Below are 57,671 nucleotides of genomic sequence, written 5' to 3' on the forward strand. Positions count from 1 at the left end.
AATCCCTGGGCAATAAATCACCCAGGGAATATAAACCTCGATTCGGGGAAGAATTCTTCCCCGAATCGAATGATATTAATGAAAATTTATTGAATTTAGCTGTGTCTTAAATTGGGTAAGGCTACACGGGTACCGAGCTAAGTGACCGTAAATATTTTCAAACTTATTGAGTTTCAGTAAGTGGTTTATAAAAGTATTATTCGCGGCTACCATCCACGGGTTTTTCCAAATAAAGTAAGCTACTTTTTTAAGGGGATGGGTTTCAATGAAACGGTTGAATTCATCCAATTTTTTCCGAATAGCCAGAGTAAGTTCTTCGGCTTTCGTCTGCCTATCAAACAATGCACCGTATTGTTTTATCAATTCGACACTGTCATCAACGGTAAAAATATCGGAAACATGAACCGGACAAATGGCTTCGCAAGCCTCAACAATGGCTTTGGTATTTTCCTCTTTATTGCAAAGAATGATATCGGGCTGTAATTCACGGATTTTATCCAAATGAATTTGCTTAGTACCGCCAACAATAGTCGATTGACCTTTTATATGCCCAGGATGCACACAAAATTTAGTGACCCCAACCACTTGATGCTCCAAACCTAAATCGCATAACAACTCCGTTTGGCTGGGCACTAACGAAACGATTCGCTTGGGAAGCTTGTTAAAACGTAATACTCGCCCAATTTGATCGTTAACCGTTACCAATGCTTTTTTCTGTTAAAAGTTAGCCTAATTCAACGGCCATTTCCTTTTGAAGTGCTTCCGCTTTGCTTGCCGCAGCTGCCGCAAAATCTTCGCCACTGGAAGCATAAATGATACCTCGTGAAGAGTTAATCAACAGCCCAACATTCTCGCTCATCCCATATTTACAAACATCCTGTAAATTTCCGCCTTGAGCACCCACACCGGGTACCAATAAAAAACTATCGGGAATAATATTTCTGATCTCGGCCAAATACTCTGCTTTGGTCGCCCCGACCACGTACATTAAATTTTCGGCATTTTCCCAAGTTTTAGAGGTATCCAAAACTTGTTTGTACAATTCTTTTCCCTCAACGGTTTTTGTTTGAAAATCGAACGCCCCAGCATTAGACGTCAGTGCCAAAAGGATAGTATGTTTATTTTTAAAAGCTAAAAATGGCTCCACCGAATCTTTACCCATGTAAGGCGCTACGGTTACCGAATCGAATGCTAAATCTTCAAAAAAAGCTTGAGCATACATGGTGCTTGTATTGCCAATATCTCCGCGTTTGGCATCTGCAATCGTAAAAATTTCAGGATATTTTTCGTTGAGATATTTTATGGTTTTTTCGAGCGCTTTCCAACCTTTTAATCCGTAAGCTTCATAAAATGCCGTGTTGGGCTTGTAAGCTACACACAAATGGTGCGTCGCATCAATAATGGCTTTATTGAATGCAAAAATAGGATCTTCCTCTTTTAAAAGGTGCTGCGGAATTTTATTTAAATCGACATCCAGCCCAATGCAGAGAAAGGATTTTTTTTTACGGATTTGGTTGATAAGTTCGGTTGTGGTCATGCCTCCTTAATCCTCCGAAGGAGGAAACTATTATGTGATTACTCTAACTTCTATATTGAATATGTAAGCAATCACTGTTTATAAATTAATTACTTTACCCGCAATAGTGTCTTTCCCTTCGGGAAAGAGTCAGATTGGGCCTATATCGTATCGTCACTTGCCTTTAACTTTTCGGTGTTTTCGGCCAATTGCAACTCGTCTATTATTTTTTGGATATCGCCATTTACAATATTCGATAAATCGTAAAGGGTCAAGCCGATTCTGTGGTCGGTTACACGGCCTTGCGGATAGTTGTACGTTCTAATTTTAGCACTTCTATCTCCACTGCTTACCATGCTACCACGCTTGGCGGCATCTTCCTCCTGCTTTTTGGCCAACTCTAAATCATACAAACGCGAACGCAGTACCTTAAAAGCTTTTTCTTTATTTTTATGTTGCGATTTTTGATCTTGACACTGTGCCACCAATCCTGTTGGAATGTGCGTTAAACGCACCGCAGAATATGTAGTGTTTACCGACTGTCCGCCTGGCCCCGAAGAACAGAAATAATCGATACGGACATCTTTTGGATTGATTTCCACGTCAAACTCCTCAGCTTCCGGAAATACCATTACCGTGGCGGCACTGGTATGTACACGGCCTTGGGTTTCGGTTTGTGGTACACGTTGTACACGGTGCACACCCGCTTCGAATTTTAATGTGCCATAAACGTCTTCGCCCGACACTTCAAACTGAATTTCCTTAAATCCACCATTGGTGCCCTCGCTAAAATCGACCGTATCTACGCGCCAACCTTTACTTTCACAGTATTTGGTATACATTCGAAACAAATCGCCAGCAAAAATACTGGCTTCGTCACCTCCGGTACCTGCACGCAGTTCAACCACCGCATTTTTAGCATCTTCAGGGTCTTTGGGTATTAAAAGTACTTTTATCTCTTCTTCTAATTTTGGGATGCCTTCTTTCGCTTCTTCATACTGCATTTTGGCCATTTCTATCATTTCTGCATCATTACCGTCTGAAATAATTTCTTCAGCCTCAGCCAAATTGTTGGTCAGTTCTATATATTGTTCGCGTTTATCCATCAACACCCGCAAGTCTTTATACTCCCTGTTCAACTCGATATAGCGCTTTTGGTCTGAAATGATATCCGGCTGAATAATCAAATCGCTAACCTCATCAAAACGCTGTTTTATTATTTGTAATTTCTCTAACATCTGCCTTTTTTATTGGGAATCAAAAATACGATAATTTATGAATTTACCATGCAGGAATTATTTGCTGAAAATTGACAAATTCCTATCTAAATTTGAACTACAAAAAAAGGAAGCTAAATAGCCTCCTTATTTGTTATATAAGATATCCTTCTCCAAGGGAATACATTTACCCACATTTTGAAGACCCGCAATCCTTACAGGTTAAACAGCCTTCTTGATAAATTAAGTTTTCAGATTTACAGTTGTCGCAGTGCTGCCCTTTGGCTTGGGTACCATCTTCCACATAACGTTTTAAAGCCCTGCCCACACCGTTTTTCCAAGTGTTTATGGACTCGCTGTCGAGCTGCAAACTGTTAATTAAATCAACAATTTTATCGATAGGCATACCATGGCGGAGCGTACTCGAAATCAGTTTGGCATAGTTCCAATATTCGGGGTTGAACTTATGCGACAGCCCTTCAATGGTGGTTTTGTAACCTCTTTTATTTTTATATTGAAAATCGTAACGCTTCGTGCCGTCTTCATTTCTGTTTTTGATAATCAATCCGTTATTGGCCCAACGCGGAATTAAAATACCATCCTCATCATCGGCTAAACCAGTAAAAATTTCATAAGGCTTACCGTCAATTAAACCGATAAATGCAATCCATTTTTCCTTATTATTCTGAAAACGCACTACGTCGGCTTCCAAAATTTGTGGACGCTTAGTCGGAAAAGTGGTTAAAGTTTCTTCTGCAGGCGCTTCCTTTTTTTCTTCGTTAGAAATCAACACCCCCGAGCGCGACCCATCGCGGTACACCGTTACACCTTTACAACCTACTTCCCAAGCTTTTAAATACAATTCACCCACCAATTCTTCGGAAACATCACTTGGCAAATTGATGGTCACACTAATGGAATGGTCCACCCATTTTTGAATGGCGCCCTGCATGCTAACCTTACTTAACCAGTCTACATCGTTGGAAGTTGCTTTATAATACGGTGATTTTTTAATCAACCCATCGAGTTCATCTTGCGAATAATTTTTTGAAGTATCAATATTATTCACTTCCATCCATTGTTTAAAACGATGGTGAAACACTACATATTCTTCCCAAGAATCGCCCACTTCATCAACAAAATCTACCCGAACATCTTTATCGTTAGGGTTTACTTTTCGCCTTCTTTTGTACACTGGCATAAAAACCGGCTCAATACCAGATGTGGTCTGTGTCATTAAACTCGTGGTTCCGGTAGGCGCAATGGTCAATAAAGCAATGTTACGTCGACCGTATTCCAGCATTTCGTAGTACAATTGGCTGTCGGCCTCCTTCAAACGGTTGATAAACGGATTATTCTTTTCGCGTTCGGCATCAAAAACACCAAAAGCACCACGCTCTTTGGCCAAATGTACCGACGCCCTATAGGCCGCAATAGCCAAGGTTTTATGCACTTCTAACGAAAAGGCGTTTCCTTCCTCACTTCCGTACCTAATCCCCAGAGCAGCCAACATATCGCCCTCGCCAGTAATGCCTACTCCTGTTCTTCGGCCTTCTTTGGCTTTCTTTTGAATATTCACCCAAAGGTTACGCTCAATCGACTTCACCTCATCCATTTCTGGGTCGGCATCTATCTTCTCTAATATTTTATCGATTTTTTCCAGTTCCAAATCAATAATATCGTCCATGATACGCTGAGCGGCAGCCACATGCTTTTTGAACAATTCGAAATTAAATTTAGCATGTGCCGTAAACGGATTTTCAACATACGAAAACAAGTTGATAGCCAATAGCCTACAAGAATCGTAAGGACATAACGGAATCTCGCCACACGGATTTGTCGATACCGTTTTATACCCTAAATCGGCATAACAATCTGGCACAGACTCGTTAATAATGGTATCCCAAAACAAGATGCCTGGCTCGGCCGATTTCCATGCGTTATGCACTATTTTTTTCCAAAGTGAAGTCGCCTCGATGGTTTTCGACACCTTTGGGCTGTCACTAAAAATGGGGTATTTTTGAATATAATCTCCACCGTTTTTAACGGCTTCCATAAAATCGTTGTCAATGCGAACCGAAACATTCGCTCCGGTTACTTTTCCTTGCTCCAACTTGGCGTTGATAAAATCTTCGGAATCGGGGTGGTTAATGGATACCGAAAGCATCAACGCACCACGGCGCCCGTCTTGTGCGACTTCTCGGGTGGAATTGGAATAACGCTCCATAAAAGGCACTATGCCCGTTGACGTTAATGCCGAGTTTTTTACAGCCGAACCTTTGGGGCGAATGTGCGACAGATCGTGCCCTACCCCACCACGGCGTTTCATTAACTGCACTTGTTCTTGGTCAATTTTCATGATGCCCCCATAAGAATCAGATTCACCGGAATTACCGATAACGAAACAGTTTGAAAGCGATGCAATTTGGTACGGGTTGCCAATACCAGCCATGGGACTGCCTTGTGGCACGATGTATTTAAAATCCTTAATTAAATTGAAAATCTCATCTTCTGAAAACGGCTTGGCATACTTGACCTCTATTCGGGCAATTTCTTTAGCTATGCGCCGGTGCATGTCGTTGGGGGTAAGCTCATAAAGATTTCCATCGGAATCTTTCAAGGCGTATTTATTCAACCAAACACGCGCTGCTAAATCGTCATTTTTAAAATATTCCAGAGAAGCATTGAAGGCTTCATCTTGGGTGTAGGTTTTAAGTGAAGTGTTGGCAAGTTCTGCTTTCATTGACAAACTGTATTTTTAGGTTAATTAACACGATAAATTAATCATAAAGATACAATTTAAAACATGACAAAAATCATAAAGCTTTCAATTAAAAAACACAAAATACTGTAAATGAAAAAGTTGAATGTTATCAACAATCAAAATGTTAACAAATTTTAGAAACACACTATAACTTACAATAGCCCTAAACCTTAAATGAACAAATAGATATTTTTAATAATTCATCGGAATCACACAAAAAAGCATCTTTCTATAATCTATTCATTTTGTGCGACATACGAATTTAACTACTCAAAATACAACTTTACTTACTCATTTTGTCCAAAACACGTATATTTACTCCATTAATATTTAATTACAAATTATGAAAAAAACCTATGCATTAGTTTTATGCTCAGCCCTATTTCTTAACTTTTCCTGCAGCAAAGACAACAAAACAGACGATGAAATCAACGGATCTTTAAGCGTTGAAGAAGGCAAAACACAGCTAGAAGACAACAGTATTGCCTTATTGAACAAGGTAGAAGATTTCAAAAACGACGATGCCTTAAACGATATTGTTGAACTGGCAGAATACCTAAGTTCACCAAACGCCTCTAAACCTGGAGGATTCAAAAAAACATCATTAAATACCATCTCCAACCTATCAGGAGCCAAAGCATCTAAAAATGGGCTTTCGGTTCTAAACGCAAAACAGGCTGTAGCACTTGTAGCAGACACGCCTTTAGCAGACGATTTTGAAGCCGAAAAGGGCGTTTACCAATGGAACAGCGAAACTGAAGATTTCGATAAAACTGGAGAAAGCGACGACATTGTTTACAATATTTCATACAACGGGAATACAGCCGTATTCAGTTTTACTGATTTTAGTACTACCGTTGCTGGAAGTGGAGACAACGAAACCGAAGCACCTACGCTAGCAAAAGCGAACCTAAAAATCAACAACAACACCGTTTTCACACAAGAATTTACAGCCTTGTTCAACAACGGCAAATTAATGCCTGTTAGCATTAACAACACCACAACTATTGGTGCGTTTATTTTTAACACCTCGTTCAATAACACCAATAATACGTCAATCGAGCAAGCTTTTGATGTGAAAATCGACAACGAAAGCATCTTAGGTTACAACTACACAGTTAACGGAAACTTTAATGATGAAGAAAACATTGAAGACAAAAACGCTGAAGATGTTGTTGACAACGCCTCACTTTCATTGATATTTTTAAACGCAAAATTAATGGTGACCGCTAATGATACAGGACTTGATTCTGACCAAGACCTGACCATAGACGAACAAATTGACCTATTGAACAACAACACCTCTGCAGTATTAAGCGTAAACAATAAATCTGTAGCTTCTTTGGAATTTTACAAAGATCAAGACACCTATACACATTTCGTGTACAACCAAAGCACACAGCAATATGAAGAAACCGAGGTAACCGAGGATATTGTTAATGCGAGATTTTTGTTTGGAGATGAAACCAGTAGCGATTTTGAAACCTACTTTGATGGTTCTTTTACTTCAACCGAAAACAAATTCGAATCTGTATTTGATGCATACGAAGCGCTTTTTGCAGATGTTGAATAAAAAAAGAAAAATAAAGCCTATATTCCTAAAAGCCAACTTGATGTCAAGTTGGCTTTTTGCTTGTTACTCCACCTTAAATTTAAAGGATACCGTATTCTCGCCAGACCAATACCCAAAAGCTCCATTACTGATATTAGTTGACACTCGATCTGTAAAAGATGTGCCTTCCAAAACACTAGTTTCATCACCTTTTACAGACTTCCAAAAATCGAACTGCTCTTTGGTAATTGCTATAATTTTAAGCTCAATTACCTCTCCTAAAGTCATTTGGTTTACCTTTTTACCTTCATCACCAAGCTTAATGTAAGATACTATAACAGGAAATGTTTCAGTAGAAATGTTCTCTGTATTAACGATGAAGGGCTTGGCATACTCAAAGTTCTCTTCTACCTCTTTTTTTATTAAAATTTTAAAATATCTATTCTTTCCCTCCTGCGGATTAGCTATGGTCAATTTTATGCTTCGCGAGTTTGGGTCTTTCACTCCGTCTTCAGTCCATTCAATAAACTCCATGCCAGGCACATTCGCTTTTTCGGGAACCGTAGTTTGCGATAAAAACTCCTTACCCCTTATCTTAACCGTTAAAGAGTAGTTTCTCCCTAATTCACCCTTAATAAGATTACTTCTGTAATACAAAAACGGAAACCTAGAATCGTCCCGCTTCAGTGTCAACACCTCTGAGACTTCTCCATCAGAAAGCACCACTTTTGCTTTAGATTCGATAGACCTTGCCACCTCTAACGAATCAATAACGCCTTTAAACGCCAAACCGTTAGTTAAATTTATCTCGGCAAATTTACCCTCTTGTATCTGCCCTTCAACGGTAAGTCTATCGGGTTTTAACGTATGGGGCTCTACAACCGTACACCCCATCAGCAAAAACACAAAAAAGATTCTGTTCATAAACACATCACTTTAAAAAGAAAACAACCAATTAACCGTTGGCAAAAAAGGAAAAAGATAATCTCTGTTTTCTTTAATTTCAATATACGAATCGTCTACATTTCCTTCTGTTGAAAATGAAGTCTGAAACAAGTTTTTGTTGTTATAGGCATTGTACAGGGTTAAGTTCAATTTTGAGTTCCATCGCCCTTTCGGTTTAAACGAATAAGTACACGACAGATCCAAACGGTGGTAATTAGGAAACCTCGAAGCATTTTTAGCTTCAAAATTTATTATTGGCCTTTCGTTTACAATCCTAATATCCTGTGGTCTTGTATAATTTTGCCCACTTGTAAAAATAAACAATGCCCCCAGCTCTATCCTATCGCTTAAGGCATAGTGCGCTATAGCACTAATATTTACAGGTCTATCGAACGTCGCTGAAAAATAATTGCCTTGATTTATTTTATCAAATTTCGCAATGGTTTTAGACAATGTGACCGAAGCCTGTGCCGTTAATTTATTTATCTTTTTGTTTAAACTGGCTTCAAAACCATAAGAATTAAAATGCCCTGTTAAAATATCGTCATAAAGATTGTTTGAAAGCAGGTTATTCAAAGAGCCATTTTCAAATTCCGTGTAATTGGAAACCCGTTTAAAATACAATGCCCCATTTAACTGCAAACTGTTTTTTTCGTAAGAGTGCCCCAAACTAAACTGGTTTACAAATTGCGGTTTTACGGCTTCTGTACTCACCACAAAAAAATCTGCTGGTAAACTAAATGCACCAACCGATGCCTGGTGTACAAACTGTGCTAACCTATGGTAACTAACCTTAAGCGCTTGGTTGTTTAACAAACTATACTTAAAGCTAACCCTAGGTTCGAAACTAAAGAACTCCTCCTTCCCTACCAGCGCATTTTCTTTTGTTATATAAGAGGTTAGTCTCAAGCCCATTTTAGCCTCTAATTTACCGCGAACGGCAAACTCTACATCTCCAAATACACTTGCTTCATCATAATTGTAAGTTTCTTGGTTTAAAATTTCAAAAGGAGAGCCTTGAATATTGGCTGCTACTTTTTTTGGAAGCACTTCATTTTTATTATACTCTGCGCCTATTTTTAGAACATAATTTTCCTTATCCCATAAAAAATGATGTTTTACACCAAAAACATTAAAAGAACTATGTGCATTATAGTTATACGGAAAATCATTATCTGAAAAAGATATTTTATAGTTACTGAGCGACATTGTTGTCTGAGAGCTAAGACCGTCCCCAACCCAGTACTTAAAAGTGGTTCCCAACAACAAATTACCCCAACTAAGCCTTCTGTTACGACCTTTTGTTAGATCTTTAAAGTCATCTGAAGTCAAATATAAAGTAGTTTGGAGAGTACTCTTTTCCGAAAGTTCTGAATCATGCTTGGCCAAAAAGTCGTATAAAAAATAATTCTTTTTCTTTCCCAAAATCGAATTCTCATCGTTAAAAAAAGGTTTAAAAATCTCAAGGTAGCTTCTTCTTCCCGAAAGCAATAAACTATTTTTTTTGTTAAGCTTTATATTTCCCGTTAATTTCGCAGACAACAAACCTATACTTCCCTGAAAATGCGTTGTATCGGGCTGCTTTAAAGTTTTTAAATCGGTCACTGAAGACAAGCGCCCTCCGTATGCTGCATCAAAACCTGCTTTGGAAAACTCCAAGGAATTTACAAAATCTGAATTTACAGCTGAAAAAAGCCCTCCCAAATGAGCGGTGTTGTGCAAGTATATATTATCCAACAAGGTTAAATTCATACTGGCATTGCCCCCTCTAACCAAAATCCCCGACTGGCCCTCGGAAGCCTGCTGCACCCCTGGAGTATATTGTATTAATTTGATTACGTCTTTTTCACCCAATACAAAAGGCAACTTTTCTATATCGTTTTGCGACAAATAAATTTGATCCGGCACTACCCTTTTTAATTGGCTACTCGAAAAACTCCTCAGCAAGACCTCCTTTAAAGCACTGACTTCCTGAAATAAGTAAACATCGCTTTTTAAATCTCCAGCACGAACCTGCTGTGTTGTATAGCCTATTTTAGACAAGACGAGCACATCATGGTCAGCAACGCCATCTAGCGTGAAGAAACCATCTTGATTGGAATAAGTTCCCTTATCGGTATTTTGTATTCGTACGGAAACATCTTCAACCACATCATTTTTATCAAAATCAAGTATTCGCGAAGTTATTGATTTCTGTGCCCTTGCAACATTTCCAAAAAAAAGAAGGATAAATATTGTGCAAAATATTTTAGCGGTATCCACCTGCGGAACTATCATTGATTGGGACTGATTTTGCATGCGAAAATAAACACAATTAAATCTCTCCCAAACAAATTCTTTGATTATTTACTTTTCTTAAAAGAAATCAGAAACAAGTTAAAAATCTACAGCAAAACCAACCCCTAAAAACTGTTTCCACTGCACTTTGGCACCGGCCTCATCAAACTCACCTTCTTCGGTTTGCGATGGTACTTGCGTTTTTATATCGTCGTCGTATCTAAGATGAGAACCGAAAGTAGCCCTAACAAATTGGTTCACTTTAAAATCGAAATCCAATCGCCAATCGATATCCACATTTCCGAAGTTATTAACATAATCGGAATACAAACTCATTTGGTTTTTTAAAACAATATTTTCCACCACTTCCATTTCGTAGCTATTGGTAAGCAAAATACCAACCTCTTTTCTAACGCGCTCTCCCGGAACAATCACATTGCCGTTAACATCCAGAACGGCAGGCGTAACCCCAAATGCACCTGAATTTGCCAAATCTCCATCCAAAACAAAAGTGGCCTTTAAGGTTAACGGCGAAAAATATAACGATACTTTATCCAAATCTTTTCCATACTCCATTCCTCCACCAAAAAACAGGTAACCTGGAGCCATTAATCTAGAAATGGGCTCATCTTTGTTGGGGTATTTGTATCCATTGGCCAACTGGGTTCTAAAATTCAATCGTGCTGAATAAAACCAGTGCGATCCAGTATTTGGGTTATAACCAAGATTGGAATTAAGCTCAAACAAATCATCGGTTTTTCTCAATTCTTGAGATTCCTGTTTATTGATTCCATAGCGCACAACTACGTTATTTCTCCAAGAAAAAAACAGATCGGAATAATTGGCTGAAGACTCCAAACCTAAAAGTCCGGAAATGGAATTGGTACCCCCAGAATTCCAATTAACAAAAGCTACCTCGCTTAAATCGACCGTAGCTTTATTTTTCTGAACCCATTGTGGGCCAGTGTATTTTTCTTCGACTTTTTTAATGAATAGGGAATCGGGTTGCGCACAGACAGAATGAAAAACGAAGCACAGCAATGCTAAAAACGTATATTTCATAATTTGTTGGTTTATTTTAAAAATTTACATTCTAATCAACAACCATTCCATTTTAGCTAAAATTTGGAATAATTAATAATTAAACTCACCAAACTCCGATTTTATTGTGAGTTTTTTTTCTTTTGAAGCATCCACCCTGCCAATAATTTTTGCACTTACATTAAAGGATTTTGATATTTCAATAATCTCATCGGCAATTTCCGGAGCAACATACAGTTCCATTCTATGTCCGCAATTAAACACTTGGTACATTTCCTTCCAATCGGTTTTTGATTGCTCTTGGATTAATTTGAACAACGGAGGAATTGGAAACATATTATCTTTTACGATATGGAACTGATCTACAAAATGAAGAATCTTGGTTTGTGCTCCACCAGAACAGTGCACCATGCCATGAACGGTATCACAATTAAATTTTGAAAGAATTTTTTTGATGATGGGCGCATAAGTACGTGTTGGTGACAGCACCAATTTTCCAGCATCAATCGGGGAATCTTCAACCGCATCGGTCAATTTCACATTTCCAGAATACACCAAATCTTCAGGCACAGCGGCATCAAAACTTTCTGGATATTTCTCGGCCAAATATTTACTGAATACATCGTGGCGCGCAGAGGTCAACCCATTACTGCCCATACCGCCGTTGTATTCTTTTTCGTAGGTGGCTTGTCCAAAGCTTTCCAAACCAACAATAACGTCGCCAGCTTTTATGTTGGCATTGTCAATAACATCGCTACGTTTCATTCGGGCGGTAACGGTAGAATCGACAATAATAGTACGCACCAAATCGCCAACATCGGCTGTTTCGCCTCCTGTGGAATGGATTGTAACACCAAAACTTTTTAATTCTGAAATGAGCTCTTCGGTTCCGTTGATGATAGCGGAAATCACTTCACCGGGAATTAAATTTTTATTCCGCCCTATGGTTGAAGACAACATAATATTATCGGTAGCTCCCACACAAAGTAAATCGTCGATATTCATAATCAAGGCATCCTGGGCGATACCTTTCCAAACAGAGACATCGTCCGTTTCCCTCCAATACATATAGGCCAAAGATGATTTGGTTCCAGCACCGTCGGCATGCATAATCAAACAGTAATCGTCATCATTCGATAAATAATCCGGAACGATTTTACAGAATGCTTTAGGAAACAATCCTTTATCAATATTTTTAATTGCACTGTGAACATCTTCTTTTGATGCCGATACGCCGCGTTGGGCGTAACGTTTTGATACCTCTTGACCCATAATGTTGAATTGTGGTGCAAAGGTAGTTTTTTGAATGAAAAAATCCTGCATTTTTAAAGCAGGATTTTTTAACTATCTGGTAAATAACAGTTCTCTGTATTTAGTGAGCGGCCAAAGCTCATCGTCCACCAAAAGTTCCAATTTATCGCAATGGTAACGAATCTTTTCGAACAAGGCTTTCACCTGATTACAGTACGCCATGGCTCTTTCTTCAATATTTTCAATGGCGTTTGCTTCACGACGTTCGTCAATCATTTTGGTAACATTGGCATTAATACCTTCAATATGATTTGAAATTTCCTCGATTAACTTTATCTGTTCCTTTGAAACCGAAGTAAAGTTTTCATCGAATATTTCTTTTAAGCCCTTTACGTTCTCTATCAATACATTCTGATACTTCACTGCGGTAGGCACAATATGGTTTCGAGCAATATCGCCCAACACCCTACTTTCAATTTGAACGTGTTTGATGTACGATTCAATCTCGATTTCATATCGCGCTTCGGTTTCTATTTTACTCATTACGCCCATTTCTTCAAATAAGGCGATGGTTTGCTTCGATACTTTTGCCTTTAAAGCCTCTGGAGTGGTTTTGTTGTTGCTGAGCCCTCGTTTTTTCGCTTCATCTTCCCATTCTTTTCCGTAACCATTGCCTTCGAACAAAATGGCTTTTGTCGATTTAATATACTCACGCAACACGTTAAAAACGGCCTCGTCCTTTTTCAGTCCCTTTTTATCGATCAGAACATCTACTTCTTCCTTAAAATCCTTCAACTGTTTGGCCACGATGGTGTTTAAAACCGTCATGGGGTCTCCACAATTTGCTGATGAACCTACTGCCCTAAACTCAAATTTATTACCCGTGAATGCAAATGGCGAGGTTCGGTTGCGATCGGTATTATCCAACAACACATCCGGGATTTTCCCCACTACATTCAGCTTAAGTTCTGTTTTTTCCTTTGGGGACAATTTACCCTTGGTAACCCCCTCCAACTCTTCCAAAACTTTGGTTAATTGATCACCAATAAATACCGAAATGATTGCCGGAGGCGCTTCGTTCGCTCCCAATCGATGATCATTACTGGCTGATGCCACTGCCGCGCGCAACAAAGCTTCATGTTGGTGTACCGCCTTAATGGTGTTGATAAAAAAGGTTAAAAACTGAAGGTTGCTCATTGGGGTTTTTCCTGGTGCCAATAAATTGATTCCCGTATCGGTAGTCAAGGACCAGTTATTGTGTTTCCCTGAGCCGTTAATTCCCGCAAAGGGCTTTTCGTGCAACAATACTTTGAAATTATGCCGAGACGCAACTCGCCCCATAATATCCATCAACAACGAATTATGATCGACGGCCAAATTGGCTTCTTCATAAATGGGCGCCAATTCGAATTGGTTTGGTGCAACCTCATTATGCCTTGTTTTGGCCGGAATGCCCAATAACATACATTCATTTTCCAAATCGCGCATAAAATTGAGTGCCCTACTCGGAATAGATCCAAAATAATGGTCGTCCAGCTGCTGCCCTTTTGCCGACGAATGCCCTAAAAGCGTTCGGCCTGTTAAATTAATATCGGGGCGACTGGTAGCCAACATTTTATCGACCAAAAAATATTCCTGCTCCCACCCCAAAGAGGAGGTCACTTTTTTCACGTTTTTATCGAAATACTTGCACACATCGTTAGCAGCGGCATCAACGGCATGTAACGCCCTTAAAAGCGGTGTTTTATAATCTAAAGCCTCGCCCGTATAAGCCACGAAAATGGTGGGGATACAAAGTGTAGTACCATAAATAAATGCCGGTGATGTAGGATCCCATGCCGTGTACCCCCTGGCCTCGAACGTGTTTCGAATACCTCCACTCGGGAAACTTGAGGCATCCGGCTCCTGCTGTACCAACTGCCCGCCACCAAACATTTCAATGGCCATACCATCGCCAGATGTTTCAAAAAAGGCATCGTGCTTCTCGGCCGTGGCCCCTGTTAAAGGTTGGAACCAGTGTGTATAATGGGTAACCCCTTTAGAAAGAGCCCAATCTTTCATAGACGATGCTACTTGATCGGCAATACCACGGTCTATTTTCTTCCCAAAATATATGGCATCGGTTACCTTTTCAAACGCATCTTTGGTTAAATATTGGCGCATTGTCTGCTCGTTAAATACGTTATTTCCGAACAGTTGCGACCTGCGCTCTTTCTCATCAACCACCAGTGGTTTATAGGCGTAGGTTTCTTTTATGGCATGAAATCTTAATGTAGACATTCCTGAGATTATTCTATTAAAAGTTTTGAAAATGAATTATTAAGCAAAAATAAAACAGCCGAGTGAATTAAACCACAAACAGCAAATTTTTATGTTAACAATTTTTCAGTAAAGCCTGAAAATAATCATCTTTTTTTAAAATAATCCTTAAAAAAATAGGGTATAAATAAAAATAACTTGTACTATTGTTAAAAGACCCCCTCAAAATTCATAGTGCATTCGATAAACCATATATTTGTTACTCGAAAATTATTATTTCATCTAAAAAATAAATATTTATTATGGCAAAAATTAAGCTTGAATACATTTGGTTAGACGGATATTTCCCTACCCAAAATATGAGAAGTAAAACCAAAGTTGAGGACCACGAAGATTTCAAAGGAACTCTTGAAGAAATAGGAAACTGGTCTTTCGACGGTTCTTCTACAAGACAAGCTGTTGGTGGGTCTTCAGATTGTATCTTAAAACCTGTTGCTATCTATCCTGATCCAGAGCGCATCAACGGATACCTTGTAATGACTGAGGTTTTAAATCCTGACGGAACACCACACGTTTCTAACGGAAGAGCTACAATTGATGATGAAGATGATGATTTCTGGTTTGGATTTGAGCAAGAGTACTTTATTATGGATACTAAAACCGAATTGCCTTTAGGTTTCCCTAGAGGAGGGTACCCTGCTCCACAAGGTATGTACTACTGTTCAGTAGGTGGTTTAAACACTCACGGACGTGATTTGGTTGAAGAGCACGCCGATTTATGTATTCAAGCAGGCTTGAACTTTGAAGGTATTAACCAAGAGGTTGCTTGCGGACAATGGGAGTTCCAATTGTTTGCCAAAGGTGCTAGACAAGCTGGTGACGAAATTTGGATTGCACGTTACTTACTAGACCGTTTAACTGAAAAGTACGGTTACTATATTGAGTACCACCCTAAGCCTCTAGGTAGAGATTTAGATTGGAACGGTTCTGGTATGCACGCTAACTTCTCTAACACTTTGTTGAGAACTTGTGGAAGCAAAGAAGTTTACGAAAAAGTTTGTGAAGCTTTCCGTCCAGTTGTAAAAGAACACATTGAAGTTTACGGTGAGTTTAACGACCAACGTTTAACTGGTGACCACGAAACACAATCTATCGATCAATTCTCTTATGGAGTATCTGACCGTGGTGCATCAATCCGTATTCCAATTGCAACGGTTGAAAGAGGTTACAAAGGATGGTTGGAAGACAGACGTCCAGCTTCAAACGGTGACCCATACAAAATCGCTGCTAGAATTATTAAAACGGTTAAATCTGCAGACGTTTAATATATAAACGACAAAGTTTTGTTCATAAAAAAAGGCTATCACAACAAAAAGTGATAGCCTTTTTTAATGCACTATAAACTTATCTATTCAATATGCTTTTCAATTTTTTCTTGATTACTTTCTTAGTTTGATCAACATCATTTGATTCGAGTGCCTCAATTTTAGCTTTCACCTCTTCTTCATTGCCTTCAAAGGTTTCGTACTCAACAGATGCTTCTCCATTTTTGGTTGTGATTGTTGTAACTACCGCCTTAACCGTGCCGTCTTCATTCTTATCAATACTAACTTTTACGTCTTTTATCACTTCAATTTTATCAATTTGCGTATTTTCTGAAGCATATGCGGTTAAAGTGCTATCCTCCACCAAACTTGGTGCGATTACCAACGCCACAACAGACATCAATTTCAAAAGAATATTTAGAGACGGTCCAGAAGTATCCTTAAATGGATCACCAACAGTATCGCCCACAACAGCTGCCTTATGCGCTTCCGTTCCTTTTCTACCCTGTTCTTCAATGGTTTTCTTGGCATTATCCCAAGCACCACCAGCGTTAGATTGAAAAATCGCCATCAACACGCCACAAGTAGTCACTCCTGCTAATAAACCGCCCAGCATTTCAGCGCCTCCAATAAAACCAACCGCCACAGGAACGGCAATAGCCAATAACCCTGGCAATACCATTTCCTTGATAGATGCTTTGGTAGATATAGCCACACATTTATCGTATTCGGCCACTCCATCGGCAGCATCAAAAACCTTTCTATCAGCTTCAGAAGCTTTGCTCATATCGGAATCATACTTACGCATTACCACCAGAGCTGCTTTTAACTGTGGGATATCTCTAAATTGACGACGCACCTCTTCAATCATGGCCATAGCTGCACGCCCAACCGCATTCATTGATAATGCCGAAAACACAAACGGTAACATACCACCTACCAACAAACCTGCCATGATATCGGGCTGAGACACATCTATAGTCTGCACTCCTGCCGTTTCCATAAAGGCAGCAAATAAGGCCAGAGCCGTTAACGCTGCCGAAGCAATAGCAAACCCTTTTCCAATGGCCGCAGTCGTATTTCCAACGGCATCCAATTTATCGGTACGCTCGCGAACTTCACTTGGCAACTCGGCCATTTCGGCAATACCTCCAGCGTTATCAGAAATCGGCCCGTAGGCATCAACAGCCAATTGAATACCAGTATTCGCCAACATCCCTACCGCTGCAATCGCAATTCCATAAAGCCCAGCAAAGTGATGCGACACCAAAATAGCCGCAGCGATTAAAATAATAGGGATCATAGTCGACATCATTCCCGTACCTAAGCCCGCAATGATATTGGTTGCCGATCCTGTTTCAGACTGTTTTACTATGGAGTTTACTGGTTTCGTTCCGGTTCCTGTGTAATACTCAGTTACTTTTCCAACTAACAGACCCGCTACCAAACCAGCGATAGTTGCCCAAAACACGCCCATAGCACCGTACTCAACACCTTTAAATGTATAGGTTTCCGGCAGAAAAGCATTTATTATAAAATAGGATGCCACCACCATTAATCCAGCAGAACCAAACTCTCCAATATTTAGAGCTTTGTGTGGCGAACCACCATCTTTAACTTTCACAAAAAAGGTTCCTATAATAGACATGATGATGCCAATAGCCGCCAATACCAATGGCAAATAAACCGCTCCCAGTCCGTTAAACCCATCAGTAGCAATCAATGCGCCTAAAACCATAGTCCCTATAATAGAACCGACATAAGACTCAAATAAATCGGCGCCCATACCGGCCACATCACCTACGTTATCTCCCACGTTATCGGCTATGGTTGCAGGATTTAAAGGGTGATCCTCTGGTATTCCTGCTTCAACTTTCCCTACTAAATCGGCCCCCACATCGGCAGCTTTGGTATAAATACCGCCACCAACACGGGCAAACAATGCGATAGACGAAGCCCCCAGTGAAAAACCGGAAAGCACATTAAGCACTTCGCTAATGCCCCAGCCCATTTCGCTATAAATCATAAAGAGACCGCTTAAACCCAGTACGCCCAAGCCTACTACGCCCAGCCCCATTACGGCCCCACCTGCAAAAGCAACTTCCAAAGCTTTTCCTAAAGAATTTCTGGCGGCACTGGTCGTTCTCACATTAGCCTTAGTAGCTACTTTCATGCCTATAAATCCAGCCAAGGCAGAACAAATCGCACCAACCACAAAAGACACAGCTACCATACCATTCGACCCCGCTTCCGAACTTCCTTTAAAGAACAACATAACGGCCACAGCAATAACAAAAATCGACAATATTTTATACTCTGCCTTTAAGAAAGACATAGCGCCATCGGCAATGTTTTTGGCTATTTTTTTCATTTTTTCGTCCCCCTGGTCTTGTTTAGAAACCCAAGAGCTTTTAATAAATACAAACGCTAGTGCCAATACACCAAACAGCGGTAAAAACTTTACTATTAATTCCATATTCGTTTTGTTGGTTTTAAATTATTTTTTTTTAATGGAGCTAAAAATAGAAAAATATAAGTGATAAAAAAAGCCATCTTAAATTTAAGATGGCTTAATAAAATTCTAATATGTTTGAGAATATAATAATCTAGATGGTGAACGTTCGCTTTTTCTTGTGTTCACTTTCATCGTAGCGTTGTACACATTCGTGGTAAATCTTTCTAGCTTCCTCAGCATTTCCCCAGCCACCAACATCAACTTTCTTTTCTTCCAAATCTTTATAAACTTGGAAAAAATGCTCGATTTCCTTTAAACGGTGCGGGTTCAAATCAGATATATCACTACGGTGACTCCAAACCGGATCGGAAACGGGTACACAGATTATTTTTTCATCCGGACCTTTTTCATCTGTCATATGGAACACACCTATTGGGCGCACTTCCATAACCACCATAGGATAAGATGGCTCGGTTGACAATACCAAAACATCCAATGGGTCTTGATCTAAAGCCAAAGTTTCAGGAATAAATCCGTAATCGCCAGGGTACATCATCGATGAAAACAAGGTTCTATCGAAACGGATTTTATGCAATGTAAAATCGTATTCGTACTTATTTCTACTTCCTTTAGGGATTTCAATCAAGACATCAAATGTCAGTTTATCTTTCTTTGCCATATTTTGTTTCTGTTTTGGGTTGCAAATGTAAAGAACGCTTAATCTTAAAACAACAAAAAGCAGTACGTTTTGTCCGTTTTTTCAATAATATAACACGGATTTAACCAAAAGGAACATTTTCGCCTTGAATGAACAATTATTTCATATCTTGTGAGAGACTAATTCAAATAATTATATGATGATACGATTACTACTCTCGGTACTTGTAGCAGCTTACTTTACCTCTATTTTAAATGCACAGAACCAAACTTGGCAGGGTAAATTTGAACCTATAGACCGCCTAATTGCCCCACCAAACACCTACAGAACCGCTAGTGGAGCACCTGGAAAAGCCTATTGGCAGCAACGCGCCGATTACCATATTATGGTAACACTCAATGAAACAAACAACACCATTTCGGGCGAGGAAACCATTACTTACTACAACAATTCGCCTGACGATTTAAGTTATGTTTGGGTTCAGTTGGAGCAAAACGTCAATAAAAAAGGGAACGAAGATTTTGGCACTATAAACAACAACATCGAGGACGGCATGAGCACCCGAAAAATGCAGTTTCTTACCCGAGCCATTGATTTTCCTGCAGGCTACTCTATTAAATATGTAAAAGATAGCGATGGAAAACCGCTAAAGACCTTGGTAAACAACACCATGATGAAGGTGAAACTGAACAAAACACTCAAATCAGGTGAATCAGCCCAACTTTCCATTTCGTGGTCTTACCACATCACCGATCGTAGTTTGTTTTTATTGTCTCGCGAAGGTTACGAATATTTCCCTGGAGACGACAACACCGTTTACCTGATGGGGCATTGGTTCCCCAGAATGGCGGTTTATAACGATACCGAAGGCTGGCAAAACCAACAATTTCAAAAATTGGGTGAATTCGCTTTGGAATTCGGAAATTATCACGTTGAAATCACCGTACCCGAAGACCACATTGTTGCTTCAACCGGCAAACTTATAAACCGCGAAGACGTTCTTACAAAAACACAATTAAAACGCTTTAAATCGGCGGAAAAATCGTTTAACAAACCCGTAATGATTGTTACCGAAGAAGAAGCTATTGCGAATGAGAAGCAAAAATCGACCAAACAGAAAACATGGAAATTTAAGGCTGAAAACGTTCGCGATATTGCTTTTGCCTCGTCACGCAAATTTCTGTGGGATGCCCAAGCTGTAAAACTCCCCACCAACACAGCAATGGCAATGTCGTTTTACCCCAAAGAAGGCTTACCAGTTTGGCAAGAGGAATCGACCAAAGCCATTAAACATGCTTTAGAAGTATACTCTGAAGCGACTTTCGATTACCCTTACCCCGTTTGTATTTCCGTGAACACATCGAACATTGGCATTGAGTTCCCCATGATAAGTTTTAACGGAGGAAGACCCAAAAACGGCAAAATTACCGATGTCGCCAAACAACGCATGGTAAGCACGATAATACACGAGGTAGGCCATAATTGGTTCCCGATGATTGTGAGTTCAGACGAACGGAAATGGATGTGGATGGACGAAGGCCTTAATACCTTTTTGCACCACAGAACACTCGCCGAGCGCTACCCGAGTTTTAACAGGTACACCCCAAAAACCATTATCCCTTTTATGAGTGGCGACAAAAGTATTTTACGCCCTATTATGACTACTTCAGATAATGAGTTGTTCAATCAATTTGGCATGAATTTTTATGTAAAACCCACCGTTGGTCTGCAAATGCTAAGAAACTCCATTATTGGAAAAGAACTGTTTGATGAAGCCTTTAGAGAATATGCCAACCGTTGGAAATACAAACACCCCAACCCCGCAGATTTGTTCAGAACACTGGAAGATGCCACCGCCACCGATTTAGACTGGTTTTTTAGAGGATGGTTTTTTACCACCGACCATGTTGACATGGAATTAAGCAATGTAAAATGGTTTAAGGTTTTTGAAGAAGAATCGAATATTGAAGACCAAAAAGGAACTTCGAAAAGTAAAATTGCCACTACCGAAAAAAGCAGCGAAACGGTTACCGAAGATTTCTCAAATGGCCCAGAAATGATTACCGTTGCCAATACGCCCGACAAAAACTACGGTCAGTTTTTATCCCGTTTGGACAATGATGCCGTTCGAAAAGAACTTGCGGGCAAAAACATTTACGAGCTTACCATTAAAAATATTGGCGGTTTGGTTATGCCGGTAACCATTGAATGGATTTTTACCGATGGCACCACCGAAACTGAAACCTTGCCCGCTCAAGTTTGGCGAAGAAATGAATATGAAATCACCCCTACGTTTGTGAAAAACAAAGCAGTTGCCAAAATTAATTTAGACCCGAATTTTGAATTTGCTGACACCAACAGCATGAACAATAGTTTTCCTAAAACAGAATCAAAATCTGATTTTGATACTTTTAAAAACCGGAAAAAGGAATAATTCGAAAAATAAGAGAAGTAAAAAAAAGGATAGATTATTTTAATCTATCCTTTCTATTTTTGCACCAATGGCACGTAAGCGTTCGTCTATATTTTCGTAACCACGGTCTATCTGTTCTATGTTTTGAATGGTTGATGTACCCTTTGCTGAAAGCGCGGCAATCAATAAGGATACTCCTGCACGGATATCAGGCGAGGTCATGGTGGTCGCTTTTAACGTTGATTTAAAATCGTGACCAATAACAGTAGCTCGATGTGGATCGCAAAGAATAATTTTTGCGCCCATATCAATTAATTTATCGACGAAAAACAGTCGGCTTTCAAACATTTTTTGGTGCACCAAAACACTGCCTCGTGCCTGTGTGGCCACCACTAAAATAATACTCAACAAGTCTGGTGTAAACCCAGGCCAAGGTGCATCGGCAATGGTTAAAATAGACCCGTCGATAAAACTTTGTATTTCGTAACCATCGGTATGCGCCGGAATATAAATATCGTCGCCTTTTCGTTCTACCGTTATACCCAATTTTCTGAACGTTTCAGGAATAATTCCCAAATCTTTCCACGACACATTGGTAATAGTAAGCTCGCTTTTAGTCATCGCTGCCAAACCTATCCAACTTCCAATTTCAATCATATCGGGCAACATGGTGTGCTCGGTACCTCCCAAACTTTCCACACCGTCAATAATCAACATATTCGAGCCTACTCCACTAATCTTGGCCCCCATTCTATTAAGCATTTTACACAATTGCTGTAAATAGGGTTCGCAGGCAGCGTTGTAAATGGTGGTTTGTCCTTCGGCCAACACAGCAGCCATTAAAATATTGGCGGTTCCTGTTACCGAAGCTTCTTCAAGGAGCATGTACGTTCCTTTTAGTTTTTTCGCTTCAACCCCGTAAAATTGTTCCTCCCGACTGTAACCAAATTTAGCGCCTAATTTTATTAAGCCTTCAAAGTGGGTATCCAATCGGCGACGACCAATTTTATCACCTCCGGGTTTTGGAATATAGCCTTTCCCGAATCGTGCCAACAAGGGGCCAACAATCATAATCGACCCGCGTAAACCACGGCCGTCTATTTTAAATTGATCGGATTCCAGATATGCTAGGTTTACATCATCTGCTTGGAATGTATAACTACCTTTTTGAAGTTTTTCAATTTTCACCCCCAATTTGCGTAACAAATCGATAAGCTTATTAACATCAACAATATCGGGAATGTTATTTATGGTAATTTTTTCTGGGGTAAGCAGTACAGCACATAATATTTGGAGGGCTTCGTTTTTGGCACCTTGTGGCTGAATGCTTCCTTTTAACTGGTGCCCGCCTTCAATTTTAAATACTCCCATATCGATTAGTAACGCTTACGTTGACGATTGCTTCCTTTTTTGTGATGGCTTTTTTTCCCACCAGAATATTTGCTTTTACTACGCATTAAACTCGACGCGTCTGACAGGTCTTCCTCTGAATTTTTCAGATTAATTTTTCCTCCGGAAAGCTCAAATAAATGATCGTAAATTACATCGTCTTCAACCGTGTCTTTGTTCCAATTTAAGAAACACTTTTTCATGTGGTTGGCAATGGTATAGATCAACGCTTCTTTTAAATCGCCATCGTCCCAAGTATTGGCCACATCAATCATGGTTTTAATATTGTTTCCGTAAAAACGGTATTTCGGATGATTTTGTGGGTATTTTAGTGGCTCTGGTCGCTCTTCAAAAAGTTCCTTTGTTGGCTTTTCATAAGGCGAATCGACATCCAATTCGAAATTGGACATGATAAACAACTGATCCCAAAGTTTATGTTGAAAATCGGGTACATCACGTAAATGCGGTTGCATATTACCCATAACCGAAATAATGGCCTTGGCCACTTTATTACGTTCTTCTTTACTTTCAATGGCTTTGGCGTAATTAATCATTTTTTGCATGTGGCGCCCGTATTCCGGAATGATTAAATGTTCACGCTCTGTATTGTATTCTAAATTATCGATCAAAATTAAAATGTGTAGAAATTAATGGTTTGCATGTAGTTATTATGCCTGTGCAAAATACAAAAAATAATTAAAGACTGATGACACCTTCTACTTTTTCTGCAACCTCTTTGTACTTTGTAATTACCGCATCTGGATTTTTCATCCTAACATTTATCGAAACACTAGTGTATTTGCCGTTTTTAGATTCGGTGGTACTGATCACGGCACCCAAATTATTGAAAAGATTTTCAATTTGTTTTATTTTTGCCGTATCGGAAATTACGATAAACTTATAAAGATATTCTGAAGGCCACATTGCCGTATCCTGCAACTGGGCCTTTAATTTTTTATAAAATTCTTCTGAATTTGGAGCTGTTCCCATAGCTTTGTTTTAGACGGCAAATATACGTTTTCCTTTCTATTTTTTTTATAATAGTTAAATTCCGATTTTTACAGCAAATATAGGCACATTGAACACAAAAAAAATTGTTATTACCGGAGGGCCAGGAACGGGCAAATCGACCGTAATCAATAACTTGATAAGCAACGGCCATAACTGCATGGAAGAAATTTCGAGGCAGATTACCCTCGATGCCCAAAAAAAAGGTATTGATCAACTGTTTTTAACCGAACCCTTACTGTTTAGCGAACTGCTTTTAAAAGGACGGCAAAAGCAATTTATTGATGCCGATATTTACAAAAACCAAACCGTTTTTTTTGATCGGGGCATTCCAGATGTGCTAGCCTATATGGACTATATCGGCGACACTTATCCACAAACCTTTGTTGACGCTTGCAAAAATACCAAGTACCATCAAGTATTCATATTAAAGCCATGGCGCGAAATTTACACCAGCGACAACGAACGCTACGAAAGTTTTGAGCAAGCTTTAAAAATACACGACCACCTTATTAGTGCCTACAAACGGTTTGGCTACAATTTAATTGATGTGCCTTTTGGTACGGTAAACCATCGTACCGAATTTATATTAAATGCCTTAGAACAGTAGCCATGGAGCACCCCATTAACATATTGGAACGTTATTGGAACTTCACCTCCTTTAGGGCGCAACAGGAAGACATCATTAACTCGGTAATACATGGCGAAGACACCTTTGTATTGATGCCTACTGGTGGCGGAAAATCGCTATGCTTTCAAATTCCTGCTTTGTCAAAACCTGGTATTTGTATTGTTATCTCGCCTTTAATTGCTTTAATGAAAGACCAAGTGCAAGCGCTAAAAGATAAAGGCATAAAGGCCATGGCCATAACCAGCGGTATATCTTACAATCAGCTCGACACGCTTTTAGACAATTGTATTTACGGCAAGTATAAATTCCTTTACCTGTCGCCCGAACGTTTACAGCAAGAATTGGTGCAAGACCGGATTCGGCAAATGAACGTGAATCTAATCGCAGTAGATGAAGCTCATTGTATCTCGCAGTGGGGTAGCGATTTTAGGCCAGCTTATAAAAATATAGCCTTATTGCGGCAATTACGCCCAAGCGCCAATGTGGTGGCGCTTACGGCTTCGGCACGTCCTGAGGTAGTCGAAGATATTGTTCACGAACTTGATTTTATCAATCCTAAAATATTCAAAACATCGTTTGCTCGCCCAAATTTGGGATACATGGTGCTCAACGAAAACGATAAACACTACAGGCTGGAATCTATTTTAAAAAAATACAAAGCCCCTTCTATTGTTTATGTAAGAAACCGAAAACTCACCATTGAGCTAAGTGATTTTTTAAAATCGAAAAACATAAGCGCTACCAGCTACCACGGCGGACTTTCAAACAGTGAAAAGGAAAACAACATGAATTCGTGGCTGCATGAGCAAAGTCAAGTTATGGTGGCGACCAATGCTTTTGGAATGGGAATAGACAAACCCAATGTAAAAACAGTTATCCATTTTAATCTGCCGGAAAGCCTGGAGAGTTATTTCCAGGAAGCCGGTCGTGCCGGCCGAAACGGAGAAAAATCGTTTGCGGTTATCTTAAAAAACGAAAGCGACAAGAATTTGGTGAAAAACCAATTTTTGAACGTGCTGCCCAATGTCGATTTTGTAAAACAAGTGTATCGTAAGCTGTGCGCCTATTTTCAAATTTCGTTTGGTGAGGGCGAATACCAAACCTTCGATTTCGATTTCAACACCTTTTGCAAGACCTATAATTTCAATACACTATTATGCTATAATGCACTGCTTGTGTTAGACAGAAATAGCATCATTTCATTAACTCGCCAATTTCAAAACAAAACAACAGTTCAGTTTATCACTTCCAACCAATCTCTGTTCAGATATTTGGAAACACACCAAAATCTGGACATTGTTGTAAAATCTATTTTACGCCTTTACGGCGGAATTTTCGATCATCCTACAAAAATAGATTTGAGTAAAGTTTCAGAAAAAGCATCCATAAGTCAAGCCACAATAATAAAAGGATTAACGCAGTTGGAGCGCGACGAGATTATCATGCTGAATCTTACCAAAACCGATGCACAAATTACGTTTATCGAACCTCGGGAAGACGATAAAACCATTAACCGTATTGCCAAAACCATCAAACAACAAAACCAGCTGAAGCAGTACCAAGTGGAGGCCATGATTAGCTATATTGAAAACGATTCGGTTTGTAAAAGCGAGCAACTTTTAGCTTATTTTGGTGAGACAGAAACGAAACCCTGCGGTATTTGCTCGGTTTGTACCAAGCCCAACAAAGCAAACAAACCGCAAGATTTAAATGCGATGAAGAAAAAACTTGTCGGCATTCTTGAAAACGGCGAACAACCATCAAGAACCCTTGCCGAAAAATTAGACTGTACAGAAACCGAATTAAAAACAGTTTTAAAATTATTATTAGAACATCAAATTATTAGCATAACACCAACCAATACGTATAAACTAAGTCATTTGTAAAACACCCACGTTAACCCGAACACCAATAAAGAAGCAAGAACAAAGATGAAAGATTTAAGAATTGTATTTATGGGCACTCCCGATTTTGCAGTGGCCACTTTAAAAACACTCGTTGAGAACCATTATAACATTGTGGGCGTGATTACCGCACCCGACAAACCCGCAGGCCGCGGCCGAAAACTTAATGAAAGTGCCGTAAAAAAGTATGCTTTACAGCAGGATTTAAATATTCTTCAGCCCACCAATTTAAAAAGCGAAGATTTTTTAAGCGAACTAAAAGCCTTAAACGCCAATCTTCAAATTGTGGTGGCCTTTAGGATGCTACCTAAAGTGGTTTGGCAAATGCCGGAATTCGGTACCTTTAATCTGCATGCCTCGCTATTGCCCAACTACAGAGGGGCCGCTCCCATTAACTGGGCTATCATTAACGGCGAAACCAAAACCGGTGTTTCCACATTCTTTATTGATGAAAAAATCGATACCGGGGACATGATCCTTCAAGAGGAAATTAATATAGATCCCAATGAAAATGCTGGTAGCCTACATGACAAACTCATGGATATTGGAAGTCAACTGGTACTGAAAACCGTGTCATTGATTGAAAAAGGAAATGTTGAAACGGTTCCGCAAAAAGAAACCGACGACATTAAAACTGCTTACAAACTCAACAAAGACAATTGTAAAATTAATTGGCAGCAACCTGTAGATGCCATTTATAATCATATTCGCGGTTTGAGCCCCTACCCTGCGGCTTGGTGCATTATGCAAAACAAACATGAGGACTACGATATAAAAATTTACAATGCCGAAAAAGAAAATGCGAGCCACAATTTAGAAATTGGAACTATAGTTCGCAGTAAAAAAGAACTAAAAGTAGCTGTTTCAAACGGTTACATTATTATTAAAGATTTGAAACTTCCGGGAAAACGAAAAATGGACGTAAAATCGTTTTTAAACGGTTTCAACTTTAAAGAAAATGCCAAAATGCTGTAAACCCTTATAATTACTGACTTCTATAAAACACCGATGAAATGCCTTTCATTTATTAACAAATGCTTCAAGTTATTAACAAAACAGCGTTTTTCCCTTGCTATTACTTGCATGGTTGCATAATCCGTATAAATTTGTAGAGGATTTAACGAGAAGTTTAACCAATTTATTAATAATTAAATTTTACATCATGAACAAAACAGATTTAATCGATGCAATGGCAGAACATGCAGGAATCACTAAAGCTGCTGCAAAAAAAGCTTTAGAGTGTGCGCTAATTGAAATTGAAGGAGCTTTACAAAAAGGTAACAGAGTTTCTTTAGTTGGATTTGGATCTTGGTCAGTTTCTAAAAGAGCTGCAAGAGAAGGAAGAAACCCTCAAACAGGAGATACTATCAAAATCAAAGCTAAAAACGTAGTAAAGTTTAAAGCTGGTTCAGATTTATCAAATGCAGTAAACTAATTTTTACTCTTTATAAAAAACAGAAAGCCCCCACAAATTGTGGGGGCTTTTTTTATATCTGCTCCAAAGAGTTGTTTTTTTAATAAATAAATATTAGATTTAGTTACTAATTCCTGATATTATGGTTACAACAAAACCCAAAAAAGGAAATTTATTGATTGCCGAACCAGCAATTATTGGCGATGTATCTTTTAATCGCTCCATAGTTTTATTGGCCGACCATTCGCACGAAGGCTCTATTGGCTTTATATTGAACAAACCACTTGAATACAATATTAATGATCTCATTCCTGAAGTTGAAGCCACTTACAGGGTTTACAACGGCGGCCCCGTAGAGCAGGACAATCTTTATTTTATCCATAAAATACCGCATCTTATACCCAACAGTATTGAAATTTCACTGGGCATTTATTGGGGTGGTGATTTCACAAAAGTGGCCGAATTGATAAAAGACCACACCATTAAAGAAACCGACATTAAGTTTTTTCTGGGCTACTCGGGTTGGGAAGCCAATCAATTGGAAAACGAACTCAAGGCCAACTCATGGGTAGTTACCGAAAATGTTTATGAAAAGAACATTATCGAAAAAGATTACGAATCGTTTTGGAAAGAAAAAATGTTGGAGTTTGGTGGTGAATACAGCATTTGGAGCAACGCCCCAGAAAACCCCAGTTTCAACTAACCCAACCTAATCTTTACATTTAGTTTTTGAAGCAGTTGCTTGGCCGTTTCATTACCAAACACTTTTTTTCTGTATTTACTAACCGGTTGTATTCCAGTAATGACATTAGTGATGAAAATCTCATCAGCTTTTTGAAGTTCGAATGGAGACACTGATTCTTCAACCAACTCAAAATCGGGCAAGTTTTTTATTAAGTTGATAAGCTGGGTGCGCATCACCCCTTTTAAGCAACCGTCGCTTAACGGTGGTGTTTTTATGGTATTGCCCTTTACCAAAAACACGTTTCCGTTTAATGCTTCCACCACTTTTTTATCGGTGTTTAGCAAAAAACAATTATTCAGGTTATTTTCATTAGCAAAAACACTTCCCACTACATTCAACACTTTATTATTCGTTTTTAATGTGGAAAGCAAGGAAGGCGATACATAATAGTCTTTAAACAAGTCGACTTCGTAAAAACCATCGTTTATCAAATAGAAATGTTCTGCCAAGCTTTTTGCCGAAATGATATACTCTACTTCGTTCGTTTCCGGAGTGTAGAGTCCGCCCTCACTTCTATGAACACTCAACTTAACCCGCGCAGATTCATTTGAAAATCCATTAACCTCGATGGTTTTTGTAATTTCTTCTTCTAGAAATTCCATCGTGAATGCCATAGGTATTTCCATCCGCAAAATTCGCATAGAGGCCATGAGCCTAAAGTAGTGGTCTTCCCAAAATAAAATTTTTCCGTGGCTTACTTTTATCGTTTCAAAAAGCGCATCGCCATAGGCATAGCCTCTATTTTGAGTTGATAAAATATTATTTTCTGCTGCCAGTGTTCCGTTAAAATTTATCATAAAAAATCCCGCTAAATTAATGTTTCAGCGGGACAAATATAATTCAATTTATACGATTGATGCTATGCCGAGCCCAATACTTGCTTTAAGCTGGATATTTGATTTTCCCAAAGCATTTTGGCTTCTTCAATTTCATCTTCTTCGGCGTAATCGGTAATCATTAACGAAACATCTTTTGTGATTTCGTCTACTTGAATTCTGATTTCAAAATAGTAAGATTGCTCGTCTTCCACATCTTCCATCCACCTAAATTTTACGCGCTCGCCACTTTTCTTATTTAATAATTTGGCCTTTTCTTCACTGCCATCCCATATAAAAGTGAACATTTCGCCTCGCGAGTTTACGTTGTCTGAAAACCATTCAGATAAGCCCGATGGCGTTGAAATATACTGATATAGCAATTGAGGGGAAGCGTGTATTGGGAATTCTATGTCAAATCTAATTTTATCGTCCATGAGTCAGTGTCAAATTTATACTGCCCAATATATACATTAATTGATAAGAATAACAATAATTTTTAAGAATATTTTCTGTGGGTTTGGTTTGGTAACATGGATTTTGTTTTTATATTTGCAGCCACAAAATTAGGCGAGGTAGCTCAGTTGGTTAGAGCGTCGGATTCATAACCCGGAGGTCTCGAGTTCAAATCTCGATCTCGCTACTAGATAAACAAAGAAAAACCCAAGATTTAATGTCTTGGGTTTTTCGCTTATATTCAACATACGGCCGATACCATAAACCTAGTTAGTACGAAGTTTGTTTTCCCAAATGACTTCGACCCTTCTGTTCAATTTTTCTAATTTTTTATTTGTAGAATTTTATTTTAGACTATCATCTATTCTCAGAGCAAAAGTACATATGAAGATAGTAATGACACTCTTGCACATGTATCTTTAAGGATGAAACATTAGTGAAAATTGAAGCCACTTCTTATGCGCTGTTATTAGCATACTCAAAATTATTTTGGATACTATCATCTGGAAACTTTGATGAACTCACATATGCAATAACTGTAATTGAGTTCAAACCACATGAATTTAGTATAGATTCGACACCAATAAGTCTATTTGCTCAAAGCCCTACCTGAATCATCAAAAAGATGCTTTACAAAAATTCTATATTATCTTTTTACAGTTGGGTCATATATCTAACTTCGGATAATACTATTGGTAAAACTCCACGGTTAAAACAAAACTTAAACGACAACAGATAACATCTGTATGCCATATTAAGTCTTGTTCATTACATTTAAACTCCACTAAACCAAAAATTTATACTTAACAACAAATGTAACATCTAAGACATTCTTTAGGAATTAATGATCTTTACTTTTTATTTTATCTGATTGATCCATATTCATTTCGTGGTCGTATTGGCAGCATTCAGGTAAATTGTTGTAAGCCATATTATTAGCTGCCACTTTTTCGGTATCATAACCAGATGCGGCTATTGCCTTATGAATTGCCACAGCACCTGTTTTATCACCATTAAAGGATACATCTATTTTCTTTTTGTCTTTATTCCAGCTTGCAGCAATAACACCTTCTACACTATTGGCTGCTTTTTCAATGGTACTTTTACACATGCCACAGTTACCTCTTACGCCAAAAGATAAATTTGTCATTGTGATTTCTTTTGATACTTCCGTTGTTGTCGCTTCTTCAACTTTTTTAGTTTCTTTTTTACAACTTGTTAATCCGATAGCTGCTATAATAGCTACACTTAAAATTACTTTTTTCATTTTTTAAAAATTTAATTATTGTCTGTGTTTATTTATTCTATTGTTTGTTTAACCCCACCACATTTAAGCATTGCGTCACCAAAATATGGATTGATTACTTTTTCTTCTTTGCTTAACCAATAGGCTCCGTTATTGTTATCTGCCATAGGGCAAAATTCTACATATACCTTTTCATTTACACCAAATATTTGAACCGCTTTTATTAAATGAGAAGACAAATATTTAAAGTGATTCCTTTGTGTTTTAATGTCTTGAGAACCGGCTATTGATGTCGTAGAAGCTTTTATGTCGCCAACTAATGACATCCAGTGATTGTGTGCTTCATCCTTAAGCAATTTCATATCTGTCTTACTCAAATTTGATAGTAACGAAGTTGCATTTTGCGAACTGCCTTTTGCGTCTTCTTTTACTAAAGCATCTTTTAAATTGATGTAATCATTGTATATCTCTTTTAATTGCTCTTGAAATTTCTCTGATACTTTTAAGCGTTCATTCATATTAGTATGGTCACTTTCTTTTTTTGATGTATTATTATCCATACCTAAATGACCTTCGTGACCTGTCATTGTTTTACCACCTTGCTTGTTCATCATTGACTTTTTGCCCTGTAGTTGTGCAGCAGCATCCACCGTAAACGTTCCGTTGGTAACAATTTCATTTCCTGTAAATAATCCCTCTAATACCTCATAATTATCACCGATTTTATTACCTAAAGCCACTTCTTTCAATTCAAAAACAGGTTCGTTTGGATTTGCTTTGAGATAGACTACAGAGCGTTCGCCTGTCCAGAGTACTGCTGATGATGGAATTGTCAACACTCCATTTCTATCAGTTTGAGTACTTTTAATTTCTGCGGTCACAAACATTCCTGGTTTAAATATATCATCGGTATTATTAAGAACTACTCGTAAGGTTACAGTACGTGTTTTTGTGTTTAAAACAGGGTTTATAAAATCTACTGTGCCTTTAAACTGTTTATTAGGATAAGCATTTGTTGATACGGAAACTTCTTGCCCTTTTTTGAATTGTTCAATTTGATTTTCATACACATCAAAATTTGCCCAAACCGTATTGAGATTAGCAATTTTCAACAAAGGCTGACCTTGCTTAATATAATCGCCTTGTTCCACTAATTTTTCAGTCACCGTGCCTGAAACGGTAGCATACACAGGGAAATTTTCAATGACTTTTCCAGAGGATTCAATTTGGTTGATTTGAGTTTCAGACAATTTCCAAAGCTTTAATTTATTACGAACCGCTTTGTATAAAGCAGGTTGCGATGCTTTTAAAGAAGCCGCTGTAATCAATTCTTGTTGAGCTGCATATAATTCTGGTGAATAGATTGTTGCCAACAATTGACCTTTACGTACTTCTTCACCTGTAAAACTGATATTCAACCGTTCAATTCTACCAGAAAAATAACTCACTTGTACTGCATTTGCTTCTTCATTTTCAGCTATTTTACCCGATAGTTTGATGATTCCATTTTCTGCTGAACCATTACCTACAATTGTAGTTTGAATGTTTGCTAAAGCCATTGCATTAGCTGTTAATTTAAACTGGTCTGCTGTTAATCCATCTGCACCAGCCTCGGCAGGAATTAAGTCCATTCCACAAATGGGACAATCGCCTGGTTCTGGTTGCATAATTTGTGGATGCATAGAGCAAGTCCACATTTGATTAGTTTGTGCAACTTCATTGTGATTATGGTCTGCTTCTTCTTTTGATGAACCGCCAAATAGCAACCAACCTAATAATAAACCAACTGCTAATATTCCTAAATAGATTAGTATCTTATTTGTTTTCATTTTCTAATCGTTTTATCATTGCTTTCATTTCTTCTATTTCCTTGCGTTGTGCTTCAATAATATCTTCTGCCAGTTTTTTTACTTCTGGGTCTTGAATATCTGCCCTTTCACTTGTTAAAATAGCGATAGAGTGATGAGGAATCATTGCTTTCATCCAAAGGACATCACCAATAATTGGTGCTTGTGCTCTTACTAACCCTAAAGCCCCTATAAACAGAATAAAACTACCTGCAAGAATTGCTATATTTTTCTTTCTATCATTATACATTTTTCGCATAAAAAACCACATTATTACTGCCATTGCTGAAATACCCAAGCAAGTCATATAGAATCTTGTTAAACTAAAATACACGTGGTCTATTGAATAGGTATTTAAATACATTGTAATGTACATTGCTACAAATGAGCAAGCCAACATTATAAAGAAGGTTTTATAGTTTCCTTTGTTTGAGTGTTCTTTTGAATTTTCCATATTATTTAATTTTATGGTTATACTTTAATTGTTCTTAATCGTAATGCATTACCTATAACTGAAACAGAACTAAAACTCATTGCTAAAGCTGCAATCATTGGTGATAATAAAATTCCAAAAAATGGAAATAACACACCTGCCGCTATAGGAACGCCCAATGTGTTATAGATAAGTGCAAAAAATAGGTTTTGTTTAATGTTCTTCATTACTGCACTACTTAAATGACGAGCTTTAACTATACCGTGTAAATCACCTTTTACCAATGTAATCATAGCACTTTCAATAGCGACATCTGTTCCTGTACCCATTGCAATACCTACATCACTTTTTGCCAATGCAGGTGCATCGTTGATACCATCGCCTGCCATAGCAACCACTTTACCATTGTTTTGAAGTTTCTCGACTTCTTTTAATTTATCTTCGGGTAACATACTCGCTTTAAAATCTGCCAGATTCAACTCTGATGCTACCGCTTGGGCTGTATCGTGATTATCTCCTGTAAGCATTATCACATCAACACCATTATTTTGCAGTTCTTTTATAGCTTTTGCACTGGTATATTTGATTTTATCACCTATAACTACATAACCAACCACTTTTTTATCGATAGCTAAATATGAGACTGTTTTCCCTTGTTTTTGATAGGTTTTAGCTTCTTCCTTCATTTTAGAGGTGATTTCAGCATTTGCGTATTCCATCATTTTTGGATTACCTAAAGCCACTTTTTTATTATCAATTTCAGCTTCTACGCCCTTTCCTGTAACTGCACTAAAATTGGCAGATTTTAAAATTTCAGCATTAAGTTCTTTACCATATTTTACTGTTGCTTCTGCTAATGGATGTTCACTGTTGGTATTTAACGAGACGATGTATTGAAGTACCTTTTTGTCGTTATAATTATCACTAAAAGAACCTACGGTTTCAACTGTGGGTTTACCTTCTGTTATAGTTCCTGTTTTATCTACAATAAGGGTATTTACCTTATTCATTTTTTCTAATGCTTCTGCATTTTTAATCAATACACCATTTTGAGCACCTTTACCCACACCAACCATAACTGACATTGGTGTTGCCAAACCTAAAGCACAAGGACAAGCAATAATTAATACTGCGATGGCATTAACAAACGCATATACATAGGCTGGTTCTGGCCCCCAAATACCCCAAACAATAAAAGTGATAACAGAAATAATGACTACCACAGGTACGAAGTAACCCGATACTTTATCTGCAAGATTTTGAATAGGGGCACGACTTCTACTAGCATCGTTTACCATATGTATGATTTGGGAAAGTAATGTGTCGCTACCTACTTTTTCCGCTTTCATCAAAAAGGCTTGGTTGCCATTTATTGTACCGCTACTGACTTTATCTTCTTTAACCTTATTAACTGGGATAGGTTCACCAGTAATCATTGATTCGTCAATACTGGTTTCTCCCTCTGTAATAATACCATCAACAGGGATTTTATCACCTGGTTTTACTTTAAGAATATCGTTAAGTTCTATCTTGTCAATACTCACTTCAACCTCTTCACCATCAACTATTTTTATAGCTTTGTTAGGTGCTAATTTCAGTAATTCTTTTACAGCGGAATTGGTTTTACTATGCGCACGAGCTTCCAATAATTGACCTAACAATACCAAGGTTAAAATAACTGTTGCCGCCTCAAAATACACGTGAACTGCTCCCGATTCGGTTTTAAACTCATTGGGGAACACATCAGGAAATACCATACCTACCACACTAAATAACCACGCTACACCTGCACCTATACCAATAAGTGTAAACATATTGAGGTTCCACGTTTTTATACTTCGATAAGCACGTTCAAAAAACATCCAAGTTGCATAAAATACCACTGGAATGGATAAAACGAATTGTACCCAATTCCAATATTTCTGTTGCATTATATTGTATAAAGGATTGTTATTAAGCATTTCGCTCATTGCTATTAAGAAAATAGGCAAAGTAAAGGCTGTTGCTATCCAAAATTTTTTCAATAGTTTTTTATAGGTCTTTTCTTCAGCAGAAAGGTCTGGTTGCATTGGTACTAAATCCATACCGCAAATAGGGCAAGAACCCGCTTCATCTTTTACGATTTCTGGATGCATTGGACACGTCCATTGCTCTTTTTGCGATGTAGAAATATTTTGTTCTTCAACCAAATCCATACCGCATACAGGACAATCACCTGGTTTGTCGTAGGTTTTATCACCCTCGCAATGCATTGGGCAATAAAATGTGCCTGTTCCTTTGCCTTTTGGGGTTTTCTCCGTTTTAGGTTTTGAATGGTGATGATGTTCACCTTGATTATGGATACTATATCTACCACCATCATCTTTTAAAGCCTTTTGAAAGGATTCTAAAGAAATATGCTGTTCCATTTCTATAATGGCTTCGGCTTTTTCTAAATTAACCGATGCCTTTGAAACACCTTTTACTTTTGAAAGTGTTTCTTCAACGTGACTGCGACAACCGTTACAAGTCATTCCGTGTATATGATATGTATGTTTCATTGTTTTCATATTTTAAAGTTAACCCACAAAACTACCTTTCACTTGCCAGTATGGTTTTCCTAATATTGGATAATATTTATACAATTTGGTCTAATGGTTTTCTGCTATCAATTTGTAGGTTTTTAAAATCAGTCATAGACATTCCCGTTACTTGCTTAAACTGTTTTGCCAAATGGCTACTGTTTTTATAATTGAGACTATATGCTATTTCTGAAAAATTCAGCTCTTGCAACTGGATATATTCCTTAACCTTTTCAATTTTTAGGTTGATAAAGTATTTTTCTAATGTTATACCTTCTGACTTACTGAAGGTTTTACTCAATATGGAATAGCTCTTGCCCATTTCACTTTCAAGTTTAGCGAGTATAACATTTGTATCGTTCTTTTCTATGTGTTCAATAAGATTCACCTTAATCTTTTCAACCAATGCTTTTGTAGGGTCTTTAATCAATTCAAAACCTAGAACATTTAAATTCTTTTCAAATTTTAAATAATCATTATTTGGATTTTCTTTAACTGTTATTTTTCCAAGTTGGATAGCTTCTACTTCAAAACCTTCATCATTTAAAAGTTTAAGAATTGACATTTTACAGCGATTACAAACCATATTTTTTATAAATAATGTATGTGTCATTGCCAAAAAGGTTTTAGTTTAAACTATCTTTTAATTGATTAAAATATTTGATGATTTCTTGTTTTTTAGTATTTGTAAATACGGCATTACTATGAATAAATGTATATGATTTTAAAGGCATTTTGTCATCCTCTATTTGGCTGATTATTGACCTCAACTTACTATTCTTCCGTCGGCTGGAATAAGAATCCCATTCACTAAAATTCAATTCTTCTTTTCCTTTTTTAATATGTCCTTCAAGAAACCAAGCAACAGGTTGCACCTTATTGTACCAAGGATATTGTGTGTTATTACTATGGCAATCGTAACACGAAACCTGCAACGATTTTTCAACCGTTACAGGTACGTTGTTCACGAGCATAAAATCGGTTTGTGGTATGGTTTCACTTTGGTTGTAATCCACAGGAAAAAACTGTATGGCAACCAAAGCAATTAATGCTATCCACGCTATGATTTTTACAATCTTCATTTAGTTGATTTCACGCTGTACTTTACCACATTTTAGCATTTTATCACCGAAATAGGGATTTCTGATTTCTTTGTTCATACTCAACCAAGCACCACCCTTGTTGTTATCGTACATTGGACAATACTGCTGGTAAATGGTCATTGATGTTCCGGTGATTTCTACCATATCAACCATATCCTTGCTCAATACTTTAAAATGTTCTCTTTGGTGCGCTATGTCACTTTCTGAAATATGTTCTGCGTGTTCAGTGGCATCTTCAATAATATCCTTTAGTTCGCTTTGCTTATCATCTGAATATTTAGAAGTATCAAAAGCCTTAAGTGATTTAGCCAATGTGCCTCCTAAATTTTTCGCTTTTGCGTTGTCATCGGCTACCAAAGCATCTTTAAGGTTGAAATAATCATTTAATACGACTTGTGAGGTACCATTTCCATTCATTGCCATTTCCTTTTTATCACCATCGTGATGACCATCGCTATTATCGTGATTCATTTTTGAATGGTCTCCATCTGCATTCATCTCTGAATGATGCTCTGTTGAATCATTCTTGTCTGTTTTGGCATCTTTACAAGACACTGCTGTAAGGGCTACAAATGCTATTGCAACTACTCCGAATACTAATTTTAATTTGCTCATTTTGTTTTGATTTTAACTATTATTTGTTTTTTGTTTCTTTTGGTGCTGATAGTTCCATTTCCCTATCATACTGACAACATCCTGGTAAATTATTATAAGCATTTTCATCTGCTTTTACTTTTTCTGTGTCATAACCTGATTTTGCTATTGCTTTATGTAAAGCCATTACATCTGTTTTTGTATTATCATAAGAAATAGACATTTGTTTGGTTTCTTTATCCCAAGATGCTTCAAAAACACCATCGATATTATTTACAGATTTTTCAATGGTTGATTTACACATTCCACAATTACCTCTAACACCAAAAACAGTTTCTGTTTTTGATTGTGCAAAGCCTACTGTTAGTGTCATAATTAATACGATTGATGTTAAAATTGTTTTTCTCATTTTTTCTTTTTTTAATTATTACTTATTTACATTTTAAATTAGAATCTTGCTAAAAGACCACCACCCCAACCATATCGGTTGTTATAGTTTCCTTGAATTGAAAAGTTTCTTGACAGGATGTAAGAAAGGCCAACCAACCATTGTGTTTCACTCTCATAAGAGCTATTCCCTATATCATTTACCCATCCAAAGTCTGCTCTATATTCATACTCACCTTCCAGAAAAATTCTTGGGAAAAGCAATAGCTCTCTATCCAAACGTACTCTTGGGCGTAGCTGATTATCCATACTCACATCTACATTAAACCTATAAGGTGTAAAGTATTTTACACCAATAAGACCAACTGTATTGAACTCATCGAAGGAATTTGGTATTTCTGTTTCTGTATTAACACCTACGTAGAGACGTACCCAATCATTTAGGTATCTATCATAGTTTACTTCGGCTTCAAGATTTCTGTCATAATCGAACTCTGCTCGTAAACCAAATCCATTTCGGATATTAGTTGACATCAAAAAGAGTTCGTTAAAGTTTGAGCCTGCACGCAACAATCCCCAGGAATAGTAATGGTCTGTTTCATCAACGAGTTTTTGAGCGGGAAAATCCTTCATCCTTACATCCCTTGGGGTATCATAACTAAATACTCTTGCCATACCACCCATCATATGATATAGGACGTGACAATGAAAAATCCAATCACCATATTCTTCGTTGTAGAACTCTATAACCACTTTTTGCATTGGCGGCACGTTAACCGTATGCTTTAATGGTGAACGTTCTCCATTTTCGTTAATCACTCTAAAATAATGACCGTGAAGATGCATTGGGTGATGCATCATTGTTAAGTTATTTAATGTTATTCTGGTAACCTCTCCTCCTTTAATTTTAATCTTATCTGTTTCAGATAATGGCACGCCATTTATACTCCACACATAGCGTTGCATATTACCTGTTAGGTTGAGTAAAAGGTCATTTACAGGTAAATCTTCCTTATAAGTGGTATTTTCTTTTGCCTTTAAAAAATCATAGTTGAAATAGGTTTTACGTGTATTGTAATCAAAAGACCTAGAGTCTTTCTCCATCATAGACATATTATGGCTCATTGGCATAGAATCCTTTTTCATATCCATCTTTTTGTCCATTTCCATTTGCATATGATTATCATTCATATTCATTTGGTTATCCATCTTACCATCTTTCATCGACATCTTATTATTCATATCCATATTCATCTTACCATCTTTCATATCCATTTGCATTCCATACCTTTTCATTAAAGCTTCAGGTGTATTTTTCTTTTGATTACCTGCCATTGCTGGCGCTCCCATTTTCATATCCATTTTGGCCATTTGCTTCATCATAGCGACCTTGTCTGGTCTCTCCATTCTTTTTGCTGGATATAGCGTTCCCTGACCCAATCGTAAGGAAGTGCTTCCAGAGCCATCCTGTGTTGTGGCGGTAACTTCTAAAGTACCATCGGGAATGGTTACGATAACATCGTAGGTTTCGGCAATACCAAATAGAAATCGGCTTTTAGATACGGGTTCCACATCGATACCATCTCCTGCAACAATCATAGGGTTTCCACCACCAAAGTCCATCCAATAATAGGTAGAGGCAGATGCATTGATAAAGCGAAGCCGTACTTTTTCGCCTGGTTTGAATTCTGGATATTCTGCTAACGACTTTCCATTGGTTAGAAAGGCGGGATAGTAGATATCGCTAATATCAGCCCCTTCCATACGGTCTCTCCAAAATTTCAGTTGAGCACCAAAAGCACCTTCTGAAATGACTCTACTCAATGGTACTGCTGTACCTTTTTTAACTTGATACCACTCGTTACCTCTTTTAAGGTTTCGTAGCACGTTCAATGGTTTCTCGTTTGTCCAATCAGAGAGTAGCACCACCAAATCTTTATCATATTCCAAAGTTTTTTCTTTTGGATGAATGATAATAGACCCATAAACACCTTTCTGTTCTTGTAACATTGTATGGGAATGGTACCAATACGTACCTGACTGGTTGATAGGGATTCTGTATTGAAAAGTCTCTCCTGGTTCGATTGGGGGTGTATTTAAATAAGGTACGCCATCATAGAAATTTGGAAGTATCAACCCGTGCCAATGCACAGAGGTTTCCACATCCATTTTGTTGGTAACATTAATAATAGCAAGGTCGCCTTCATTAAATTCCAAAACTGGTCCGGGAATACTACCGTTGATAGTCATACCTTTGGCGGTTACACCAGCTAGTGTCATTTCATTTTCCTCAATAGTGAGATTATATTCTTTTATTTTCCTTCCTTCTTCATTTCTATCATCTCCATTTGTCCCTACTTGGGCAAATGCAATTGACGTTAGGAATAATAGAAGTATTGTGTTTAATGTTTTCATTGTTTACTGAATTAAATAATTAATTATGACACTTTGAACATAGTAGGTTTTAATGGATTCTATTTGGTTCATTTGAAACTTTAACTGCAATTCTTGAATATCAAGGACATCGTTAAAATCAATCGTGCCAGTTTCGTAGCTTTTGATGAGAATTTGCTCTGCATCTTTAGCTTGTTTTAGGTTTTTTGTTGCTGTATTATTGCTTATTCTTGCTGAAATTCGGTCGTTAATAGCTTTATCTAATACCGTTTTTAAATTGTTTAAACGCTCTTGTTTTTGATAATTGATTTCTTGCTGTTCCAGTTCGTTTTGTTTGGAAATAGATTTGTACTTTTTATTGAATATTGGAATTGACACCGATACCATTGGCATTACAATATCTTTCCCGTTATCCGAGAAATTCATATCTGGTCTTTCGGAAACATTTATATAATCTAATCCAAAACCAATCATTGGACTGCTTTCTTTTTGATTTAGTAATTCTGACTTTTCTACAGACTGGTAGAGTTTATCAAACTTTACTAATTCAGGATGTATTGATAAATTTTCAGTATTGATTTCAAAATCTTCTATCGGAATTGTTAAGCTATCTACCACAGTAACTACAACATCATTTTTCCTATTCAAAAGGTTATTAAAATTAGTTTGTTCTGCTAAAAACTGTTGTTGCAACACATCTTTTAATTGCTGTAAATCGTTTTGTCGCATTTGCAAACGCAATACATCTACTGCTGACGCTTTACCTACCTCAACAGAAGTCAATGCCATTGTTTCGTAGGTTTCCAACAATTTAATATTATCACTCAATATTTGCTTTTTTGCTTGGTTTGCATACAGTTTGTAATAGGATTGCGATACTGAAGCCATTAGTTTACGTTTGGTAATAACGATGTCTTCGTATTTCGCATCTGCCAATGCGGTTACATAATCTTCACGAGAGGTAATTGTACCAAACCAAGGTAACATTTGTTTTGCTGATACTTTAAACCTTTGAGCGCCTGTGCGTGTTTCGGGTTCGCTAACAAAGTAACCGACGCCAAATTCGGTGTTTGGAATGGTGTTGACTTCATTCACTTTTTCTGAAACTCGTTTGTATTGCAACTCAAATTTTTGAATTTCGGGATTGTTTTCTAACGCTTCATCAATTAATGTTTCTAATTGTTGAGCGTTTACAAAAAGACTCAAGAAACAAGAGCCAAGAGCCAAGACGATTTTTATGTGTATTGATTTATATTTCATTTTGATGCTCTTTTAAGTTGAACTTCGGCTTTCAAGCTATATAAAACTGGCACAACAAATAAGGTGATTAAAGCTATTAACATTCCACCGAAACTCGGTATTGCCATAGGAATCATAATATCACTACCTCGTCCTGTTGATGTGAGTACAGGCAAGAGTGCTAAAATGGTTGTTGCTGTAGTCATTAAACACGGTCTAATACGTTTTTCACCTGCTTCCACAATAGAGGCTCTAATTTCCTTTTTTGTTTCTGGTGAATTTCTGTCGAATGTCTGTGTTAAGTAGGTTGCCATAACCACACCATCGTCGGTGGCAATTCCAAAAAGCGCAATAAAGCCTACCCAAACAGCTACACTTAAATTAATGGTATGCATTTGGAATAAATCACGCAGGTTTTCACCAAAGACACTGAAGTTTAAAAACCACGATTGTCCGTACAACCATATCATTAAAAAACCACCTGCAAACGCTACTGCAATCCCTGTAAAAACCATTAAGGATGTACCGACAGAACGGAATTGGAAGTACAGAATTAAAAAGATGATAGCCAATGCTAAAGGCACAACTATCGATAAGGTTTTTTCGGCACGTAATTGGTTTTCATAAGTTCCTGTAAATTGATAGTTAATGCCTTTTGGTACAATTAATTCACCTGCATCAATCTTGCTTTGAATCATCGCCTGTGCATTTTCAACTACATTTACTTCTGCATAACCATCCATTTTATCGAATAACACATAGCCTACCAAAAAGGTATCTTCACTTTTTATGACTTGTGGTCCTTGTTCGTAACGAATGGTTGCCAATTCGTTTAAAGGTACAGGACTGCCTTTTTCAACAGGTACATAAATTTGTTGTAAGTCGGTTGGATTTGCTCGTAATTCTCTTGGATAACGTACACGAACGCCATAACGCTCACGACCCTCAACGGTTTGGGTTAATGACATACCACCAACAGCTACTTTTAATACGTTTTGCACCTCTTCAATACTTACACCATAACGTGCAATTTTTTCTCTGTCAATATCAATAAGTAAATACGGTTTACCTACAATACGGTCTGCAAAAACGGCTTCATCCTTTACACCTTCAGCTTCTTTTAAAATGGTTTCTAACTGCATTCCAAAGGCTTCAATTTCTTTTAAATCTTGTCCTTTTATTTTGATTCCCATTGGTGCACGCATACCTGTTTGTAGCATTACCAATCGAGTTTCAATAGGTTGTAATTTTGGTGCTGATGTGACACCTGGTAATTTGGTGACTTTTACAATTTCGTTCCAAATATCGTCTGGTGATTGTATTTCTGGTCGCCAGTTTCTGTAAAACTCGCCATCATCGTCTGGGATTAGTTGTTCTTTTGCATTTAGAGATTGCCACGCTTCACGGTGTTCCGCTCGCAATGACATACCATTTTTTAATATGTATTCACCGTCTTCATTGACTTTGAAACGCTGACGTTCTCCTTTATCATTCAGCATATATTCTGGTTTGTATTGAATGATGTTTTCATACATTGATAATGGTGCAGGATCTAAAGCCGATTCAGTTCTTCCTGCTTTACCAACAACAGTTTTTATCTCTGGAATACTTGCTACTGCCATATCCAATTGTTGCAAAACGCGCTTATTTTCTTCTACACCCGAATGTGGCATTGAGGTAGGCATTAACAGAAAAGAACCCTCATTTAATGATGGCATAAACTCTTTACCTGTATTTTTCATTATGAAAAATCCTGCAATGACAATTGCTGTAGGTATGGAAAGAAATAATAATTTATGGTCTAAACACCATCTTAAAATACGTGTGTAGTATTTAATGAATAATCCAAATACACCTAACAAACCAAAACAAATAATAGCTACAAAAATGAGGTTTAAGAAGATGCTTTTATTTACGCCTAACGGTCGCCAATATTCTGCTAATAAGAATACAATTGCTGAAGCCGAAATGATGATGTTGGCAAAGTTTGCCTGTTTATCTGAAATCTTGTTTTGAAGATTCAATAAAGCTGTCACACCAAAAGCGATGAGTATGACACCTAACCAATATCCATAAATTATTGCTGCTATTCCTAATACTATTAAAACACCGTTTAAAGCATATTTAAAATGTTTTTGAATGCTCTTTTTTCGGAATAAAAAGGCCGCAAACGGTGGTATTAGAAATAAGGCTACAATTATGGACGCTGTTAAAGCAAAGGTTTTAGTAAATGCTAATGGTCTAAATAGTTTTCCTTCTGCACCAATCATTGTAAATACAGGAATAAAACTGATAATGGTTGTCATTACTGCGGTTACGATTGCACCAGATACTTCTGCTGTTGCGTTGTAAACGACTGTGTTTATTGGTAATTTGTTTTCGTTTTCGTCTAAATGCCTTACGATGTTTTCTGAAAGTATGACACCAACATCTACCATTGTACCAATAGCAATAGCAATGCCTGATAGTGCTACAATATTGGCATCGACACCAAAGAGCTTCATTGCTATAAATACCATTAACACCGCAACAGGTAATAGCCCTGAAATCAATACGGAAGCACGAAGATTAAATACCATTATGATAATGACCAAAATGGTAATGAGTATTTCTAAAGTTAAGGCTTCATTGAGTGTACCCAATGTTTCTTGAATCAATTCTGTACGGTCGTAAAATGGTACTATAGTTACTTGTGATGTTCTACCATCTGCCAACGTTTTTGTAGGTAGTCCTGCGCTTAATTCGTTTATTTTGGCTTTTACATTATTAATCACTTCCATTGGGTTAGCGCCATAACGTGCTACTACAACACCACCAACCACTTCTGCACCTTCTTTGTCTAAAATTCCACGTCTTGTTGCAGGACCTAAAGACACTTTTGCCACATCTTTAATTTTGATAGCTGTGTAATCTTCTGAAGTTACAACTGCATTTTCGATGTCTGCTATGGATTTCACATAACCCAAACCACGTACCAGATATTCGGCTTGATTGATTTCTAAAGTCTGTGCTCCAATATCTCGGTTACTTTCTTTAACTGCTTTTACAATATGGTGCAAGCCAATATTATATTGACGCATTAACTCTGGGTTTACATCAACTTGATATTCTTGCACGTAACCACCAATAGATGCAACTTCAGATACACCACTTGCAGATGACAATGCATATTTTACATAGTAATCTTGAATACTACGTAATTCGTGCAAATCCCAACCACCCGTTACATTTCCATTTTCATCACGACCTTCGAGTGTGTACCAAAATATTTGACCTAATCCTGTAGCATCTGGTCCCAAAGCAGGATTAACACCATCAGGTAATAAACCACTTGGTAAGGAATTTAGTTTTTCGAGAATGCGACTTCGACTCCAGTAAAACTCTATATCTTCTTCAAAAATGATGTAGATACTGGAAAAGCCAAACATAGACGAGCTACGAATGGTTTTTACTCCAGGAATACCCAATAATGATGTGGTTAATGGATAGGTAATTTGGTCTTCTATATCTTGTGGTGAGCGACCATCCCATTTGGTAAAAACGATTTGTTGGTTTTCGCCTATATCTGGTATGGCATCTACAGCAACTGGATTACTTGGTAAGAAACCAGTATCCCTATTGAAAGGTGCATTAACCGTTCCCCATCCTACAAAAAGGACGAGTAGCAGAACTGCAACGAGTTTATTTTCTATTAAAAATTTGATGCTTTTATTGAGCATTGGCTTTGATTATTAAACAGTTAGACATTGGTGTAAGAAAAACACCGAATACAGCAAATTATCCTTACGACATTGCAGTCATAGGATAAAAAAGTCTATTGTTTAAAAATCAAATTAAGTATGTTTCGTCAATCTTGTATAAATGCCTGACGACCAAAGGTGGTTTATACTCTATAAAAGAGTTTATATCTAAATTATACTTTTCAAAAAGGTTTATGTAAGTATATACGAAAGTTGCAATGAATACTTGTTGCTTAAAAGAAATTTTATCAACGGTTAATTGTAACTCATCTTGACCTTCAATTGATAATTGCTTATCGTCACAACAATTTTTTTTGGTAATAGAACAGCCTTCATCAGCAGATGGTTTTTCCATTTCCATGCCACAGTCTTTGGCTTTTTTAAAAAGAGCCATTTTTACTAAAGTATCCCCACAATAATGCATATCGATAGTAAACGACGTTGTAGTAATTAATACTAATACCGCCATTAACAAAGCCATTATTTTATAAGATAATTTTTCCATTAGCAATACAAATTTACGAAATTTAATTAATTGTAGAGGTTATGGGCATATTTTAAAGAAACGTTCTACAAATAACCTCTATCGTAATATCTTTCTTAGTTTTAGAATATAAAAATAGCAGTAAAGGATTTGCGCATCTTGCTAAAACTAATCATAAACGTGTCTTAAAAGTATGCTTATAAGCTAACTCAAAAAAAGACCGACGACCACAATGACGCCGGTCAAAAAGACTAATTCAGTATTAATAAATTACTAGACACTCATTACACTAAACTATTACATACTTGCTTTAACTTCTCCGCAAGACAACATATTTTTAGGGTAGTATGGATTTTTAATTTCTTTACTATCGCTTACCCAGGTAACACCTGTCATTGGACATACTTGCTGATGTAATTCAACATTATCTGCTTTCAGCTTATCTGCAATTTTCCAAAACTTTACAGAAAGACTTTCAAAAAACACACGTTGATGATTTATGTTTGAGGTTTCGGTTAACTGAGACGCTACTTCTATAAGTTCTGTTCGTATTTTTGTAGCCTCGCTCATTTGATCTAAAGTTAACTTTTTGAATTTAAAGAGGTTTAGGGAATTTTTAAACTCTATAGAATGAGATATCGCTCCTTCACTATCAGATTGTAATAGGTGTTCCTTTATTTTCAAATAATTATCTGTGATTTTCCGTTTAAGCACTTCTCTTTTTTCAACCAAATCCTCGGAAACTTCTTGGCTAGATGATAATTGAGCTTGTGAATAACTGCATATACCTAAAGTCAAGACTATTAATAATTTTTTCATGTTGTTTTATTGATTTTTTTATTGATTTTTTCAATCTCTATTAAAATAAACTCTAAATGAGATTTATTGATCCCCTTCTCTCCTTTTATTAATCTATTAACTGTTTTTTTTAGCTCTAAAAGGTGTTGCTTTGCATATAAAACAACATCACTTCGCTGAGCTGTGGTTAATAATTTTTCTGATGACGTTACGAGCAGCTTTTCTATTTTTTCAACATAGCTGCGCTGAAGGCTTCGTCTATAAAAATCAAATTTTTCATCACCTTTAAATTTTATCCAAACTGTTTTCTTTAAATCATTTAAAAATTCTGGAACCGTATAGGCATCCTCGTATTGAATCGATTTCTGACTTAAATTATAAAGCATACCCGAGCTCAATAACATTAATAAAACCTGATTTTGTTCCTCTGAGATTTCTTCACTTGTTTTTAAAGAAATTAATTGATCTATTTGCTTTGGGTACATCCATAAAGGTGCCTCAAACAATTGTCTTCCCACATAATCAATGGCTCTTTTAACCTTTTCTTTTGGTACTTGCCGATATACTGCTCCACTTTGCTCTACTGTTTTCTTTACTTCATAATCGTTTCCAATGTATTTTAAAACGTGATATAAATATCTTTGGTACTGCCTTACAACTACTTTATGCATATCAGATAGATTATTATATGCATCGTTTGGTTCATAAGTCCAACTTATTAAATTATCAACAACGCGCTTTAAGTTTTTAATTCCATAGTCACTTGCTAATACAACATCGTCGCCAAGGTCTTCTCTTTGGCTTTGCGGATTTCTATCTTTTCCTTCACCTCCAAACCATAATTTAGGATTGGTAGTTAAAGCTTCCGTGGTCATTTTTAACAACATGTCTTCTTCTTGGTACTCATCTTGAGCATTTGGAAAAAATCTATACCCCCAGTTAACAGCCCACTTATCGTAAATTCCTATTCTAGGATATATTCCTTTTGGGCTAATATTATCTTCTGGTTGAGCCACGTAATTAAAACGTGCATAATCCATTATTGAAACAGTATGCCCATTAGCTTCAACCCATTCCTTGTCTCTAAGCTTTTCCACTGGTGTTGCTATACTAGCCCCCATGTTATGGCGCAAACCTATAGTATGACCTATTTCATGCGAAGACACAAATCTAATTAGTTGCCCCATAACCTCATCATCTAAATGCATTTTTCTTGCTCTTGGATCGATAGGTCCAGCCTGAACCATATACCACTGCTGAACCAGTTTCATTACGTTATGATACCAGCCTACATGACTTTCAATAATTTCTCCACTTCGGGGGTCGCTTATTCTTGGTCCGTAAGCATTAGGGATTTCAGAGGCGTAATATCTAACTACCGAATAGCGCGCATCTTCTAGACTCATTGTAGGGTCGTCTTCTGGCCATTCTTTTCCTATAATGGCATTTTTAAACCCAGCAGCTTCAAAAGCTACCTGCCAATCATTGATTCCCGCTATTAAATAGGGTCTCCATTTTTTTGGTGTCGCAGGATCTATATAATAAACTATTTGTTTTTTTGGCTCTACTAGCTTGCCTTTAAGATACTTTTCTATATCCTCTTCCTTTGGCTCTAAGCGGTAACGCTGAACAATATGTTTTGATTCAACTCGCTGTTGTTCGTCGGAAAACAGCACATATTTATTAGCAAAATATCCAACGCGCTCATCAAAAAACCGTTTGCGCATTGGAACTTTTGGCAACAAAACGATGGATGTGTTCAATCTAAGCGTAATACTTCCTACAGAAGACAACGATTTTTTAAAAGTTTTAATGGTTTTAACCTCAACGTTAATAGCATAAACATTTATCTCTTCAATAAAAGATCTATCGTTTGCCTGTGATGATAATTTATGATCTGTCTTCTCTTTATCTGATAAAGAAAATACAGGGTTATCCTTTTTAAAAGCATCAGTTACCTCGATAACAATGTTACCTGTTACCGGATTGATTGACTTTATGGGAAAGGATTCTATAATGGGGTTCTCATTACTCCCAGCCAACGCTTTAGCTAACATAGCATCTTCAGAGCGTACATCTTGTTTGTATTCTAAAGATCTTAAAAACACGTTATTGTTATTCCCCTTCTGGAAATAAATAGTTTGTTCATTGGCCTTCTCTCCTCCAAAACGGCCCATGCCTTCTGGAGTTGACAGATATCTTGTTACCACTAACATATACCGATTAAATAAACTATCTGGTATTTGAAAGTATAGTTTATCGTCAACTTTACTAACAGAAAACAAACCCTTCTTGGTCAAAGAATCGTTACTTATTAGTTTACTATAAGCTTCGATACCTTTTTGTTGCGTGCTATCTGTCTGTTTGTCTAGGTCTGTTTGTGCAGTTAAACACTGTTGCCCTGAAATAACCAGGATTAGCATTGCATATACTAATTTGTTAATCATAATTAAAATGGTACTTTTTCGTTTGTATTTAAGGTAAGACTAGGATTCTTCTTAAGCGCAGACAAAGGGAATGGAATAATATATAATTTAGAATCTGGTTTTAAAACGTAGGTTTCCTGCGGAACGGTTTGATTCACAATAGGAAATACACGGGTTATGGTTTTGGCATACTCGGGTTCGTTATTAAATCGCTTAAGATCGAAAAAACGATGGAACCCAAAAAGCAACTCTTTTCTACGTTCGCTTATAATAAGTTCCATGGTCTCCTTTCTTGTTGAGGGCACTTGCAAATCTGTTGTTTCTGAAAGTATTCGTTTGGCTCTCAAAGTGTTTAAGATTTCAACAGCCTCATTCAACTTATTCTCTCTAGCGTAACATTCTGCTAGCATTAAATATACTTCGGTAGTTTTCATGCCTACCGTGGGGTTGAAGTATTTTTTGTAACGCACGTTCCAATATGCGGTATTGGATCCTGGATCTAAAAATGAAGTTGATGTTGAATTAAAAAACAAATTAAAACGTGCATCGTCATCTCCAAAAAGGTTAACCAATTCTGGACTAATGATAGAAATGAATGCAAAATTCATCTCGGTATATCCTGACATGTACATGTAACTTAATACTTCTACGTTATCTTCTGCAGGTACGGATACCGCATTTGGGCCTCCCTGTTCATTATAAGCTACTAAATCAAAAATTTGATTGTTATAGCTAAGAGACTTTTCTGCTGCCTGTTTTGCATCAGCCACCTCTCTTTTGAACAAATGTACCTTAGCTTTTAAGGCATAAGCAAAAGCTAAAGACGGATGGTATACATCTAGCGGAACTTCTTCTATGTATGGTAGAGCTGCTTCAATATCCCTTTGTATAAAATCATAAACCTCTGCTACAGTTGATTTTTTAGGTTGTGCTTCCAAATCAAATTTATCCATAATGCAAATTCCCCCATCTGTTGCAGCCGTATTTGGGTCATAGGCTTTGGCATAGGTGTTTACCAATAGAAAATGGTCGAAGGCTCGGTAAATTTTAGCTTCAGCTTTTGCTAATTGCTTGGTATATTCATCACCTTCACTATCATCAACCAGAGAAATAATTGTATTCCATCTATTGATATATGAGTATGCTTGATTGTAAAAAGTTGAACTTTCAAGTAAAGCAACTCTATCTGTAGTTTCATCAAAAGTAAAATTGATGATATCAATATTTGGTGTTTGCCCTATTACATTAGACTCTTTCATCCATTGATCATCTGATAGATATTGAAAGTTATTTACTGGATATGCTCTATTAGGCAGAGACACCATTTTATGGAAATCTGAAGCGGCATTGATAACCAGCGCTCCTTTTGGCGTAATATCAGTATAATCTTCGCAAGAAGATATTACTATTAACAGTATCGGAAAAATAAATTTGAATATATGTTTCATCGTTTTTTAAATGTTAAGGTTAAGTCCGACTAAAAAGGTTTTAGGTAATGAAGTACCTCGCGTACCAGAATTGGGCGAATATACCTCTGGGTCAATCCCATTTCCTGCGGCACTCCAATACCAAAGATTATTCACTTGAAATGTCATTTTCGCTGATGACAACTTAATCTTTTTTGTAACGTATTCTGGAAGGTTGTACGCTAATGAAATGTTTCTTAGTTTTACGTAATCGCCATCGACTACATTTACATCAGAATTTATCCATTGGGTACTAATAGTACTAGCATTATTTCTTACGCTTTCATCAAAGTCTACAAATAAGCGTGTATTGTTGTTTCTTTGAGAATCAGTATAGCGATCCGTAATTCTCATATCGGTTAGGTTATCGGAATTTAGAGACAACACATCCTTCCTCATGACGTTTCCACCTGAGAAAACAAGCAAGAAGTTTAATTCAAATTGCTTATATGAAAATCTTTGAGAAAAGGAACCCGTATATTTTGGGAGTAAACTACCCATGTTTACGAGAGCATCAGGACTTGTTATAGTTCTTACGCTATTAGACAAAGGATTTCCATCATCATCAAAAGTTATTGACGGTTCTCCATTTTCATCTAGTACATAAGGGTATCCATTAGTAATGCCTCCATGCTTATAAGCATATAAACTGTTATAAGTTTCTCCTTCGATGAAGTAATCTAATGGAGAACTAACATACACAAATGCATCTGATGGTTCTCGAGTAACTTTATCTACAGTAGTTTTATTAAAACTAAATATTAGGTTGGATCCCATTTGAAAATCTCCTCTGTTGTACCAATCAGAACCAATACTTAACTCTACACCTTTATTAAGCAGTGCACCTGCATTAATTCTCCTTGTTAGAGCTCCAACTGTAGGATCTAAATCGGTGGTTGTTAGTAAGTCTGTACTATACTTGCGGTAAACATCTATGCTTCCTCGCAATTTACTTTGTAGAACACTAAAATCCAGCCCTAAATTTGTAGTTTCAGTTTTCTCCCATCTTAACTTTGGGTTTGGCTGAGTAGTAATGTCAATATATTCTAATGACCGATATAGCCTGTCATTCCTCCATCTTGCAATAACGTATGGAGTTGTTGACTGATCAACGTTCCCAGTATAACCATGGGTCGCTCTTAATTTTAATGAGTTAACCCAATTTGTTCCTTCCATAAAATTCTCGTTAGTTATATTCCAACCTAGACCAACGGACCACAATGGACGATTTTTATTTTTTGAATCAACACCAAAAAGATCAGCTCTATCAACACGGTAACTTCCAGTTAAATTGTACCTTGATAACAAGGTATAATTAACCGCACTGTAAAGGGAAAAATATCGATGTAATATTTCTTGTTGAACGCTTGACGGAGCAGATAAAGTCTTATTACGCCCATATATGTAACTTGGAACACCTGTTTCACTAAGATCTTGCGTGTTTAACGTGGTAAAATTCAATGTTACAGGATTATATCCATAATTTAAACTTTCAACACTTCTTGGAACAAAAGTTTCACGCATTTCAAAACCAGCTATTGCGCTAAGAAAATGCTCGCCTTCACCAAATTCCTTTCTATAATCTAATTGATTTCTAAAGGAATGGTTTCTCGCTTGTCTTGTAGATTGTCTATAACGGCCACCTTCAGAAAAACCGTCCAAATAACTGTATGTATCGCTATCAGAATCATACCCTGTTAAAGTATTTATAGCATAGCGCATTTTATAGGAATCTTGCTCATAATATTGATCGGTATCTGTTCTCACAGCTTCATGTTGAAATTGGGAGCTAAGGCTAAGTCCTCTCCATAATTTCAATCTTAGTTTAGCAAAGGCTCTCAAGTTTAAAGATTTCCTTTGCGTTACGCCCTCTTGAAGTGCTTGTAAAACATTAAATGTTACTGGATTAAAACCATTTAAACCAGTTATTTGAGAGGCAACAATTGGGTTTATTTCACCGCTCGAAGTAAAACCATCACTAATACCTACAAATGGAGATAGAACAAGATTGCCTTTTTCATCTGTAATTCGTTCATATCGCTTTTGAATATTGAAATCTCCAAAACTTGAATCTGTAATATCAGCATTTCTAAGAGTTCCGTTAACCCCAACAGTTACATCTAAATTATTGTTTATTTTATAATTGCTTTTTGCATAAAGGTTAAATGATTCATCCTTATTATACTTTATACGATTGTCATTATGGTCATAATTAAACGAAACAAAAGTATTTTGTCTACTAGTTCCTCCTGAAAAAGAAATGTTATAACGTTTCCTGAATTCATCTTGCCAAACGTTATCTCTATAATCTTTTATGTAATCGTTATTTCTCCATTGGGAGATAGTATTATCATAAGCAGATTGAGATATATTACCTTCTTCTAAATCTCTATTTAACTGATACAAAGGACTGTAATATAATATTCTACTGCTACCTATTTCACCATAATTATCGAACATAGTGGCTATATCGCCAAACCTATTCCGCTCTCTATTGTAAACTGCTTGCTCAAAATCGATTATATCAGTTGTAGGTGCATAATTTAAATCTTTAAGATTAGGTTTTGTTGAGATAAAGTAATCTGCATTAATGCTAACTTTTAAATTCCCATGCCCCTTTTTGGTTGTTAATACAATGACACCGTTGGCTGCTCTTGAGCCATAAATAGATGCCGCTGCAGCATCTTTAAGAACATTTACGCTTTCTATGTCATAAGGATTAACTTGATCTAGCGTTAGCTCTGTGGGCAAACCATCAATCACAATTAGCGGACTATACCCAACCTCCACTGAAGAAAAGGTTCCGATACCACGCAGAATAGGCCTATCGGCAGATGCTCCAAATGGGTTTTTTTGATATAACAATCCTGCAACGCGGCCTTCAATGGCTGTTAACAAATCTGAATTAACATTTTGATTTAGAGTTTTTTGATCTACTTTAGATACAGCACCAGTTAAATGCTTTCTGCTTATTGTTTTATAACCTGTTACTACAACTTCATCCATCTCTGTTATTTTCTCCTCAACAATAAGTGTTAGTTGAGCTTCTCCTTTTATTGGAAAAGATTTTTTGGCTACGGTCAAACCTGAACATTCAATTATGCCATTGGAAGGCACATTTTCCATTGAAAAATTTCCATCAAAATCGCTTATAGTAAACTCATTGGTCTCTAATACATGGACAGTAACCCCCGGGAAGGGTTCATTATTTTTGTTTAAAATTTTACCTGTTACATTAATTAATTGAGCAGATAAGTTTTCAGTTTCAGATGAAGTAACAACAATTGTTTCATTGGCAAGTGTATATTTTAAATTTTGGTTTTTAAAAACTCCATCTAAAGCTTTTTTTAGGTTGACATTTTTAAGGCTAATGGTAACCGCTTTTGAGTCTTTAAGCAATTTTTGAGCATAAAAAACTTCATAATCAGCTTGTCTTGCTATTTCTTTTAAAGCTTTTTCTAGAGAAACCTCGTTAAAATTGACTGTTACATTTTGGGCATGACCTAAAACGCCCAAAAGCAGCATAAAATAAAATACACAACCTCTTAAGTTTCGAGATTCAATTACCCTTGAATTATTTTTCTCAGGATTTAATTTTGGCGTTTTACATTCTGAATTAAATTTCATACATTTACTTGTGTTTTTAGTTAGACATTTGTGAAAATATATACTAGCTACACATCTTTAACAACCAGAGGCAACGCAACTGCTTCTGGTTTTTTTGTAAGCTGGTATAATACTGACAAACTTCAGATTTTACGGGTACACAATAATAGTTTTCCCTTCAACCTCAAATTTTATATTGCTGAGCTCAAGTACTTTTAATACTTCAGATAAATTTTTATTCATAAAAGTTCCTCCGTTAAATTTCAAATCAGGTATATCTCCTCTATACTCCACTTGAATATCGTACCATCGTTCTAATTGTTTCATTACCATTTTTAAGTCGGCATTATCAAACTTAAACCTTCCGTTTTTCCACGCCACAGCAGTTGCTGTATCGACGCTGCCAACCACAATAGAACTTGTATCTTCGTTTACTTTAGCCTGTTGGCCTGGCCTTATAATGTTTTTTTTATCTTTATATGAGAGCGCAATACTTCCCTCTATCAAGGTGGTTTTAGTAAAAGATTCATTGTTATAAGCCTGAACATTAAAATGTGTTCCTAAAACTTCAATGGTTTGATTTTTAAATTTCACAAAAAATGGCTTACTCTTATCTTTCGCGACTTCAAAATATGCTTCCCCTTCTAATTCAACCTCTCTTTTATCTCCCTTAAAATGTGTTGGGTATTTTAATAAAGAAGTTGCATTTAAATAGACTTTGGTATCATCTGAAAGAATAATACTATATTGCCCACCTATTGGGGTTGATAAGGTGTTATAAGTATCTGGACCACCATTATTACCTGTACTAGGATCAACTTCATACGAAACAAGTCCGTTAGGATTCATTTTAATGGTTACCTCATCTTTCTCGCCTTCGCTTACAACGGTATCATTATTTGCCAAGTTGTCTAAAATAATTTGTTTACCATTAGATAGTGTCAGCACTCCTTTGTTTCCTCCTGGGGCTATTTCTTTTACCTCTTCCGTTAATTGAACTTGAGAGACTGATGTTTTTGTAAAATAATATAATCCGGTAGCCATTACCAAAACAACCGAAGCTGCTACAGCCATACGTTTCCATAGACCAATAACCTTTGGATTTCGTTTAACAGGCAGTTTAGACTTAATATATTTAAAACTGCTTTCTAGCTGGTTTTCGTTTAAACCCTTTTTACTACTTGAAGATTCATATAAATACCATGCCTCTAACTTATCCTTTTCTATATCAGATAAAGTTCCGTTTCTGTAATTTTTTAGTAAGGTTAAAATTTCTTCTTCTGTCATAATTAAAGCATAGTTTAATTGCCGTGTATATTATTAAGACAGGCAAAACCATGATTTGTCATAGATAAAATCAAAAAAAAAATAAAAAATCATTATTTCTTTGTTAAATCTATTTTCTTTACTGAAGGTTTATAAGCTAAAAGGAAGTAACAATGTTTTTTCAAACAGCTTTTAATCAAAAAAATATAGTTTAAAAATTACAACAATTAAAAACGGATTTATTTTAGCTCTTATTTTTTTTAATGCGTTATAAACTTGTTGTTTGGCTGTTTTATCAGAGATATTTAATTGATCGGCAATTTCATCATAAGATAAATGATTAACTTTTCTCAAAACGAAAACTTCACGCATTTTATCAGGAAGACATTCAATTTCTTTGGCAATAATAAGACGTAACTCTTCTTCTCTTTGATTAGCATCTGCAAAGGTGTAATTATTTTCTATAAAGCCTAATAGTGACTCTGCATAACGAGATACAACTTTTTCATGTGCTATATGATTTAATATTCTATTTTTAGTTGCCCTAAACAAATATGAAGCTAGAGAACCTTTAATATTTAATTCATATCGTTTATTCCATATAGCGACAAATACTTCCTGAACAATATCGTTTGCATCATCCTGACTTTGTAAAATTTTATAGGCATGGTTTGTTAAAAGCTTACAATACCTGTTAAAGATTACAGTATAAGCCTGATGATTGTCCTCTTTAAGAAAATCTAAAAGTAACTCATCAGAATATTTATTATAAACAGACAACAAAGGAAAGAATTTAATCAGCCAAATTAATAAATGTTGTTAATCAAAACAAAATTTATCATTTTTTTAAAGCTAGTATGTTAACACAAGCCTATTGAACTAGTAAACACAGCCCTGCAACTTTTTATCTAATTAAAGTTGCAATTTCATAACAGTTTTTGCAAGTTTTTTATTGGATAAGACAAGTTTAGAACCGATTAGCGAAATTAACAAAAAAGAGAACAACCATTTTAACGGAAAACCGTACTCGTTTTGAACACTAAATAGTAATTAAAAAACTAATTTTGAATATTCTAATCTCGCTACAACATGAATAGAGAAAAGCCCAAAATTAAATCGTGGGCTTTTTTATTTGTAAGTAACATAAAAAATCTATTCTTTTTAACAGAATATCTGGAACTATTCAATAATTTCACCTCCTTCTTCTGCCACTAAGGTGCCCCAATTAGCAATAGCAAGCAATACAGGCCTTAAGGTTTCACCAAATGGTGTTAATTGATATTCAACTTTTAAAGGTGGTTTTTGGGTATAAACTTTCCTGGCTATCAAACCATCCTTTTCTAGCTGCTTTAATTGCAGGCTTAAAGTTCGCTCGGTAATAGTCGATATTAACTTGTACAACTCGTTATACCGTTTCTTTCCGTTTAAAAGATAAATAAGAATAACACTTTTCCATTTTCCGCCAATCAACTCCATAGCAATGCTTGTTGAACACGAAAATTCCTTATCGTTATACTTTATCACCCGTTTTTTATACTCAATTTCCATAGCAAATCAACACTTTCAAAAACAAAGATACCAAACTATCATTTATTACACAACTATACTTTTTATAGTTATTTTAACACTCACCTTAACACATTGATTTTACTGGAAAAACCCACGATTTAACTACTCAAAAAACATACTATCATTTATGACCGTTATTGCACAAAACACAAACTACCAATACTTTTGTCACTATACTTTTGATAGTTAAAATTAAAAACATAAAAAATCAATTAAAATGAATACACCAAACATTGCACAAGAAGACATTTTAAACGCATTTAACTACAGACACGCTACAAAAGAATTTGATGCGTCAAAAACATTAACCGATGAGCAAATCAATTTCATCTTAAAAACAGCAAATTTATCACCAAGTTCTTTTGGTTTTGAACCTTGGCATTTTATAGTAGTGCAAGACAAAGAATTACGCGAACTTTTAAAACCTGTAGCTTGGGGAGCACCAGTAAAATTAGATACTGCAAGCCACTTTATTTT

General features: G+C 36.8%; 44 protein-coding genes and 1 tRNA gene (1 of these 45 running past the window's edge). 10 read left to right on the forward strand and 35 right to left on the reverse strand.

Annotated features, from left to right (window positions below):
- Positions 1 to 75: 75 nt before the first annotated feature.
- The 4 genes from HC176_RS09105 to HC176_RS09120 form a co-directional block, all read right to left on the reverse strand.
- Positions 76 to 633 (reverse strand): ABC transporter substrate-binding protein, encoded by a 558-nt coding sequence (locus HC176_RS09105; protein ID WP_425338197.1) that lies wholly within the window; start codon positions 631 to 633, stop codon positions 76 to 78.
- Between the two features lie 91 nt (positions 634 to 724).
- A complete protein-coding gene (pyrF, locus tag HC176_RS09110; RefSeq protein WP_167917889.1) occupies positions 725 to 1,537 on the reverse strand; it encodes an orotidine-5'-phosphate decarboxylase in 813 nt (270 codons plus the stop codon).
- A gap of 140 nt (positions 1,538 to 1,677) precedes the next feature.
- Positions 1,678 to 2,754 carry a peptide chain release factor 1 gene (gene prfA, locus HC176_RS09115; protein WP_167917890.1) on the reverse strand — a complete coding sequence of 359 codons (1,077 nt, stop codon included), beginning with the start codon at positions 2,752 to 2,754 and terminating at the stop codon, positions 1,678 to 1,680.
- 166 nt (positions 2,755 to 2,920) lie between these two features.
- On the reverse strand, positions 2,921 to 5,476 hold the full coding sequence (locus HC176_RS09120) for an adenosylcobalamin-dependent ribonucleoside-diphosphate reductase (RefSeq protein ID WP_167917891.1): 2,556 nt from the start codon (positions 5,474 to 5,476) through the stop codon (positions 2,921 to 2,923).
- 364 nt (positions 5,477 to 5,840) lie between these two features.
- Here HC176_RS09120 and HC176_RS09125 point away from each other — a divergent pair, with 364 nt between their 5' ends.
- Positions 5,841 to 7,070: a hypothetical protein gene (locus HC176_RS09125; protein ID WP_167917892.1), complete on the forward strand. Its 1,230-nt coding sequence runs from the start codon at positions 5,841 to 5,843 to the stop codon at positions 7,068 to 7,070.
- A 63-nt stretch (positions 7,071 to 7,133) separates the two neighbouring features.
- Here the strand turns inward: HC176_RS09125 and HC176_RS09130 are convergent, their stop codons facing one another.
- The 5 genes from HC176_RS09130 to HC176_RS09150 all read right to left on the reverse strand — a co-directional run bounded on the left by HC176_RS09130 (position 7,134) and on the right by HC176_RS09150 (position 14,843).
- A complete protein-coding gene (locus tag HC176_RS09130) occupies positions 7,134 to 7,973 on the reverse strand; it encodes a DUF4249 family protein (protein WP_167917893.1) in 840 nt (279 codons plus the stop codon).
- Between the two features lie 12 nt (positions 7,974 to 7,985).
- Positions 7,986 to 10,271, reverse strand: coding sequence for a TonB-dependent receptor (locus HC176_RS09135; RefSeq protein WP_167917894.1), 2,286 nt, complete (start codon positions 10,269 to 10,271; stop codon positions 7,986 to 7,988).
- 99 nt (positions 10,272 to 10,370) lie between these two features.
- Entirely contained in the window at positions 10,371 to 11,333 is a 963-nt protein-coding gene (locus HC176_RS09140; protein WP_167917895.1) for a DUF3078 domain-containing protein, read from the reverse strand.
- A gap of 72 nt (positions 11,334 to 11,405) precedes the next feature.
- Complete coding sequence (locus HC176_RS09145) at positions 11,406 to 12,584, reverse strand: AIR synthase related protein (RefSeq protein WP_167918007.1); 1,179 nt, start codon at positions 12,582 to 12,584, stop codon at positions 11,406 to 11,408.
- A 72-nt stretch (positions 12,585 to 12,656) separates the two neighbouring features.
- Complete coding sequence (locus HC176_RS09150; protein WP_167917896.1) at positions 12,657 to 14,843, reverse strand: glutamine synthetase III family protein; 2,187 nt, start codon at positions 14,841 to 14,843, stop codon at positions 12,657 to 12,659.
- A 281-nt stretch (positions 14,844 to 15,124) separates the two neighbouring features.
- Here HC176_RS09150 and HC176_RS09155 point away from each other — a divergent pair, with 281 nt between their 5' ends.
- Complete coding sequence (locus HC176_RS09155) at positions 15,125 to 16,147, forward strand: glutamine synthetase beta-grasp domain-containing protein (protein ID WP_167917897.1); 1,023 nt, start codon at positions 15,125 to 15,127, stop codon at positions 16,145 to 16,147.
- Positions 16,148 to 16,226: 79 nt separating this feature from the next.
- Here HC176_RS09155 and HC176_RS09160 read toward each other — a convergent pair whose 3' ends face one another.
- Positions 16,227 to 18,623 carry a sodium-translocating pyrophosphatase gene (locus tag HC176_RS09160; protein WP_167917898.1) on the reverse strand — a complete coding sequence of 799 codons (2,397 nt, stop codon included), beginning with the start codon at positions 18,621 to 18,623 and terminating at the stop codon, positions 16,227 to 16,229.
- A 130-nt stretch (positions 18,624 to 18,753) separates the two neighbouring features.
- A complete protein-coding gene (locus HC176_RS09165; RefSeq protein WP_167917899.1) occupies positions 18,754 to 19,281 on the reverse strand; it encodes an inorganic diphosphatase in 528 nt (175 codons plus the stop codon).
- A gap of 175 nt (positions 19,282 to 19,456) precedes the next feature.
- Between HC176_RS09165 and HC176_RS09170 the strand changes: the two genes are divergently transcribed.
- Positions 19,457 to 21,694, forward strand: coding sequence for a M1 family metallopeptidase (locus HC176_RS09170; RefSeq protein WP_245234866.1), 2,238 nt, complete (start codon positions 19,457 to 19,459; stop codon positions 21,692 to 21,694).
- Positions 21,695 to 21,733: 39 nt separating this feature from the next.
- On the opposite strand, the gene murA is transcribed toward HC176_RS09170, so the two are convergent.
- The 3 genes from murA to HC176_RS09185 all read right to left on the reverse strand — a co-directional run bounded on the left by murA (position 21,734) and on the right by HC176_RS09185 (position 24,052).
- The gene (gene murA, locus HC176_RS09175; RefSeq protein ID WP_167917900.1) at positions 21,734 to 23,044 is read right to left on the reverse strand and encodes a UDP-N-acetylglucosamine 1-carboxyvinyltransferase; all 1,311 of its coding nucleotides are present in this window, start codon (positions 23,042 to 23,044) and stop codon (positions 21,734 to 21,736) included.
- A 5-nt stretch (positions 23,045 to 23,049) separates the two neighbouring features.
- Positions 23,050 to 23,691 (reverse strand): DUF4290 domain-containing protein, encoded by a 642-nt coding sequence (locus tag HC176_RS09180; RefSeq protein ID WP_167917901.1) that lies wholly within the window; start codon positions 23,689 to 23,691, stop codon positions 23,050 to 23,052.
- A 67-nt stretch (positions 23,692 to 23,758) separates the two neighbouring features.
- Positions 23,759 to 24,052, reverse strand: coding sequence for a DUF493 family protein (locus HC176_RS09185; RefSeq protein WP_167917902.1), 294 nt, complete (start codon positions 24,050 to 24,052; stop codon positions 23,759 to 23,761).
- A gap of 88 nt (positions 24,053 to 24,140) precedes the next feature.
- Here HC176_RS09185 and HC176_RS09190 point away from each other — a divergent pair, with 88 nt between their 5' ends.
- The 5 genes from HC176_RS09190 to HC176_RS09210 all read left to right on the forward strand — a co-directional run bounded on the left by HC176_RS09190 (position 24,141) and on the right by HC176_RS09210 (position 28,722).
- Positions 24,141 to 24,680, forward strand: a complete 540-nt coding sequence (locus HC176_RS09190) for an AAA family ATPase (RefSeq protein WP_167917903.1) — start codon at positions 24,141 to 24,143, stop codon at positions 24,678 to 24,680.
- A 2-nt stretch (positions 24,681 to 24,682) separates the two neighbouring features.
- Positions 24,683 to 26,587 (forward strand): RecQ family ATP-dependent DNA helicase, encoded by a 1,905-nt coding sequence (locus tag HC176_RS09195; protein WP_167917904.1) that lies wholly within the window; start codon positions 24,683 to 24,685, stop codon positions 26,585 to 26,587.
- 45 nt (positions 26,588 to 26,632) lie between these two features.
- Positions 26,633 to 27,580, forward strand: coding sequence for a methionyl-tRNA formyltransferase (gene fmt, locus HC176_RS09200; protein WP_167917905.1), 948 nt, complete (start codon positions 26,633 to 26,635; stop codon positions 27,578 to 27,580).
- A gap of 187 nt (positions 27,581 to 27,767) precedes the next feature.
- Positions 27,768 to 28,040: an HU family DNA-binding protein gene (locus tag HC176_RS09205; protein ID WP_167917906.1), complete on the forward strand. Its 273-nt coding sequence runs from the start codon at positions 27,768 to 27,770 to the stop codon at positions 28,038 to 28,040.
- Positions 28,041 to 28,161: 121 nt separating this feature from the next.
- Positions 28,162 to 28,722, forward strand: coding sequence for a YqgE/AlgH family protein (locus HC176_RS09210; protein WP_167917907.1), 561 nt, complete (start codon positions 28,162 to 28,164; stop codon positions 28,720 to 28,722).
- Here the strand turns inward: HC176_RS09210 and HC176_RS09215 are convergent.
- Positions 28,719 to 29,561: an aminotransferase class IV gene (locus tag HC176_RS09215; protein WP_167917908.1), complete on the reverse strand. Its 843-nt coding sequence runs from the start codon at positions 29,559 to 29,561 to the stop codon at positions 28,719 to 28,721. The two genes, HC176_RS09210 and HC176_RS09215, sit on opposite strands and share 4 nt — an antisense overlap.
- A 62-nt stretch (positions 29,562 to 29,623) precedes the next feature.
- Positions 29,624 to 30,016: an START-like domain-containing protein gene (locus tag HC176_RS09220; protein ID WP_167917909.1), complete on the reverse strand. Its 393-nt coding sequence runs from the start codon at positions 30,014 to 30,016 to the stop codon at positions 29,624 to 29,626.
- Between the two features lie 132 nt (positions 30,017 to 30,148).
- Between HC176_RS09220 and HC176_RS09225 the strand changes: the two genes are divergently transcribed.
- Positions 30,149 to 30,222, forward strand: a tRNA-Met gene (locus HC176_RS09225).
- Positions 30,223 to 30,876: 654 nt separating this feature from the next.
- Here HC176_RS09225 and HC176_RS09230 read toward each other — a convergent pair.
- The 19 genes from HC176_RS09230 to HC176_RS09320 form a co-directional block, all read right to left on the reverse strand.
- On the reverse strand, positions 30,877 to 31,302 hold the full coding sequence (locus HC176_RS09230) for a heavy-metal-associated domain-containing protein (RefSeq protein WP_167917910.1): 426 nt from the start codon (positions 31,300 to 31,302) through the stop codon (positions 30,877 to 30,879).
- A 32-nt stretch (positions 31,303 to 31,334) separates the two neighbouring features.
- The gene (locus HC176_RS09235) at positions 31,335 to 33,110 is read right to left on the reverse strand and encodes an efflux RND transporter periplasmic adaptor subunit (RefSeq protein ID WP_167917911.1); all 1,776 of its coding nucleotides are present in this window, start codon (positions 33,108 to 33,110) and stop codon (positions 31,335 to 31,337) included.
- Positions 33,097 to 33,582, reverse strand: a complete 486-nt coding sequence (locus tag HC176_RS09240; RefSeq protein ID WP_129760632.1) for a DUF305 domain-containing protein — start codon at positions 33,580 to 33,582, stop codon at positions 33,097 to 33,099. The genes HC176_RS09235 and HC176_RS09240 overlap by 14 nt, the downstream gene beginning before the upstream one ends.
- A gap of 17 nt (positions 33,583 to 33,599) precedes the next feature.
- Entirely contained in the window at positions 33,600 to 36,101 is a 2,502-nt protein-coding gene (locus HC176_RS09245; protein ID WP_134200226.1) for a heavy metal translocating P-type ATPase, read from the reverse strand.
- A 76-nt stretch (positions 36,102 to 36,177) separates the two neighbouring features.
- Complete coding sequence (locus HC176_RS09250) at positions 36,178 to 36,735, reverse strand: helix-turn-helix domain-containing protein (protein WP_129760630.1); 558 nt, start codon at positions 36,733 to 36,735, stop codon at positions 36,178 to 36,180.
- A 13-nt stretch (positions 36,736 to 36,748) separates the two neighbouring features.
- Entirely contained in the window at positions 36,749 to 37,204 is a 456-nt protein-coding gene (locus HC176_RS09255) for a heme-binding domain-containing protein (protein ID WP_129760629.1), read from the reverse strand.
- Positions 37,205 to 37,840 carry a DUF3347 domain-containing protein gene (locus HC176_RS09260; RefSeq protein WP_129760628.1) on the reverse strand — a complete coding sequence of 212 codons (636 nt, stop codon included), beginning with the start codon at positions 37,838 to 37,840 and terminating at the stop codon, positions 37,205 to 37,207.
- Positions 37,841 to 37,859: 19 nt separating this feature from the next.
- Complete coding sequence (locus HC176_RS09265; protein WP_129760627.1) at positions 37,860 to 38,228, reverse strand: heavy-metal-associated domain-containing protein; 369 nt, start codon at positions 38,226 to 38,228, stop codon at positions 37,860 to 37,862.
- A gap of 38 nt (positions 38,229 to 38,266) precedes the next feature.
- Positions 38,267 to 40,621 carry a multicopper oxidase domain-containing protein gene (locus tag HC176_RS09270; protein WP_129760626.1) on the reverse strand — a complete coding sequence of 785 codons (2,355 nt, stop codon included), beginning with the start codon at positions 40,619 to 40,621 and terminating at the stop codon, positions 38,267 to 38,269.
- Between the two features lie 3 nt (positions 40,622 to 40,624).
- A complete protein-coding gene (locus HC176_RS09275; RefSeq protein ID WP_129760625.1) occupies positions 40,625 to 41,860 on the reverse strand; it encodes a TolC family protein in 1,236 nt (411 codons plus the stop codon).
- Complete coding sequence (locus HC176_RS09280) at positions 41,857 to 45,558, reverse strand: efflux RND transporter permease subunit (protein ID WP_167917912.1); 3,702 nt, start codon at positions 45,556 to 45,558, stop codon at positions 41,857 to 41,859. The genes HC176_RS09275 and HC176_RS09280 overlap by 4 nt, the downstream gene beginning before the upstream one ends.
- 109 nt (positions 45,559 to 45,667) lie before the next feature.
- Positions 45,668 to 46,084, reverse strand: coding sequence for an HYC_CC_PP family protein (locus HC176_RS09285; protein WP_245234867.1), 417 nt, complete (start codon positions 46,082 to 46,084; stop codon positions 45,668 to 45,670).
- A gap of 276 nt (positions 46,085 to 46,360) precedes the next feature.
- Complete coding sequence (locus tag HC176_RS09290; RefSeq protein WP_167917913.1) at positions 46,361 to 46,882, reverse strand: DUF3347 domain-containing protein; 522 nt, start codon at positions 46,880 to 46,882, stop codon at positions 46,361 to 46,363.
- Positions 46,879 to 49,308, reverse strand: coding sequence for a zinc-dependent metalloprotease (locus HC176_RS09295; RefSeq protein ID WP_167917914.1), 2,430 nt, complete (start codon positions 49,306 to 49,308; stop codon positions 46,879 to 46,881). The genes HC176_RS09290 and HC176_RS09295 overlap by 4 nt, the downstream gene beginning before the upstream one ends.
- A gap of 2 nt (positions 49,309 to 49,310) precedes the next feature.
- Entirely contained in the window at positions 49,311 to 50,735 is a 1,425-nt protein-coding gene (locus tag HC176_RS09300) for a RagB/SusD family nutrient uptake outer membrane protein (RefSeq protein ID WP_167917915.1), read from the reverse strand.
- A gap of 6 nt (positions 50,736 to 50,741) precedes the next feature.
- On the reverse strand, positions 50,742 to 54,380 hold the full coding sequence (locus HC176_RS09305) for a SusC/RagA family TonB-linked outer membrane protein (protein ID WP_245234868.1): 3,639 nt from the start codon (positions 54,378 to 54,380) through the stop codon (positions 50,742 to 50,744).
- A 129-nt stretch (positions 54,381 to 54,509) separates the two neighbouring features.
- Positions 54,510 to 55,646: a FecR family protein gene (locus HC176_RS09310; RefSeq protein WP_167917916.1), complete on the reverse strand. Its 1,137-nt coding sequence runs from the start codon at positions 55,644 to 55,646 to the stop codon at positions 54,510 to 54,512.
- Positions 55,647 to 55,817: 171 nt separating this feature from the next.
- Positions 55,818 to 56,405: an RNA polymerase sigma factor gene (locus HC176_RS09315; protein ID WP_167917917.1), complete on the reverse strand. Its 588-nt coding sequence runs from the start codon at positions 56,403 to 56,405 to the stop codon at positions 55,818 to 55,820.
- Between the two features lie 399 nt (positions 56,406 to 56,804).
- A complete protein-coding gene (locus HC176_RS09320) occupies positions 56,805 to 57,173 on the reverse strand; it encodes a winged helix-turn-helix transcriptional regulator (protein ID WP_167917918.1) in 369 nt (122 codons plus the stop codon).
- A gap of 238 nt (positions 57,174 to 57,411) precedes the next feature.
- Here HC176_RS09320 and HC176_RS09325 point away from each other — a divergent pair, with 238 nt between their 5' ends.
- Positions 57,412 to 57,671, forward strand: the 5' portion of a protein-coding gene (locus tag HC176_RS09325; protein ID WP_167917919.1) for an NAD(P)H-dependent oxidoreductase. Its footprint extends 415 nt past the window's final position; the window shows 260 of its 675 coding nt (coding positions 1–260); it begins with the start codon at positions 57,412 to 57,414; the stop codon falls past the right edge of the window.

The sequence above is a fragment of the Tamlana crocina genome, assembly GCF_012037625.1.

Bases quoted from the DNA above. Each gene is read 5' to 3' on its own strand.
- pyrF (WP_167917889.1), bottom strand. From the start codon at position 1,537: ATGACCACAACCGAACTTATCAACCAAATCCGTAAAAAAAAATCCTTT.
- prfA (WP_167917890.1), bottom strand. From the start codon at position 2,754: ATGTTAGAGAAATTACAAATAATAAAACAGCGTTTTGATGAGGTTAGC.
- HC176_RS09120 (WP_167917891.1), bottom strand. From the start codon at position 5,476: ATGAAAGCAGAACTTGCCAACACTTCACTTAAAACCTACACCCAAGAT.
- HC176_RS09125 (WP_167917892.1), top strand. From the start codon at position 5,841: ATGAAAAAAACCTATGCATTAGTTTTATGCTCAGCCCTATTTCTTAAC.
- HC176_RS09130 (WP_167917893.1), bottom strand. From the start codon at position 7,973: ATGAACAGAATCTTTTTTGTGTTTTTGCTGATGGGGTGTACGGTTGTA.
- HC176_RS09135 (WP_167917894.1), bottom strand. From the start codon at position 10,271: ATGATAGTTCCGCAGGTGGATACCGCTAAAATATTTTGCACAATATTT.
- HC176_RS09140 (WP_167917895.1), bottom strand. From the start codon at position 11,333: ATGAAATATACGTTTTTAGCATTGCTGTGCTTCGTTTTTCATTCTGTC.
- HC176_RS09145 (WP_167918007.1), bottom strand. From the start codon at position 12,584: ATGGGTCAAGAGGTATCAAAACGTTACGCCCAACGCGGCGTATCGGCA.
- HC176_RS09150 (WP_167917896.1), bottom strand. From the start codon at position 14,843: ATGTCTACATTAAGATTTCATGCCATAAAAGAAACCTACGCCTATAAA.
- HC176_RS09155 (WP_167917897.1), top strand. From the start codon at position 15,125: ATGGCAAAAATTAAGCTTGAATACATTTGGTTAGACGGATATTTCCCT.
- HC176_RS09160 (WP_167917898.1), bottom strand. From the start codon at position 18,623: ATGGAATTAATAGTAAAGTTTTTACCGCTGTTTGGTGTATTGGCACTA.
- HC176_RS09165 (WP_167917899.1), bottom strand. From the start codon at position 19,281: ATGGCAAAGAAAGATAAACTGACATTTGATGTCTTGATTGAAATCCCT.
- HC176_RS09170 (WP_245234866.1), top strand. From the start codon at position 19,457: ATGATGATACGATTACTACTCTCGGTACTTGTAGCAGCTTACTTTACC.
- murA (WP_167917900.1), bottom strand. From the start codon at position 23,044: ATGGGAGTATTTAAAATTGAAGGCGGGCACCAGTTAAAAGGAAGCATT.
- HC176_RS09185 (WP_167917902.1), bottom strand. From the start codon at position 24,052: ATGGGAACAGCTCCAAATTCAGAAGAATTTTATAAAAAATTAAAGGCC.
- HC176_RS09195 (WP_167917904.1), top strand. From the start codon at position 24,683: ATGGAGCACCCCATTAACATATTGGAACGTTATTGGAACTTCACCTCC.
- fmt (WP_167917905.1), top strand. From the start codon at position 26,633: ATGAAAGATTTAAGAATTGTATTTATGGGCACTCCCGATTTTGCAGTG.
- HC176_RS09205 (WP_167917906.1), top strand. From the start codon at position 27,768: ATGAACAAAACAGATTTAATCGATGCAATGGCAGAACATGCAGGAATC.
- HC176_RS09210 (WP_167917907.1), top strand. From the start codon at position 28,162: ATGGTTACAACAAAACCCAAAAAAGGAAATTTATTGATTGCCGAACCA.
- HC176_RS09215 (WP_167917908.1), bottom strand. From the start codon at position 29,561: ATGATAAATTTTAACGGAACACTGGCAGCAGAAAATAATATTTTATCA.
- HC176_RS09220 (WP_167917909.1), bottom strand. From the start codon at position 30,016: ATGGACGATAAAATTAGATTTGACATAGAATTCCCAATACACGCTTCC.
- HC176_RS09230 (WP_167917910.1), bottom strand. From the start codon at position 31,302: ATGAAAAAAGTAATTTTAAGTGTAGCTATTATAGCAGCTATCGGATTA.
- HC176_RS09235 (WP_167917911.1), bottom strand. From the start codon at position 33,110: ATGAAAACAAATAAGATACTAATCTATTTAGGAATATTAGCAGTTGGT.
- HC176_RS09240 (WP_129760632.1), bottom strand. From the start codon at position 33,582: ATGGAAAATTCAAAAGAACACTCAAACAAAGGAAACTATAAAACCTTC.
- HC176_RS09245 (WP_134200226.1), bottom strand. From the start codon at position 36,101: ATGAAACATACATATCATATACACGGAATGACTTGTAACGGTTGTCGC.
- HC176_RS09250 (WP_129760630.1), bottom strand. From the start codon at position 36,735: ATGACACATACATTATTTATAAAAAATATGGTTTGTAATCGCTGTAAA.
- HC176_RS09255 (WP_129760629.1), bottom strand. From the start codon at position 37,204: ATGAAGATTGTAAAAATCATAGCGTGGATAGCATTAATTGCTTTGGTT.
- HC176_RS09260 (WP_129760628.1), bottom strand. From the start codon at position 37,840: ATGAGCAAATTAAAATTAGTATTCGGAGTAGTTGCAATAGCATTTGTA.
- HC176_RS09265 (WP_129760627.1), bottom strand. From the start codon at position 38,228: ATGAGAAAAACAATTTTAACATCAATCGTATTAATTATGACACTAACA.
- HC176_RS09270 (WP_129760626.1), bottom strand. From the start codon at position 40,621: ATGAAAACATTAAACACAATACTTCTATTATTCCTAACGTCAATTGCA.
- HC176_RS09275 (WP_129760625.1), bottom strand. From the start codon at position 41,860: ATGAAATATAAATCAATACACATAAAAATCGTCTTGGCTCTTGGCTCT.
- HC176_RS09280 (WP_167917912.1), bottom strand. From the start codon at position 45,558: ATGCTCAATAAAAGCATCAAATTTTTAATAGAAAATAAACTCGTTGCA.
- HC176_RS09285 (WP_245234867.1), bottom strand. From the start codon at position 46,084: ATGGAAAAATTATCTTATAAAATAATGGCTTTGTTAATGGCGGTATTA.
- HC176_RS09290 (WP_167917913.1), bottom strand. From the start codon at position 46,882: ATGAAAAAATTATTAATAGTCTTGACTTTAGGTATATGCAGTTATTCA.
- HC176_RS09295 (WP_167917914.1), bottom strand. From the start codon at position 49,308: ATGATTAACAAATTAGTATATGCAATGCTAATCCTGGTTATTTCAGGG.
- HC176_RS09300 (WP_167917915.1), bottom strand. From the start codon at position 50,735: ATGAAACATATATTCAAATTTATTTTTCCGATACTGTTAATAGTAATA.
- HC176_RS09305 (WP_245234868.1), bottom strand. From the start codon at position 54,380: ATGAAATTTAATTCAGAATGTAAAACGCCAAAATTAAATCCTGAGAAA.
- HC176_RS09310 (WP_167917916.1), bottom strand. From the start codon at position 55,646: ATGACAGAAGAAGAAATTTTAACCTTACTAAAAAATTACAGAAACGGA.
- HC176_RS09320 (WP_167917918.1), bottom strand. From the start codon at position 57,173: ATGGAAATTGAGTATAAAAAACGGGTGATAAAGTATAACGATAAGGAA.